Annotated in this window: 57 protein-coding genes and 1 riboswitch (2 of these 58 only partly in view); of the genes, 8 read left to right on the top strand and 49 right to left on the bottom strand. The window is 44.7% G+C overall.

The genetic code is table 11. The annotated features are described in order from the left end of the window. The 5 genes from ABTV53_RS13380 to ABTV53_RS13360 all read right to left on the bottom strand — a co-directional run. Positions 1-596, bottom strand: the 5' end (the start) of a protein-coding gene (locus tag ABTV53_RS13380) for a PQQ-binding-like beta-propeller repeat protein (RefSeq protein WP_433753575.1). Its footprint begins 808 nt before the window's first position; only the first 596 of its 1,404 coding nucleotides appear in the window; it begins with the start codon at positions 594-596; its stop codon lies off the left edge, out of view. Positions 597-788: 192 nt separating this feature from the next. Beyond that, positions 789-2,840, bottom strand: coding sequence for a serine hydrolase domain-containing protein (locus ABTV53_RS13375; protein ID WP_433753573.1), 2,052 nt, complete (start codon positions 2,838-2,840; stop codon positions 789-791). A 110-nt stretch (positions 2,841-2,950) separates the two neighbouring features. Beyond that, positions 2,951-4,252 carry an ATP-binding protein gene (locus tag ABTV53_RS13370; protein WP_433753572.1) on the bottom strand — a complete coding sequence of 434 codons (1,302 nt, stop codon included), beginning with the start codon at positions 4,250-4,252 and terminating at the stop codon, positions 2,951-2,953. A 1-nt stretch (position 4,253) separates the two neighbouring features. Beyond that, the gene (locus ABTV53_RS13365; protein ID WP_433753570.1) at positions 4,254-4,994 is read right to left on the bottom strand and encodes a LytR/AlgR family response regulator transcription factor; all 741 of its coding nucleotides are present in this window, start codon (positions 4,992-4,994) and stop codon (positions 4,254-4,256) included. 199 nt (positions 4,995-5,193) lie between these two features. Continuing rightward, entirely contained in the window at positions 5,194-5,958 is a 765-nt protein-coding gene (locus ABTV53_RS13360) for a YheC/YheD family protein (protein WP_433753568.1), read from the bottom strand. A 202-nt stretch (positions 5,959-6,160) separates the two neighbouring features. Here ABTV53_RS13360 and ABTV53_RS13355 point away from each other — a divergent pair, with 202 nt between their 5' ends. Continuing rightward, complete coding sequence (locus tag ABTV53_RS13355; RefSeq protein WP_433753566.1) at positions 6,161-6,970, top strand: DUF6492 family protein; 810 nt, start codon at positions 6,161-6,163, stop codon at positions 6,968-6,970. Positions 6,971-6,987: 17 nt separating this feature from the next. Further along, positions 6,988-8,361 carry a sugar phosphate nucleotidyltransferase gene (locus ABTV53_RS13350; RefSeq protein WP_433753564.1) on the top strand — a complete coding sequence of 458 codons (1,374 nt, stop codon included), beginning with the start codon at positions 6,988-6,990 and terminating at the stop codon, positions 8,359-8,361. Positions 8,362-8,468: 107 nt separating this feature from the next. On the opposite strand, the gene ABTV53_RS13345 is transcribed toward ABTV53_RS13350, so the two are convergent. From ABTV53_RS13345 to ABTV53_RS13325, 5 genes are all read right to left on the bottom strand, one after another. Beyond that, a complete protein-coding gene (locus tag ABTV53_RS13345; RefSeq protein ID WP_433753562.1) occupies positions 8,469-11,288 on the bottom strand; it encodes a glycoside hydrolase family 2 TIM barrel-domain containing protein in 2,820 nt (939 codons plus the stop codon). A gap of 187 nt (positions 11,289-11,475) precedes the next feature. Then, positions 11,476-12,270, bottom strand: a complete 795-nt coding sequence (locus ABTV53_RS13340) for an SDR family NAD(P)-dependent oxidoreductase (RefSeq protein ID WP_433753560.1) — start codon at positions 12,268-12,270, stop codon at positions 11,476-11,478. 130 nt (positions 12,271-12,400) lie between these two features. Then, positions 12,401-13,399, bottom strand: coding sequence for a helix-turn-helix domain-containing protein (locus ABTV53_RS13335; RefSeq protein WP_433753558.1), 999 nt, complete (start codon positions 13,397-13,399; stop codon positions 12,401-12,403). A gap of 163 nt (positions 13,400-13,562) precedes the next feature. Beyond that, positions 13,563-14,135 carry an esterase/lipase family protein gene (locus ABTV53_RS13330; RefSeq protein ID WP_433754185.1) on the bottom strand — a complete coding sequence of 191 codons (573 nt, stop codon included), beginning with the start codon at positions 14,133-14,135 and terminating at the stop codon, positions 13,563-13,565. Between the two features lie 188 nt (positions 14,136-14,323). Next, positions 14,324-14,632, bottom strand: coding sequence for a hypothetical protein (locus tag ABTV53_RS13325; RefSeq protein ID WP_421889406.1), 309 nt, complete (start codon positions 14,630-14,632; stop codon positions 14,324-14,326). Between the two features lie 163 nt (positions 14,633-14,795). Here ABTV53_RS13325 and ABTV53_RS13320 point away from each other — a divergent pair, with 163 nt between their 5' ends. From ABTV53_RS13320 to ABTV53_RS13310, 3 genes are all read left to right on the top strand, one after another. Further along, the gene (locus ABTV53_RS13320) at positions 14,796-16,028 is read left to right on the top strand and encodes an ATP-binding protein (protein ID WP_433753556.1); all 1,233 of its coding nucleotides are present in this window, start codon (positions 14,796-14,798) and stop codon (positions 16,026-16,028) included. A 46-nt stretch (positions 16,029-16,074) separates the two neighbouring features. Continuing rightward, positions 16,075-16,500: a hypothetical protein gene (locus ABTV53_RS13315; RefSeq protein ID WP_421889402.1), complete on the top strand. Its 426-nt coding sequence runs from the start codon at positions 16,075-16,077 to the stop codon at positions 16,498-16,500. Between the two features lie 439 nt (positions 16,501-16,939). Beyond that, positions 16,940-18,214 carry a stalk domain-containing protein gene (locus tag ABTV53_RS13310; RefSeq protein ID WP_433753553.1) on the top strand — a complete coding sequence of 425 codons (1,275 nt, stop codon included), beginning with the start codon at positions 16,940-16,942 and terminating at the stop codon, positions 18,212-18,214. Positions 18,215-18,303: 89 nt separating this feature from the next. Here ABTV53_RS13310 and ABTV53_RS13305 read toward each other — a convergent pair whose 3' ends face one another. The 9 genes from ABTV53_RS13305 to ABTV53_RS13265 all read right to left on the bottom strand — a co-directional run bounded on the left by ABTV53_RS13305 (position 18,304) and on the right by ABTV53_RS13265 (position 27,019). Next, entirely contained in the window at positions 18,304-18,522 is a 219-nt protein-coding gene (locus tag ABTV53_RS13305; RefSeq protein WP_433753552.1) for a hypothetical protein, read from the bottom strand. A gap of 44 nt (positions 18,523-18,566) precedes the next feature. Continuing rightward, entirely contained in the window at positions 18,567-19,742 is a 1,176-nt protein-coding gene (locus ABTV53_RS13300) for a Ger(x)C family spore germination protein (protein ID WP_433753551.1), read from the bottom strand. An 18-nt stretch (positions 19,743-19,760) separates the two neighbouring features. Beyond that, complete coding sequence (locus tag ABTV53_RS13295; RefSeq protein ID WP_433753549.1) at positions 19,761-20,876, bottom strand: GerAB/ArcD/ProY family transporter; 1,116 nt, start codon at positions 20,874-20,876, stop codon at positions 19,761-19,763. 40 nt (positions 20,877-20,916) lie between these two features. Then, on the bottom strand, positions 20,917-22,326 hold the full coding sequence (locus ABTV53_RS13290) for a spore germination protein (RefSeq protein ID WP_433753547.1): 1,410 nt from the start codon (positions 22,324-22,326) through the stop codon (positions 20,917-20,919). 201 nt (positions 22,327-22,527) lie between these two features. Beyond that, positions 22,528-23,409 carry a carbohydrate ABC transporter permease gene (locus ABTV53_RS13285; RefSeq protein WP_433753545.1) on the bottom strand — a complete coding sequence of 294 codons (882 nt, stop codon included), beginning with the start codon at positions 23,407-23,409 and terminating at the stop codon, positions 22,528-22,530. Between the two features lie 13 nt (positions 23,410-23,422). Beyond that, positions 23,423-24,313 carry a carbohydrate ABC transporter permease gene (locus tag ABTV53_RS13280; RefSeq protein ID WP_433753543.1) on the bottom strand — a complete coding sequence of 297 codons (891 nt, stop codon included), beginning with the start codon at positions 24,311-24,313 and terminating at the stop codon, positions 23,423-23,425. A 54-nt stretch (positions 24,314-24,367) separates the two neighbouring features. Beyond that, entirely contained in the window at positions 24,368-25,633 is a 1,266-nt protein-coding gene (locus ABTV53_RS13275; protein ID WP_433753541.1) for an ABC transporter substrate-binding protein, read from the bottom strand. Between the two features lie 85 nt (positions 25,634-25,718). Continuing rightward, complete coding sequence (locus ABTV53_RS13270; protein WP_433753539.1) at positions 25,719-26,603, bottom strand: AraC family transcriptional regulator; 885 nt, start codon at positions 26,601-26,603, stop codon at positions 25,719-25,721. A gap of 116 nt (positions 26,604-26,719) precedes the next feature. Then, positions 26,720-27,019 (bottom strand): hypothetical protein, encoded by a 300-nt coding sequence (locus tag ABTV53_RS13265; protein ID WP_433753537.1) that lies wholly within the window; start codon positions 27,017-27,019, stop codon positions 26,720-26,722. 57 nt (positions 27,020-27,076) lie between these two features. Here ABTV53_RS13265 and ABTV53_RS13260 point away from each other — a divergent pair, with 57 nt between their 5' ends. Beyond that, positions 27,077-27,502 carry a MaoC family dehydratase gene (locus ABTV53_RS13260; protein WP_433753536.1) on the top strand — a complete coding sequence of 142 codons (426 nt, stop codon included), beginning with the start codon at positions 27,077-27,079 and terminating at the stop codon, positions 27,500-27,502. Positions 27,503-27,569: 67 nt separating this feature from the next. Here ABTV53_RS13260 and ABTV53_RS13255 read toward each other — a convergent pair whose 3' ends face one another. The 23 genes from ABTV53_RS13255 to ABTV53_RS13145 form a co-directional block, all read right to left on the bottom strand. After that, positions 27,570-28,760: a PLP-dependent aminotransferase family protein gene (locus ABTV53_RS13255; protein ID WP_433753534.1), complete on the bottom strand. Its 1,191-nt coding sequence runs from the start codon at positions 28,758-28,760 to the stop codon at positions 27,570-27,572. A 131-nt stretch (positions 28,761-28,891) separates the two neighbouring features. Continuing rightward, the gene (locus tag ABTV53_RS13250) at positions 28,892-30,040 is read right to left on the bottom strand and encodes an NAD(P)/FAD-dependent oxidoreductase (protein ID WP_433753533.1); all 1,149 of its coding nucleotides are present in this window, start codon (positions 30,038-30,040) and stop codon (positions 28,892-28,894) included. A 6-nt stretch (positions 30,041-30,046) separates the two neighbouring features. Beyond that, entirely contained in the window at positions 30,047-30,766 is a 720-nt protein-coding gene (locus ABTV53_RS13245; protein ID WP_433753531.1) for an SAM-dependent methyltransferase, read from the bottom strand. Then, a complete protein-coding gene (locus ABTV53_RS13240; protein WP_433753529.1) occupies positions 30,753-31,910 on the bottom strand; it encodes a type III polyketide synthase in 1,158 nt (385 codons plus the stop codon). The genes ABTV53_RS13245 and ABTV53_RS13240 overlap by 14 nt, the downstream gene beginning before the upstream one ends. A 255-nt stretch (positions 31,911-32,165) precedes the next feature. Next, positions 32,166-33,050: an alpha/beta hydrolase gene (locus ABTV53_RS13235; protein WP_433753528.1), complete on the bottom strand. Its 885-nt coding sequence runs from the start codon at positions 33,048-33,050 to the stop codon at positions 32,166-32,168. A gap of 172 nt (positions 33,051-33,222) precedes the next feature. Continuing rightward, positions 33,223-33,912, bottom strand: coding sequence for a hypothetical protein (locus ABTV53_RS13230; RefSeq protein ID WP_433753527.1), 690 nt, complete (start codon positions 33,910-33,912; stop codon positions 33,223-33,225). 62 nt (positions 33,913-33,974) lie between these two features. Beyond that, the gene (locus ABTV53_RS13225) at positions 33,975-34,334 is read right to left on the bottom strand and encodes an MmcQ/YjbR family DNA-binding protein (protein WP_433753525.1); all 360 of its coding nucleotides are present in this window, start codon (positions 34,332-34,334) and stop codon (positions 33,975-33,977) included. 132 nt (positions 34,335-34,466) lie between these two features. Continuing rightward, positions 34,467-35,867: a DEAD/DEAH box helicase gene (locus ABTV53_RS13220; protein ID WP_433753523.1), complete on the bottom strand. Its 1,401-nt coding sequence runs from the start codon at positions 35,865-35,867 to the stop codon at positions 34,467-34,469. A 116-nt stretch (positions 35,868-35,983) separates the two neighbouring features. Further along, a complete protein-coding gene (locus ABTV53_RS13215) occupies positions 35,984-36,298 on the bottom strand; it encodes a DMT family transporter (RefSeq protein ID WP_433753522.1) in 315 nt (104 codons plus the stop codon). After that, positions 36,298-36,636: a DMT family transporter gene (locus ABTV53_RS13210; protein ID WP_433753520.1), complete on the bottom strand. Its 339-nt coding sequence runs from the start codon at positions 36,634-36,636 to the stop codon at positions 36,298-36,300. Before ABTV53_RS13210 ends, ABTV53_RS13215 begins: the two co-directional genes overlap by 1 nt. A 101-nt stretch (positions 36,637-36,737) precedes the next feature. Beyond that, positions 36,738-36,839, bottom strand: a riboswitch (guanidine-I (ykkC/yxkD leader). Positions 36,840-36,909: 70 nt separating this feature from the next. Continuing rightward, complete coding sequence (locus tag ABTV53_RS13205; RefSeq protein ID WP_433753519.1) at positions 36,910-37,539, bottom strand: pentapeptide repeat-containing protein; 630 nt, start codon at positions 37,537-37,539, stop codon at positions 36,910-36,912. Further along, positions 37,536-38,315, bottom strand: coding sequence for a class I SAM-dependent methyltransferase (locus ABTV53_RS13200; protein WP_433753518.1), 780 nt, complete (start codon positions 38,313-38,315; stop codon positions 37,536-37,538). Before ABTV53_RS13200 ends, ABTV53_RS13205 begins: the two co-directional genes overlap by 4 nt. Positions 38,316-38,550: 235 nt before the next feature. Next, on the bottom strand, positions 38,551-39,630 hold the full coding sequence (locus ABTV53_RS13195) for a threonine aldolase family protein (protein ID WP_433753516.1): 1,080 nt from the start codon (positions 39,628-39,630) through the stop codon (positions 38,551-38,553). Then, positions 39,627-40,049 carry a MarR family winged helix-turn-helix transcriptional regulator gene (locus tag ABTV53_RS13190; RefSeq protein WP_433753515.1) on the bottom strand — a complete coding sequence of 141 codons (423 nt, stop codon included), beginning with the start codon at positions 40,047-40,049 and terminating at the stop codon, positions 39,627-39,629. The genes ABTV53_RS13195 and ABTV53_RS13190 overlap by 4 nt, the downstream gene beginning before the upstream one ends. A gap of 256 nt (positions 40,050-40,305) precedes the next feature. Next, positions 40,306-42,024, bottom strand: coding sequence for an ABC transporter ATP-binding protein (locus ABTV53_RS13185; RefSeq protein ID WP_433753513.1), 1,719 nt, complete (start codon positions 42,022-42,024; stop codon positions 40,306-40,308). After that, entirely contained in the window at positions 42,021-42,401 is a 381-nt protein-coding gene (locus ABTV53_RS13180; RefSeq protein ID WP_433753511.1) for a hypothetical protein, read from the bottom strand. The genes ABTV53_RS13185 and ABTV53_RS13180 overlap by 4 nt, the downstream gene beginning before the upstream one ends. A gap of 122 nt (positions 42,402-42,523) precedes the next feature. Continuing rightward, positions 42,524-42,727, bottom strand: coding sequence for a hypothetical protein (locus ABTV53_RS13175; RefSeq protein WP_433753509.1), 204 nt, complete (start codon positions 42,725-42,727; stop codon positions 42,524-42,526). Between the two features lie 112 nt (positions 42,728-42,839). Beyond that, positions 42,840-44,294 (bottom strand): alpha/beta hydrolase family protein, encoded by a 1,455-nt coding sequence (locus ABTV53_RS13170; protein ID WP_433753507.1) that lies wholly within the window; start codon positions 44,292-44,294, stop codon positions 42,840-42,842. Position 44,295: 1 nt separating this feature from the next. Continuing rightward, positions 44,296-44,478: a hypothetical protein gene (locus tag ABTV53_RS13165; protein ID WP_433753506.1), complete on the bottom strand. Its 183-nt coding sequence runs from the start codon at positions 44,476-44,478 to the stop codon at positions 44,296-44,298. Continuing rightward, positions 44,468-45,463, bottom strand: coding sequence for an alpha/beta fold hydrolase (locus tag ABTV53_RS13160; RefSeq protein ID WP_433753504.1), 996 nt, complete (start codon positions 45,461-45,463; stop codon positions 44,468-44,470). Before ABTV53_RS13160 ends, ABTV53_RS13165 begins: the two co-directional genes overlap by 11 nt. 220 nt (positions 45,464-45,683) lie before the next feature. Then, a complete protein-coding gene (locus tag ABTV53_RS13155; protein WP_433753502.1) occupies positions 45,684-47,054 on the bottom strand; it encodes a sensor histidine kinase in 1,371 nt (456 codons plus the stop codon). Beyond that, the gene (locus ABTV53_RS13150; protein ID WP_433753500.1) at positions 47,051-47,725 is read right to left on the bottom strand and encodes a response regulator transcription factor; all 675 of its coding nucleotides are present in this window, start codon (positions 47,723-47,725) and stop codon (positions 47,051-47,053) included. The genes ABTV53_RS13155 and ABTV53_RS13150 overlap by 4 nt, the downstream gene beginning before the upstream one ends. A gap of 193 nt (positions 47,726-47,918) precedes the next feature. Then, positions 47,919-48,524, bottom strand: a complete 606-nt coding sequence (locus ABTV53_RS13145) for a TetR/AcrR family transcriptional regulator (RefSeq protein WP_124114568.1) — start codon at positions 48,522-48,524, stop codon at positions 47,919-47,921. A gap of 281 nt (positions 48,525-48,805) precedes the next feature. On the opposite strand from ABTV53_RS13145, the gene ABTV53_RS13140 reads away from it, so the two are divergent. Further along, positions 48,806-50,245, top strand: coding sequence for a DHA2 family efflux MFS transporter permease subunit (locus ABTV53_RS13140; protein ID WP_433754183.1), 1,440 nt, complete (start codon positions 48,806-48,808; stop codon positions 50,243-50,245). A 139-nt stretch (positions 50,246-50,384) separates the two neighbouring features. On the opposite strand, the gene ABTV53_RS13135 is transcribed toward ABTV53_RS13140, so the two are convergent. Continuing rightward, positions 50,385-50,672, bottom strand: coding sequence for a hypothetical protein (locus ABTV53_RS13135; RefSeq protein WP_433753498.1), 288 nt, complete (start codon positions 50,670-50,672; stop codon positions 50,385-50,387). Then, positions 50,669-51,811 (bottom strand): NAD(P)/FAD-dependent oxidoreductase, encoded by a 1,143-nt coding sequence (locus tag ABTV53_RS13130; RefSeq protein ID WP_433753496.1) that lies wholly within the window; start codon positions 51,809-51,811, stop codon positions 50,669-50,671. The genes ABTV53_RS13135 and ABTV53_RS13130 overlap by 4 nt, the downstream gene beginning before the upstream one ends. A 293-nt stretch (positions 51,812-52,104) precedes the next feature. Between ABTV53_RS13130 and ABTV53_RS13125 the strand changes: the two genes are divergently transcribed. Further along, a complete protein-coding gene (locus ABTV53_RS13125) occupies positions 52,105-52,920 on the top strand; it encodes an AraC family transcriptional regulator (RefSeq protein WP_433753494.1) in 816 nt (271 codons plus the stop codon). Here ABTV53_RS13125 and ABTV53_RS13120 read toward each other — a convergent pair. The 5 genes from ABTV53_RS13120 to ABTV53_RS13100 form a co-directional block, all read right to left on the bottom strand. Beyond that, the gene (locus ABTV53_RS13120; protein ID WP_433753492.1) at positions 52,917-53,558 is read right to left on the bottom strand and encodes an HAD family hydrolase; all 642 of its coding nucleotides are present in this window, start codon (positions 53,556-53,558) and stop codon (positions 52,917-52,919) included. The genes ABTV53_RS13125 and ABTV53_RS13120 overlap by 4 nt on opposite strands. A 39-nt stretch (positions 53,559-53,597) precedes the next feature. After that, positions 53,598-54,191 (bottom strand): DUF1349 domain-containing protein, encoded by a 594-nt coding sequence (locus tag ABTV53_RS13115; RefSeq protein WP_433753490.1) that lies wholly within the window; start codon positions 54,189-54,191, stop codon positions 53,598-53,600. A gap of 92 nt (positions 54,192-54,283) precedes the next feature. Further along, a complete protein-coding gene (locus tag ABTV53_RS13110) occupies positions 54,284-55,528 on the bottom strand; it encodes an MFS transporter (protein WP_433753488.1) in 1,245 nt (414 codons plus the stop codon). 92 nt (positions 55,529-55,620) lie between these two features. Then, a complete protein-coding gene (locus ABTV53_RS13105) occupies positions 55,621-56,652 on the bottom strand; it encodes a zinc-dependent alcohol dehydrogenase (RefSeq protein WP_433753486.1) in 1,032 nt (343 codons plus the stop codon). Positions 56,653-56,694: 42 nt separating this feature from the next. Next, on the bottom strand, positions 56,695-57,671 hold the 3' portion of the coding sequence (locus ABTV53_RS13100; protein ID WP_433753485.1) for an aminotransferase class III-fold pyridoxal phosphate-dependent enzyme. Its footprint extends 331 nt past the window's final position; only the last 977 of its 1,308 coding nucleotides appear in the window; its start codon lies off the right edge, out of view; the stop codon is at positions 56,695-56,697.

The following is a 57,671-nucleotide window of genomic DNA, read 5'->3' as shown; positions in this document are numbered from 1 at the left end:
TCCCAACGCAGTTTGCCTGACTTGATATCCAGTGCGAACGTTGTACTTCCTTTAATCACATAGAGGGTATCTATCGTTGGAATCAGGACTTCTGTACGTTGATACGTATCAATCCAGGTGGATGTGACAGATTGCCATTTTGCTTTGCCTGTTTTTGCATTCAATGCATAAGGCTTATGATCACTGGTCAGTCCGTAGAGGACGCCGCCCTGATAGGTGATATAAGGTGTCAGATCTTTGCCGTAAGTCCACAGCCGTTTACCTGTTTTGGCATCGAGTGCAATTAACTTTGATCCTGCGAACGTGAATACTTTACCTTCTTCTGCGACGGCATTAAACCCGATATACATGTCATTCATTTTCATATAATTATCCACCTTCGCAGTCCAGGCAGGCTTCAATTCAGGTACAGTGATATGTTGATAGGAATACCAGTTACGGATGGATACATCCGATGATTCTGCGTATGCCTCTGCCGGCAACACGCCGATGACTCCGTGAACCATCAACATTCCGGCAGTAAGGCCTGCAATGATGGGTCTTCCTGTTCTTCTTTTCCAATGCTTATTCATTTGACGTTTACGTATATTGATCATGAATAGCGATTCCTCCTGTTAAAATGAGCCTGATATATAACTACATAAATATAACGTGTGGTGAGTCCAAATAGTTGCCTGATTGTTAAATTATTCAAATAAATTATCAAAAAAGCCGCCACTAGGCGACTTCTTGATAATTGTATTTTTTCGGTGATAAGTTGCATATGACTCTTTAATGAAGTTTCTGCTTTACTTTAATTCAATCTGGAATACATCACCCGCGTCCCCACCAAAAACGACAAAACCACTTTTCGGGAGCTTCGTCGATTCCTGATTGGTTGCTACAGAGAAGTCAACCATTTCCCCTTTATCATTATACACTGCGTAACCTCCGGTCTTCGGAGAATCCACCGTGATGGATTTATTACCCGATCGGGCGTCGATCGCATACCACCGGGCTTGACCGTTTGCCGGAATAGTTGTAATTCCTTTTTTCCCACCAAAGATTGGAGTAATTGCATCCTCTGCAATGTATTCCTGTCCATCCTGAATCAAAATCTCAGCGCCATTCTTCGTGTAAAATTGCAGATCAAATGCGTCTCTTCCATTCATCACAGGAATCTGGGCGACATTCTCTGCGTTGTCCGTATCCTTGATTTGCGTGCCATTGGCATAGCCATTTTTGGCATCAACGGACAGGTTCTTGATCAGCATCGATGGAAGCAGATAGAAGATCGACGTTATTTTTTCATCCAGTGCGTAATATTTCGAGCCGTCACGAGCTGTCCATTTCTCTTTGGTTGTTGCGTCCAGCGCATTATGCTCCAGTTTTTGATAATCATACGTGTTCATCACCGTCTGGCCTATGCCGGGTAACGTTATCATGCCCTGAACTTTAACATACACCTTGTCATTACGTTCCTTCACAAAGCTAGCTTTCACACTGCCATCCTCACTTGTAAAATGTTCGTCGCCTGTGTACACATATTTCTGCTCAGGAATAATGCCTCCCAGCAAAGCAGGCAGTTGCATCTCACCATCCTTGATCTTTATGTCCAATGTCTCTCCTACCGTACCATAGAGACCGGAGTACGCGCTTAATTCTGTTGGCATCTTCACTTTGTCCGGTGACGAGAAGGACTGATCGGGTTTAACCTTGTCAATGATGCCCTGATCCTCCAGGACTTCCAGCAGCACTTTGCTGGCAAACATCTGATTGTAGACGGAAGATCCGCCAGATGACAGAACCGCCATTGAAATATCATGTTCGGGTATAGTGATTAACACGGCGTGGTACAACATGGTATCTCCGCCTTTGGCTAACGCGGTAATCCCATAATCGCTGAACGGTGCAAGGTCAACCGCGTCCCAACCCAAGCCATAATTAATCGTATTTTGTTCATCAGATACCCATATGCCCTTACGATACTCATGAGATTGCATGGCCTTCACAGCAGATTCGGACAGAATATCCGGTCTGTTCCCCATTAAAACCTCTCCGAATTGACTCAATTCCTCTGCGGTGGAGTACACCCCGCCTGTACCGATAATATTTGCATTCTCCGTAGGCATCGTCATCTCAAGTGTAGGCCAATACGTTTCGGATAACTGCGCTCTGTCAAAGGAATCCAAGGGTGTCTTCGTTGATTCCAACTTCAACGGCTCGCTAATGTACTCGGCGATATATTCGCTGTAGCTTAACCCACTCACCCGTTCCACCATAAGCTCCAGTAACTGGAAGCCATCATTGCAGTAGACGGAAAAGGCACCCGGCTTTGATTTCAGTTTTTCAGACTGAAGTTTGAGCAATAACTCATCATGATTGCGGGTGTCATTATCCTCAAACAGCATGCTGTTTCCATAATGTGTACCGTAAAGACCGGATGAATGATTCATCAACATGCGCGGTGTGATTTGAGTATAGCGCGCATCTGCCATTTTAAAGTCCTTGATATACGAAGTAAGCGGCTCATCCAGATCTATTTTGCCGGAATCGACCAGCTTCATGGCGGCTGCCGTAACAACCATTTTGCTAACCGAGCCTATGCCATACATGCTATCCTTGTCTACTGGCTTCTGTGATGCCTTATCGTGCAGTCCTACGCTATCTGATAAAATGTATTGCCCTTCATCCATAATCGCATATTGCACACTGGTGACACCGTAGTTTTGCACCATCTCCTTGGCGATCTGCTCCGCCCGTGCCTCAATCGTACCGCTGTTACTCGCCTCTGCGCTGACATCTGCCATCGGTGTAATTACAAGCACCGCTGTACATAAAAGACAAATTAATTTCTTCATCCCATGTCCTCCCTCAAATGTTCTTATGAATGAATTCATCATAACCGGGAAGAGGCAGATCGAACGCAAACGGACCCTGAATGGAAAAAAACAATCCCCGAACGGCAGGTTCAGGGATTGTCCGTGTGAAACGGAAGCACAACCATATTGTTAAACTTTCGATGCTGATGCTCAATACTCATATGTCCACCATATTTCTCGCACATTCTCGATATATTGGTTAGACCGATCCCATGGTACTCCGGATTGGGTTTCTCACTTTTCAACTCAATTATTGGTTGCTCTACATGATTCATAATCTGGATGACGAGAGCTGATGCCGTGGAATGAATGGCAATAAGGATATATCGATCCTCCGCCTGTCTGACCTTCTTGGAGGCTTCAATTGCATTATCAAGCATGTTACCAAGCACCACACACAGATCATAGCGATCGATCTGGATATGTTGCGAGTGAAGCTGGATTTTGGTGTCGATTTTGATTCCGTTTGCCTGCCCCATAGCCAAGGTATTCGTAACGAGTGCATCAATGACCAGATTGCCGGAGTTCACCCGCTGGTATGCACCTTCAATCGTATTTAACGTAGACTTGATATGGTCACCTGCTGCCGCCAGTTCGTTACGTTGGATACATTCATCAATATACAGAAATTGCTGATTGATATCATGGATGATGGATTTAATATTTTTGAAACTGTGAACCGTCTTCTCATAGTTGGCATCCTGGTAATCCATCTGACGTTGCAAATCGGCATTTTCATGCGCGAGCTGTACCTTTTCCACCATATTATCGAATACATAAACAATGAACACATTGAGAAAAAGAGAACCCAGCACAGAAAAGACGTAGAATATGTTTTTTTCACTATAAATGGAGGCCACATTGATCTGATAGATTGTAATCATCGGTACGATGAGAAACATCAAATAATAACGATAATGCACTGCAAAACCTCTGCGTTTGGCGACTAGGCGGACAACTTGAATAACAATGAACATGATGCTGCAACCAAGCAGCATCACTTTGGAGAGAATCCAGTGGTCTTCACCATTGAATTGTTCCCATGAAATGAAGTCTCCTGTGGATTCCAAAACGCCAAGAATATATACTGCTATAGTATTCGCCATCGTAATCAAAACCCCATACAGGATGGTAAAAACAAGCTTGATTTTAAGCTCCACTTCATAGGATTGTGCCAGACTGAAGATTAATAACAGAGCAACAGCAGTTGAAACAAGATCGGAGAAGGAAAATGCCAAATAAAAATAACCCAGTATAACAAATGCCATGAAATAGATCGTTCTCTGTGGCTTCCGCTTGGACTTGCCCAGCACAGAATCAAAATAAAAATTGGCCTGAAACGCCATGAGCAAGGTCACGAAGATGATGGAAAAAATCATATAGGTATCCATATCATTGAATCCTCATAATCATAAATTTAGTGTAAGCATCCTTAACTTCCTTGACCTTGGATCGGCCTATGGGCAATTCTGTCCCATTTAACATAACGACTTGAGTACCGGAGAACTTCTGCACATGCATCAGATTAATGATAATCGAACGATGAATCTGCAAAAAACCATGATCTTTCAAACCGATAGCGTAACTGGTTAAAATGCCTTTGGTCTCATGGACATGTTCCTGTGTCACAAAATTCAACTTGTTCTTGATCGTTAAACTTTTGACAACCTCAATCCAGAGAATATCATCATATTTCAGCAGCAGTTCATCATAGTCTGACTTGATTAGTACATACTTTTTGTCCAATGCCTGAAAATATTGACACAGCTTGATCATCTTTTCCTCGAAAACGTGCGGTTGGATCGGCTTGATCAGATATTGAAAGGTGATGACATCGAAGCTTTCCACCATGTATTCCGGATAACTGGTCAGGAACATAATCTGTACATCCAGAAATTTCATGTTCCTGATCTCTTTGGCAGTCTGAATCCCGTTCATTCCGCCCATCTCTACATCCATGATGAGAATATGAAATGTATCCCCAACCTCTCTGTAGTGGGAGAGCAGTTGTTCACCAGAGGTGAATAGGCTAATTTGAAAATCAAAATTGGTTTTTAGGGATAAGGAGACCAGTATCGTTTTCACACGTTCTCGCTGCTGCTCCTCGTCATCACAGATTGCAATATTGAACATGGGGGAACATCCGCCTTTCATCGACATCGACTCTGAATTTCACTCTCGAATATACTATTTTAACATAGGTTTCGGAGTCGAATTGGGATGAAATGCAGTATTCCGACCCTAAAACGCAGATCACCAAAAAAAGTCGCCACATTGGCGACTCTTGAGCTTCAAACCTTTTCCAGCCGATTCCTATGAAAAATCCGGTCTCTTATTCTGTTTTTTTGGGCACAGCATGGCGGTAATATCGTATTACCTTGCGATACATCGTCTTGTCCTTTAATTGATTGAATATAAAGGGGTCAGGTTTGACATTCACCTCAATAATCCAGGGTTTTAGACTGTGGTCCAGTCCGATATCCACACCAATTTGCTTAAGATACGAGTACTTTTTCTTCATATGACGAGCTATACGCAGGCTAAGCTCATTCATCTCCTCAATCAGTTCATTCCTGCGTTTTGTGGATGCATGCGATTGTAACAGCTTGTGAATATCCATCGGTGTACCACCACTATGATAATTGGTTACGATTTTTTTGGGATGACCCAGTCGGCCGATGATTCCGGTAGCTTCCCAATGTTTGGTCGGGCTTAGCTGTATCATCACTCGGATGTCAAAACGTCTGTTATTATGCTTAAGCAGATGGATTCCTCTCTGAATCAGATAACTTCTTTTATGCACCAAACGAGTCAGACTGTTATAAAACGATTCAAAACTGTCAAACGTCAGGCGTTTTTGCTCGATCTGATAGACATAATGTTGATGACTGTCCATCTCGGCTTTAATAACACCCATCCCGAAAGTACCTCTCTCGGGTTTGACATAGACCATGCCATATTTGCTGATCATGGATTTCAGATTCGTTTTGTTATATTTCTGTGTGTCCGGGATAAACGGTTTAATAGATTCATTATTAATGATCAATTTTGTTTTTAACCACTTGCTTCTTAACGGCTGCAATTTATCAACTCCCATGTCGTAAACTCTCCCTTCAGCAACCACATCAAAGCCTGCTGTTTGATCAAGATCCTGCATGCATTATATGTACTATCGATAATGGAACCCTCAACAAAAGCCCCTATTCGTAAAAATGTATATTTGCACATGCCCTGACCAAACCACTTTTGCACACATACCATAGAAGAAGTTATCACGATTTGTGTAAGGAGTTGAGAAGATGTCCGTCCAGCGTGGAATTCAGTGGAGTAATGCGCCTAAGATTGATGTTCTTATACCAGCGATCGAGAAAGACTTGGCTACCCTTCCCCTCGTCATCGATAACATTCGCCGTTATGTAAAACATCCCATTGGAAGCATATATATTGTTTCTCCGGTCAGCACCAAAATCAGAAACCTTTGTTCACGTAAAAACTGCATTTTTGTTAATGAGCGATCCGTATTGCCTATAACCAAAAACGAGATACACTACCAGTCCTCCCGATGGAATCGGTCAGGCTGGTTATATCAGCAGCTGCTCAAAATGAACGGAGATTCCATTGTGAAGGCAAAGTACTTTCTAGTTATGGATGCGGACACCGTACTGATTAAACCTCATTCATTTATTGTAGAAGGCAAAACGGTATTTTACTGCCGTGACTGGAGCCAGCCGGAATATTTCAATACCTATCGCAAGTTGTTAGGCATGAAAGCGCCGCGTCCCCGCTCTTTTGTCACCCATTATATGCTGTTCGACAAATCGAAACTCGCTGCCTTAAAACAGAAAATTGAAGCGGTTCATAAGCTCCCATGGTATAAAGCGATCATTTCCAATATCAATAAAAAGAAGCAGTTTGGTTTCTCCGAGTATGAGACGTATGCCAATTATATGTATACGAAGAACCCAGGCAGCATGGTCCTTAGGAGTTCCATGAACAAAAGTCTGAATGTGAACGCTTCTTCGTTAGAAAAGCAACAAATCTGTAATCTGGCTCTTAAATACCGTTCTCTTTCCTTTCATAAACGGAAAATCTACAGTAAAGCTCCCTGAGCTTAAGGAGGAAGCCCATGCATATCGTACTGCTGTGCGGCGGCTCTGGCAAAAGGCTATGGCCGTTATCCAATGAGCTTCGCTCCAAGCTGTTCATAGATATACTTCCATCACCCGCTGGAGGTAGGGAATCCATGATCAGCAGAGTATGCCGCCAGCTTGACAGTTCACGCCTAACGGAATCAACGCTCATTATTTCACATCAGGATCAGGCTAGTATTACGGTTCGACATACTCAAGGCAAAATACCAGTCATCGGGGAACCTTATAAACGAGGCACGTTTACTGCGGCTGCCTTAGCGACGTTATATCTGCAATCCTTCCGAATGGCCAAAGATGACGATGTGATCTGTATCGCGCCAGCTGATGTGTTCGCAGGTGAAGATTTTTTCAGCAACTTCCATTTACTTCCGGACATATTAAGTCATTCTCAAGCCGATATCGCTTTAATTGGGACAAGGCCTACACATGCTTCAGAACAGTATGGATACATCCTGCCGGGTAGGGAAGAACGTAATGCTTATGCGCCTATAACACGATTTATAGAAAAACCCGAAGCCGCCATTGCTGAAGCTCTGCTACAACGTGGGGCACTATGGAACAGCGGTGTGTACGCGTTCACCGTCGCGTTTATGATATCCCATATTAAAAAAATGGGGCTTCCGGTTCATTATGATCAATTGTCATCCCTGTATGAAGCGTTGCCTGAACGCAGTTTTGACAAGCATGTTGCAGAAAAAGCGCAGCGGGCCGTAGTCCTGCCTTATAAGGGAGTATGGCAGGATATCGGAAGCTGGGATACGCTGTGCGCACAGTTAGATTCCCATGTAATGGGACACGGTGGAATCTCGGGCTCTTCCTCCGATTCTTATATTATTAATGAGCTCCCCTATCCCATCCAAGTCATTGGTGTACCAGGTATTATCGCTGCCGCAAGCCCGGATGGCATTCTCATTGCCAACATAAATAATTCAAATGAAATTAAAGCGCAATTGGGTAGCTTGTCAATAAAACCAATGTATGGTGAAGCAGCCTGGGGCAGTTATCGTGTCATTGAAAGTTCGGTAGAAGATGAGAATACAACTGTAACCACATTAAACATAACGGTTCTACCGGGCAAACATATCGGATTGAACTGGCATAGAACTGGGTGTAGAGCATGGACCGTGCTTGCAGGCAGTGGGCAAGTGCTTGTCAATGGAAAGGTCATGCAAGCGAGTATGGGCAATCAGTTCGCGATTACCAAGAAGAGTCTCTTTTCTATTCTGGCTGAAACCAGGCTGGTGATTCTTGAGGTCCGGATCGGAGTAACAGAGGATAAAGGCAACATACTTTTTGAAGAAGAAGATTGGAATGTAATCCTAGAAAGTGCAGGTTCATCAAATGCTTAATGGGAGAATGAACCAAATTCAATCTGCGTGTCTTATAGCCCCTTCCATTCGCGGAAGGGGCTCATTAACATAATTAAGGGAAACCTGACACTTCTTCTCCCTATATCTTAGTTAAACAACTTGCGAAGTTCCTCTACTTCCAGACGTGCAACTGGCTGGTAAGCGGAACTTTGTACATAACGCTGGAAGCTGTATAACAACTGTCTGCCCTCCAATGTAGTCATCAGACGCTCCAGATTCAGTGCTCCCATCAGCACTCTCCCCTTCCGGACCCGGCACTCCATCAACAGGCCGAGCTTGTGGTTTCGCTCAAAATTGTCAATGGTCTGAACGATCGGATTCAACTCTTTATCCAACTCATCCAAGATGATCGATGACGACTCGGACACGATGCTCCACCACGGATAAGTTGAGTGCTCCTCTGTGACAAAATGTTCGAAGGCCGGATGATCCTGTTGAATTAACAAGCCCATTGTGCCCACAGGAACTTCTCTTTTCATATTCTCCGAGATGGATCGGAACATAGGGTAAGACCAGAAATCGGTGCTATAGAAACCTTGGATCGCGTGTTGAAGCTTATTGGGATTTGGGAAAAGTAAAATATCCTCGCCCTGCTCAAGCAGCGCCAACGCCTGTTCCGAGATTTCGGTAAATAGATTCAAACCGCTCAGGTCCACTTCCTCCTGACTCGGGTAGATCCACAGGTCGTAAGACTTACGGATATCCGTACCCGGAATGGACAGTCTAAGCTCCACTTTGGTCATATTGGAGACTTCAGGAATGCGAATGCTGATATCCGTGATATTCACATAATGTTCTCCGTGGAACGCTGGCAGATTAACTTCACCTTCCACAAGAATACTTCCTTCAATCTCCTTGCTTTGAAGTACCCATTTCAATTGGAATCCATCCAACACTAGTCTGCGGAAGTAACTTAGTTCAATGTGTGCTTCGAACAATTCACCCGCTTGATAATTATATTTGGGGAATCTCGCGAGCAGCACAGCGTCGGAACAGAATGTTCTCCACTCCTCCGGTGTAATCATGCCCTTGGAATCCATGAATGCGTCCAGTACACCCACCAGCGCTGTCCCCTGACCACTGAAATCCTGGAGATCCAGCAGTTGGAACCCTGCTAGTTGTTTCGAACGAAAAGCAGCCTCCAGTTCCTCCTTGTAACATGCGACCGCGAGCTTACCAGAGGCTCTGAAGTAGGCTTCCGCAAGATGTCCCAGTCCTTTAGCATTCAGACGCTCTCGAAACACTTCGAAATTCTTGGCTTTGAGAGAACCCGTATACTTGTTGATCTCCTCGAAATTAGGAAACGTGGCGTACTGTCCAATTTCATGCGAGATGATTGGTACGTGTGACACAAGTTGGTCACTTCCAGCTTCGGCCTGCACTGTTTTGGAACCTGTCCCATACTGAATCTGAATCTCTTTCTCCCCAGTCTGACCAGAAGGGTCAGCATCGCTGCCTTGCTCAGGTACAATGTTAGAATCGTAATCTTTCAATGTATTTGGCAGGTCGGTCTGCACGTGACCGAGCGGAGCATCACACATCGCATATGAACCTCTGAACAGGCGCTCTTTGGAGAAACGAACCCCGCAGAAGAATTCACTTTCCTCCAGAATGTCCGGCACAAACTGAAAGTTATTGGAACCTTCGGTGTATAGATGACGAGGATCATATGCTTTGTATGCCTTCAAAATGGAATTTAGTCTGTCCTTGCTTCCCCATAGTTCATTCCCCATGGACATCATGACAAACGAAGGATGATTACCAAAAGCTCGCAGTATCGCAAATCCTTCGCTAATCAAGTAATCCTGCTCGTCTTGATTATGCCCATCCGAAGATTCATCCGTAATGGTTCCCCAGAACGGAAGCTCAGGCTCCATATAGATGCCTAACAGATCCGCTGCTATAAAAGCAGCCTCTGGAGGACAGCAGGTATGGAAACGGTAGTGATTAATACCGTAGGACTTGGAGATGGCGAGAATGCGAACCCATTCATCCACATCTGTTGGCGTGTATCCCGTGAGCGGAAAGATCAGCCCGTCATGTTTGCCTCGAAGAAACGTTTTGCGACCATTAATGGTGAATTTGTCTCCAGCAGCCCGAAATTCCCGTAATCCCGTCCATACTTCGATGGAATCCAGCACTTTGCCGTCCTGATCTTGCAGATGAATATGAAGCTGGTACAGGTTAGGTTCATCATCACTCCATAACATCGCATCTTCGCCAATCTTGTACGTCAGCTGGATTTCCTGCGAATCCGGGGCGAAAATCTGTTCCTCGGTCGTATACACCGGATCTGCACTGACTGCAACAGCCGAGACCACGATTCGTACTTCTTGCAGGTCACCAACAAGTGTTGCCTTGATCTCGAAAGATCGAGTCGCAAGATCGGGATAGACCTGAACATTATCCAGGAAAACACGCTCAAAAAATTGAAATTCCAATTTCCCGGTGATGCCGTTCCAATTCGTCTGCGTGTCTTCGGATGTAAGGTGACCACCTTTGGTTGGATAATTGGTATTGTCCACTCGAATGGTAATTGTATGAGTCCCAGCGGTTAGCCCTGTCTCAATCTCGTAACGATGAGGTGTGTTCAGACTCTTTTGTGTTCCGCATTCCACCCCATCAATCCAAACTGTGGTTACTCGTGTTCGTTCCAGATGCAAGAAGCAACATTTTCCAGCCAAGTGTTCGGGAATTTCAATCTCTCGTGAAAACCAGGCATATCCTTCAAACAAATACTCATCCGTCAGCGCACCGATTAACACATTCTCGTTTTTCTTGCCCTTGGCCGCATGAGATGTAGTATTTGGCAATGTAATAAAATCTGAGAAATTCAAACCACGTTCCACCTTATGTTCATCGAGTTGGAGTTTCCATAAGCCTTCCAGATTTATTGCAGCTATCATGCTAGTGTCCCCTTTTAGATTCATATGATTGATACAAGTAATCGCTTCCAATTAACAGAAATCGTTTTCGAAAATCATACCTGTATTATAAACTCGCTTGACGCCCCTCGGATAGATCATTTACAAATAAAAAAGTCGCCAACGCTGGCGACATCTTATGGATACATATCCTGTATCCTGAACAATTTTAAAATATGGTGGGAACCATGCCCCCGTCCATTCGGATGGGAGAGCCTCTGAAGGCTGAAGCATATGGGCTGCATACAAATGCCGCGAGTCTGCCTATTTCACTTGGCTTGATGAATCGCTGTAATTCGGACTGTGGCAGATTACTCTTCATAAAGTCTTTCTCTTTTTCCTTGAAAGTCAGTGCCTCATCAGGGTATATGCCCTCAATGATTTTTTGAACGTTTTCCGACAGGGTTGGACCTGGCAGGATCGTATTGATTGTAACCTCGGTGCCTGCTGTCAGTTTGGACAAACTTTTGGATAATGAAAGCAGCATTGACTTGGTCATGCAATACTGTGGCATCTGGCCTGAAGGCATAAGAGCTTCTTCACTTGCGATGAAAATAATACGCCCGTCATTGTTCTTCACCATTTTAGGTAAATAAAATTGAGACAAACCATTGGCAGCCAGCACATTAGTACGGAAATATTTTTCCCACACTTCATCATTTACGTCTTCATAACTCATGATCTCATATATACCCATACTATTAATTAATATATCAACTTCGGGAAATTTCTCAAATAAAACTTGGCGTTGCGCTTGATCTACAAGATCAGCCGTGGCCTTTTGCGGAGAGGTCTCCGGAAAATGGGCCTTAATTTCCCGAACTGTTTGTTCCACCTCTTCATCATTGCGTCCATTAATTAGCACATGAACACCTTCTCGGGCGAGTTCCATGGCAATTGCTTTACCAATTCCTTTTGTTGATCCTGTAACTAAGGCTGTTTTCTCTTTTACTCCCATATCCATCCTGCATTTCTCCTTCTTGATTACAACTATCCGGCAGCTATTTCTTGAACATTGCCAACAGATTCATGCTCCGGGTAGATATAATATTACGCAGTCTGAGGGGCCTAGTAACTAGCACTTTACGCCAGAATTATTGCCTTACACGCCAATTTGAAGGTGTATCCCCTTCCCAATTTCGGAACGCACGATAGAACGAATTCTGGTCTTCATATCCAACCAGAAATGCCACTTCTCTGATATCGAGCGAAGGATCCGCAAGGTACTCTCGGGCCTGCTCACGTCTAGCCTCGGTTAATAATTGCTTGAAGTTTGTGTTCTCCTCCGTCAGTCGCCGCTGCAAAGTACGATCACTCATGCGAAGCTCTTTGGCCACCGTCTGGATGTCAGGGCGCTTTCCTGTGAGGCTGCGTTTCATAATCCATTTGACCACTTCAGTAACGGAACGATTGCTCTCTTGTTCGTCCAGCGACCGATCCAGAGCCGGGGTCAGAATCTCCAGTAACTCTTCGTTATACGATAGAAATGGAAGGCTCAGATCTTTCCGTTCCAGCGTCAGCCGATTATAGTTGGAATTCGTATCGACTCGGCAGCCTAAGTAAGACTCAAGGATGGCTACATCACCCATCGGTTGGGAGAACTCAACCCGTTTTGCAATCAAAGGCTGTCCGGTGCCCCTCCGTCCAAGTTCGATCAGAAATGCCAGCGTGATACCAACCAGTAATGGCGGACCTTGTTGCTCCTTTTGTAACCATTGGAGTTCAATGATACATTCCTCAGCTGCTTCGGTAATCTGTAAACTTTCTGGGGGACACATTTGCTTGTAACGGACCATTCGATTCAACGCATCACGATAATCACGAGCATGGTACATCGCCAAAACAGGCGGAGGATACTTCGATATTTCATATCCGGTTGCAAGTTGGATGATACCCTCGGCGGTGTCCCCAATGAGATCAGAGTACGCCTGCCAGATTGCAAAGTATTGAGATTGGGTCACTACAGGTTTATTTATTATCTCAAGAGATAGTTGTGCTGTGCGAGCGATGTCGTCAGCACCAATCCCTAATTGATGTAATCCAGCCCAAAAGCCTGGGTGAACCTTAATTCGATCATTCGGTTGAGGTTGCATGTGTACAGACTCCTTTAACTTGTTCCATTAATATTCTGATTTCTAATTATAGAATGGATGATACGAAAACACGACTACCCATGAAGGGTCAGTCGTGTTCAAGTCAATCATTCAGTATATTATAAAAGAATGCACATTTGTTTGCCATTTTCACAATGTTCAGTTACTCGTTCAACGCAGTTTTGATCAGGGCATTCACCCGTGAGTTAAACAGCAAACCGATATGGGATACGAGGGAAACGGAAACGTTATTCGCCCCGTTCAACCGGGAAAGTGCCGGGGACACAATCATGTCACTGGTGGAATAGATCGAAGTCACCTTTATTCCACTCGGAGCTGTCGTTGTGGTCAATCGATTAGCCCCGCCAAGGGTAATCAACTTATCCACTTTGGAAGCGCCTCCACGGTTAAGTATGTAATAGAGACTATTAGCTCCACCCATGCTATGAGCTATAATATTGACTTTTGTATGACCCGTTTCGCGCAGAACATCATCTACGAATCGACTAATTGCTGCGGAGTTCAAAAGTTGGTTTCCTTGTTTGCTAGGAAGGTCTATCGCGAATAATTCGTCTCTTGTCCACCCTTGGCTACGCAAATAACTCTCAATTGCTGTAAAATTGCTATCTGAACCGGTCAATCCATGTACCAATACAATGGGTGTACGTGCCGTAGCTGCAGAAGCCTTTGAACTCGATCCTATTCCAGTTATTGATAAGGCAAGGATCATACTCATGAATACAACAAGGATTAATTTGGTCTTTTTCACTTCATTCACTCTCCTGTAAAATGATTTATATTCCATATATTACAAGCTAACATATGGAATATAAATGAACCTTTAGTCTCATTTTTACAGGATTATCCAAAGTGTAGCACAACTAAAATCATTACATGTTATCAAACTCTAGTTCTCTGCTTCGTTTATCCTTCTACAATATCTGCATGCAGATCTGTTGCAATTTCAATCATTTTGGGGACAATAGCTTCGTTAGAAATAGCTACATATAGATCCCCCATGTACAAACGAAAAGCAATCTGTGTTCCCTCATGGTCCCACATAAAAAAGTCCCCATCGATGGTCATGGTGCTCTCCGCTCCGACTATGTTAAGAACCGGTGAGTAGGTAAAATCGGGTTGGGATTCGAAGTATAGTTTGCACTCTTCCAGCGAGATGGATTGTTCCGCATTGCTTTCTTGCATGGATCGGGTAATTCGAAAACGCTGATTCATTGATTTGCCTCCAAAACTTGATTAATATATACATGTTCCACAGCATTATATTTTCTCATTTCCGTCTTCCACTGTCAAAACCATACATGCCCTATTCTTCGAATTCATATATACTGAATACAGTGCACAACGAATTTCTACAATCAGGAGGACTCAAATCAATATGTTGAAAACAGAATTCATTGATGTACTATCCATAGTCTCACATAAATTATATGATTCGGCTGCTAATGTCATGGACACGGCAAGCAGATTAATTCCTGCAAATACGTTTTGTATCGCTCAGTTGGATCATCTGTCCACCAAAGTTCTGAACGTATATAATCGCGACAAACTGATCCTTGGTGAGGGGCTAGTCGTTGCTAACGCTGAGTCATACTGTGCACTTGTGACAGAACATACCCAAGGCCCGTTAGTGATTAATAATAATCTGACTCACCCGTTAACCAAACATATGGACGCTACAAAATTCGTGGGCGGTTGTTCATTTGTCGGTGTGCCTATATACAATGAAAACGGAGAAATTTACGGCTCCCTTTGCTCATTTGATCAGGATTTCTACTGCTATCAACAAAAAGACGTGGATCTGCTTCTCTCCTTATCTTTATTTTTCACAAGTCTTCTTGAGATGGAAACCACGCTGCGACAGTTAAAACATGCGGAAGAGACCGCTGCAAAAGTACTTGAAGAAAAGAAAAATTTGCTGGCCGTTCTCAGCCACGAAATCCGGACGCCAATGAATGGTGTTCTTGCCATGGCCAATCTGTTGCAATCAACCAGACTGAGTGAGGATCAATCGTTATATGTTAATGTCATTGAGTCAAGTGGCGCCAGCCTTCTATCGATGATGGATCAAATTCTGGAATATTCCAAAGCAGAAGCTGGTGCGATCTCTCTGGAGATCAAACCCTATAGTATTACTGAAACAGTTGATCATGTAATACAATTATTCTCTTCTGAAGCACTGAAAAAAGGAGTTTGTTTGTACGCAGAATACAATATTAATGGTCATGTGATGTTTATGGGCGATCAACACAAAGTTCGTCAGATTCTCATTAATCTTGTTGGGAATGCGCTTAAATTTACGGAGAATGGTGCAGTATGTATCTCTACTCAGGTAACTGCTGATACCAAAGGTACTCTCCATGCGTCCTACGAAATAACGGATACGGGCATCGGCATCCCGCAGGATCGCCAGAATCTCTTGTTCAAATCTTACTCCCAGATTCATCGTAATTCAGGAAAGTATGGCGGCGCGGGGCTGGGCCTGTCCATCTGTAAACAACTCGCAGAATTAATGGGTGGCGTTGTATGGCTTAGAGATTCCAGTCATTTGGGCAGTCAGTTTGTCTTTAATATTTCCAGCACTGCACCCACCGTCCATACGAATATCTGAATAATGAATATATTATTCTATCTGAGTAAGATAGGAGGTATATTCATTGACGCAATTTCTAGATGCACGGACATCCCAGAATGCCGCCTTGTTTAATTCCATCTCCATACCGATTCCAGTGATTTTAACGCCCCAATTATTCGGCCAGATTGGTCTCATAACCGCTGGAGCCGGAACCAATCTAAGAGTTTCATTAAAAGGAACCATCACGGTACAATTGCCACGTGCACTTTTTATTGTGAGAATTACGGTTGTAAGAGGAACAATGGCAACCAGTCCAATCGTATACTCCAGAGACCACACATATGGTCTAAGTGGTCTGCTTAACCCCGAAGTGATTGTCTTCAGTGCTACTGACTTTAACCCACCGCTCATGCCCCAATTAACGTACACCGCATTTATAAGCACAAATCTGCTCGGGACTACACGGGTGGGACCCGAGAGTTTCGACGGGTATGTCGTTTCAGATTAAAAAATACGTATAACCTCATACCTCTAGTCGGTTTCCCATAGATTAAAGGTATGAGGTTTTTTCTACGATTAACATACAAATCCATCAAAATTCTCGAGACCAACACGGATTGTTCCCAGCACGTCGGAGCTTACAAAAGCAGTGTAAGTTAATTGTGGTGCCAATACACTTAAACCAAATGTGGACTAATGTTGGGAAAGTACAGTATATTTCGTAGCGTACTATTGTGTTTGGACTTCTACCATCATCTCAACAGAGTTTAATTAAATTCACTATGGTCGGAAGAATCTATTGAACAGCGATATGGTATATATCACTATATTCCAGACTCTTATATTGGAACGATATGAAAATTTTGTTATGATACATATGCTAGATTAATAGATATTGTTATAAAACTTGATTCTATTGTTATGTATAAAGTTGGAGGAGACATACGATGCTTATTAAACGTGTAGGAAAAATCGCCGCGGTTACTGTAATTGCTCTCTCTATCCTTGGAAGTACACCCAATATCGGTGGAGCCTATGCTGCCCCGGCCATTTCAGTACACTTGGATGATGTTCCTCTGAAGTTTGATGCAGATCCACGAGTTGATAAAGGTGTCACTTACGTTCCGTTCCGGACGGTCGGGGAAGCCCTGGGTATTGATATTACCTGGAACAGCAGATCACAGACTGTAAAAGCAACGAACACTGTGAAAGGACAAACTACTGAGGTACTATTACAAGTTGGCAGCACCACAGCGACCGTAAATGGAAAAAAAGTTACACTTGCTGCAGCACCCGTTCAGCGCGAAGGACGCGTGCTTATTCCACTCAGTTCTTTTAGTAATCAATTCGGTGTAAGTGCAAGCTGGAATCAGGCAACCAAGACGGTTTCCCTCATCTCCCCACAACGCGAGATGCACCTGAGAGCCTTCTATGCATTGCAATCCTTTCAAGAAAAGGACCTTATTACTTCCATGAATTCCGTGGCCTTTGGTTGGAGCCGCATTGATCGCGAAGGTCAGTTCACGCTTCAGGGGGATGAGTACCGTCTTCCTGCTGCTGCGGGTGATATTACACCGCAGTCCATCGTTGCTGACGCAGCAGATCAGCAGATCCAACCGCAGCTCATGGTGTATGCATTGGACGGAAACGGCGAACTGACTAAAGTATTGAGCGACAGCAGCCTGCGGCAGAAATCAATTGAAGGTATAACTGCCGCTGTAGCAGAGCATGGTTTTGGCGGAGTTGTTCTGGATTTCGAAGGACTGGGTTTTAAACTGGATGAGGTTGAACAACAGAAGCTGCTCAATGAATATGTGAAACAATTAAAGAGTTCCTTGCCCCAGGATACAGCCTTATCCCTAGCGGTACCACCTCTAAATAGTGCTTATAAAGGTTATGATTACAAGACACTAGCCTCCATTGCAGATGATCTTATTATTATGGCCTATCAGTATAATCCGGTTGGCACCAAATCTCAGGTGCCTGAGCCCAATAGTCTTGTAGATCAGGCCATTCAATTAGCCTTAAAGGCCGGTGTCCCAAAGAGCAAGCTTTTGCTCGGAATTAGTCTAAGCAGTGAAACGTCCACCTCTGTAGATGATAAGCTCGGTCTTGCCAAACGTTATGACCTCAAAGGAGCCGCATTCTGGCGTCTGGGTCTGTTCCGTTCCTACAATACAAAGATGGAAGATGCCGTGAACGCTTCTGTCATAAAAGAATAAATTCCTTTGGACAGGTTTGATTCTCACCTAAAGTATAGAAGGACCACACCTCTGGTACGTAGAGCCGTGGTCCTTCTTTTCCCATCATCTTACTTCACCAATTGATCCACACTTCCAAAGACAAGCTTCATGACCTGGGTAGGACCAGGCAAACGGGGCTGAAAGAGAAGAATGATCCCAATGACTGCCGCGACAACAGTAATTCCCGCACTCACTATTCTGGCTCGCTTTTCTTTGCTACTCTTCCACTCCCCATACATTATCGCAGCGGCCACCATCAAAATCCCAAGGATTGAGCCTAGTTTCATGCAATCACCTCATTTCTCGGACTTGTAACAGGAGTAGTCTCTGTTCAATTTCCGTTCTCATCCGGTATCCCCTGTGGTCCTGTTGATTTTCCGGTACGTACTACATGGGCTTCCACGTTGACTTCCACGTCCAATTCAGGATAGATGGTTTCCCAGTTCTTCTCCTGCTTCTTCCATTGATGCGGATAATATCTGCGAAATTCAACGGCAAATTTGAAGAGATCGGTGCGCAGCTCCTTCTGGGCCATGTCTAAAGCATCATGAGCCAGAGCTGTAAGCTTAGCTGACCATTCCTGTTCCAATTTAGTTAACACAGCGGGATCAGTCAGATCGGCGTCGGTGGTATTTAACACCACTTCTCCTCTCGTTTGGATGTCGGCCTTCATACTCCACTTTTGATTTACAATTCGAGGCTTCAAGACCGTTTGAATTTCAATGGGCTGGATCGAAAAAGAACCTTTCAACGGCTTAAATTCAACAGGCATAATAATGTTGTTCAGTTCTTTTGCAAGTAATAATACACCTACGCTTAGTGGTTCTTTGACCGTCTTGACGTAGCGATCCTCCTTATATATGCTCAGACCTTTCACATATGGCGTGGTTGTCAGTTTATCCTGATCGGTCTCCAGGGGTAAGATTAACATGCGAGACAAGATGACCGAGCTACTTGGACCTTCAATCGATTTGCCTAGTTCTAGCGCGGTAATCCGTGTACCCAGCTTCAGATTGGCCATTTCTCGCAGCGACTCTGCAGAACTTCGCTCCAGAGGATCAAGTAAGGCAAGGATATCTTTCGCCGCCTTTTCGCTGGAAAAGACATAGGCATGCTCCCTGAACTGAGGGTAACGCAAGAAGAAATCGATGTACTCGCGAATCCCCCGTTTGCCGGCTTGTTCACTGATGATAATAACTTCGCAATGGCCCCAGAACATATTCCGGGGAACTTTACGTTGTAACCGATTCAATGCCTCGGCAATTGTACGCCCTTCCGCCGTACGAATCATCGTAACCCCACTTGGACTGCCTCCGCTCCCAGTGCTATCTCCTGCACTCGCCTTTCGCGGAATGAAAATCTGTGAAGTCAGTTGTACTTTGCCATCTTCGTAATCTATACCCGTAGCCAGCACAATAGCCAAATCGTTAATCTCGATGCGATCCCAACATCCACTTAAAAGCACACAACACAATATTGGCATCAGTAGTACTCTATATATTCGCAAGTGCTCCTCCCCCATCAATCAGGTGTTCGCTTGATTCTTTCGAAAATGCGCCCACCCTTTCTTCAGCCATGCGACACCGTAGATCATTGCCGGAAGAATTAATAAAATGCTGATCGTATACAAGTTAGCTGAAGGGCCTACCAGACTGGAAGCACCCGATCCGCCGGACACAATCCAGTAGGCATAAACCATACACAGAAACGAAAGGGGTACAACGACCGGTTTGTAATCCTTCAAACCAAACCATTCGGCTGTGGATGTTGCAAAAATATAAAGGAAAACAGAAATTTTGACGAAGATTCCAAAAATCCAAACCGCAATAATCAGGGATTCAATATGTTGCAGAAAATCTGCAATGGTTATGTATCTTGCGGCAATCATAACCGGATATACAAAGCTATCCGTCAGATCTCCAATTAAAAACAGGCAAAACAGATTGATGACCGTCATTGCGGTTGTCGTTATTAAAAGGGAACCCAACATGACTCGTGTTGTGCGTTTTCTACGATTGACATAGGGAAGCAGGAAGGCGATTACGATGTATTCACTAAACCATGCAGCAGGTGCAAGGGCTCCTTTGATACTAGGTAGTGGTCCGTTCTCCATGAAAGGGAATAATTCCGCTGGATTCAGCTCCCCAATCAATAGAATAAAGATCAGGCTAAGTAGCACGACAAGGAGGGTCACAAAAATTTGAGAGGTGCGTCCAACCACTTCAATTCCCAGTCTGACATTAAGCGCACACACCGCAACCATAGTCCCCATTACAACAAATAGCGGGGTTCGCGGAAGTGCATTGTTAACAATAAATTCTCCGTACGTCCGTATAATCAAGCCTGTTAAATGGGGCAAAAAAATGATATATACCAATCCAATTAATTTCCCGGGGAAACGACCCGCAATCGATACACTCGATTGAATGAGCGTTTTTCCAGGGTACAGGCGATCTAGTCCAATGGAAACCGCTATCGCTGCAAAACCAACGATGGAGCCTATAATCGGAGAGAGCCACATGTCATGACCCGCATAATGCATGGTAATACCCGGTACAGACAATATTGCGGTCGCTAGAATGGCGGGAAAGATCATGAATGCCAATTGCGTCTCCGATATTTTTCCTTTGTCAGTTAACATCTGTAATCCCGCTCCCTTGATTGCTTGAGTATGGATTGTTCTAGTCCGGTTTGTTCCTTGGTACTGGTCGCCACCATACATCCTTGAGTTCTTTGCTCATCGTAGGGGCCACAGGTGACAGATAAGGTGTTCCAAATGAACGAAGACTGCTCAGATGAATGACAACCAGGATGACTCCCAACATGACACCTGTAAGTCCCAGCGTTCCGGCTAGAAACATCATAGGGAAACGCAGTAATCGGGTCGCGATGCTGGCAGCGTAGCGAGGGATCATGAAAGAAGCGATACCGGTAATCGCGACAATGATAATCATGGGGGCTGACACAATTCCGGCACTCGTCGCCGCTTGCCCTATAATTAATGCGCCCACGATACTGACCGCTGATCCGACCTGCTTTGGCAATCGGACGCCAGCCTCACGCAGTGCTTCAAAGGCAATTTCCATAATGAGTGCTTCCACCAGTGCAGGAAAAGGGATTTCTTCTCTCGCCCGGGCAATACTGAGAAGTAATACAGTAGGAATCATCTCCTGATGAAATGTCGTAATCGCTACATAAGCCGATGGAAGCAGCATGGATAAAACAAAGAAAACGTATCGCAGCCAGCGTACAAAAACACTCATGAACACATTTTGATAATAATCTTCCGGAGATTGTAACATGGAAAAAATGGTCACTGGCGCGATCAGGGTGAATGGCGTTCCGTCAACTAGAATAGCAAAGCGCCCTTCCAGCAAATTGGAAGCGACAACATCTGGACGCTCCGTCGCAATCATCTGGGGAAATGGTGAGTATCGCTGATCGACAATGCCTTCTTCAATGTACTGACTCTCCAGTACGTCTCGAAGCTTTAAATCGGCAAGTCGTGTCTTCACTTCTTTCACCAGATTGGGGTCAATAATTCCCTCCATGTATACAAGTGAAATACTGGTGTTTGTACGATCTCCCATGTTACGTGTATGAAGCTTCAATGCAGGGGTCTTGAGACGTTTGCGCAGAAGAGACATATTCATGGTCAACGATTCTGTGAATCCATCTCGTGCACCGCGCACGGTCGATTCAGCTAACGGTTCCTCGGTTGAACGATTTTCAGCTTTGTATAAAGGGTAGGTAGTTCCAATTATTGAGCCTTCCAGCAGTAGCAGAGCTTCCCCCTCTAATATCGCCTGCACCGCCTGAGTTGTTGTTTCTACACTCTTCACAGAAGCCAGGGGAACCTGCGTAGCTTCAATCCCAATTTCCTGAAGGGGCGTTAGTACCTGTCTTTCCAACCGTTCTGTATCGCATAAACCAACACAATATACGCATACGGCTGAAGTATGACACGCAGTTTGGAATGTATGAAACACAATATCCGAGCAACCTGCAAAAACGGAGCTTAGCATTTCTTGATTCACAGCAAGAGATCCGGTTAACGGCAGGTTCTGTTGTGTTATCGGTGATGTGTCCATACCGCCCTCCCCTTTCTGCGCATGCTCGTCCAGATATTCTCAGTTAAAGGTATCCTTTACTTATAAGTTGGGATATATACGCAAAATATTGAATAGCAAAAGAACCGCCCTCTTGGGCGGCCCTGATGATATAGAACGCTATTCATTCCCTATGAATCCGGAGATCTTGCTCATTGCAGTTCTCTATTTACTATTTGTAAACTATCCTTTGACCGCACCCAAAGCAACACTTCCAATAATCTGTTTGGAAAATACGGAGAAAACAATAATTATAGGCAGAATTGAGATCGCAACACCCAAATACAAGAGCCCATAATCCATCCCATAGTAACCTTGCACTAGCGCAACCAATACCGGAAGCGGGTATTTATCCAGGGAGAAAAATAGCACAAGCGGTGTCAGGAAATTATTCCATGATCCAATAAAAGTGAATATGCCAAGGGCTGAGATTGCGGGTCCCAGAATAGGCAGTACAATCTGATTGAACGTCCGGAACTCACCAGCACTGTCCACCCGTGCAGATTCAATAATCTCATCCGGAATGCTGCTCTCCATGAACTGTTTGATAAAGAATACATTAAACGCGTTAGCTGCGGCAGGCAATATAATCGCGGCATAACTGTCCAGAAGCCCCAAAGTAGTGAAAAGGCGATACACCCCAATCAGGGCCAGTTGACCCGGCACCATCATGGTCGCTAACAAAAACAGAAACAGCCAGTTTCGCCCTTTGAATTTGAATTTGGCAAAACCGTATGCGGTCAAAGCCCCAATATATAGAGATAATACGGTCGATGATCCAGCAATGAAAATACTGTTGGCAAACCCACGCCAAATGTTGATTTTGGATACCATGTTCATATAATTATCAACTAAAAACGATCCGGGAAGAAAGGTGAATGTTGAAGCAATCGTTGCATTGTTATGTGTTGAATAAATGAGCATCAGATAGAATGGAATGATGCACAACACGGCAAGACCAATCAATAACAGATAGATGATGATCTTGCCTGCCGTCATCCTCCTTGTGGTGGCATATTGCTGAATCGCCGCATTTGGTTGTTCAACTGATTTTGCAGTTTGCATGAGACTCCCCTCCCTATGATCGGCTCTTCCGCTTGGTCATGATGAAGGATGCAACGGACAACAATATGATGATAATAAACAGACAAAATGCGATTGCAGCGCCGTAACCAAAACGTGTGCTCTGAAATGCCACATTATAGAGATACATAATGCTTGTCATAGCTGCCCGGTCAGGACCACCATTGCCATTGGTTAATGTAAATGGCTGATCAAAAATCTGAATGCCTCCAATAATGGATGTAATCATCTGAAACAGAATGATAGGACGGAGCATCGGTACGATAATATGGATGAAAATATGTTTCTTTTTTGCGCCATCCATCTGGGCAGCTTCAAGTAATGACGGATCTATCCCCTGAAGACCTGCAAGGTAGATGACCATGGAATACCCGAAGTATTGGAAAAACAAAATGGATGATACAATCAGCCGCATAAACCATGGATCATTTTTCCAGTTAATTGGATCTTGTATGATTCCCGTTTGCATCAAAAAATGATTCAGTCCCCCGGATTGCCAGTCAAAGATCAGGCTGACAAGCAACCCGAGTGATGCAGCCGTTACGATATTCGGAAAAAAGTAAACGGCTCTGAAAAAATCCCGTCCTTTGAGCAGCTTATCATTCAAAATAAAGGCCAACACAAGGGAGATTGTCAGCTGCGGAACCACGGAGACCCCCCAGATAAATAACGTGTTAAACAAGGTTTTGTAGAACAACGGATCTTGCAGTACGGCCACGTAGTTACCCATCCCTACAAAGTCAGGCGTCGTGATGCCGTCAAAGTTGGTGAAACTGATATAGAGCGAATATAAAATGGGATAAAGTCCAAATATGGTGAAAATAATAAAGAACGGAGCAATGAAGTAGTAGCCGTAATGGTCCTTGCGAATCGTTTTGGCAAACATGTTCTATCCCCCCAGTTATCATCGAATGTGTCTAACCATTCGCTTGCTTCTAAGCTAATCCACTGCCAGCTCCGGGAATCTCAAGGTGACATCACGTTTGATTCGCTTTACGACTTCTTCCTTGGTCTGAATGTCCTTATTGAGATACAATTGAAGTACATTTTTGTAGATATCATTGTTAATCGTGGCATCATATTTGGTGCGTTCGTATACAGGAACCCGCTTTGCGGCCTCTGAGAAAAACTCAAAATGCTTCTGTCCTCCCAAATAGGAGGATGAGAGCGATGGAGCAAGTTCATCATTCACAACCATGTTGCTGGTGAAATAATCCTGCTCTTTCGCGAGCTCTGACAGAAAGTCGTGGTTAAAGTTATAGAACTCGATAAACTTCCAGGCGAGATCTTTTTTGTCACTTTTACTATACATCGCAATATACGTTCCGCCCGAACTAAACGCTGACGGTCCCTGAGCCAGGCCCCACATGCCTTCGGTAGCCGGGGCATTGGCCTTGAACGTATATTGCAAGGCCCAGGTTGCCCCGGGATAGAACAAGACCTCTCCTTTTTGCATCGATGCAGCGTAACCGGCACTTCCATCCTCATACTCGGCAAGGACCTTCCGCTCACGTGCTTCACGTACAAGATCAAGTACGTCCAGGTAGGTTGGATCGATGATGAGTTTGCCGTCCTTCACCCAGGGTATACCATCATATGAATTCGATATGGCATTCCAATTCGCCAATGCATGTACTTTATTTCCGCTACTTTGCTGCACCTTCTCTCCAATCTCGAAGATCTTCTCCCACGTATCGATCTGTGAACCCACCTTCTCCGGATCATCGGTTCCGAGATATGTCTTCGCCAAATCCCGACGATAATAGATGCCCCCTGGTGTTCCCTGATAACCTATCGCTCTGACATTTCCTTCACTGTCCTTTTCATTGGCCTGCACAAAAGCATATTGTTCCTGGATAAGTTCATTCGCGTTATACGGAGAAGCTGATAGATTTTCCAGATAGGGAACGTCGATCAGTTCTCGAATATTCGCATTTTCGATCATAAATACATCCGGAGCCTTTGAGGTTGTCTGTAGCGCAGATTTCAGCTTGGTGATATAGAAATTACCGGGGATGTTGACAAAGTTCACTTTGATGTCAGGATATTCCTGTTCGAATTTCTCGATGGCATACTTTGCTTCATCGGTAAAACTCCATACGGTAATTTCCTGTTGCTTGGTTTGATTTGATGGACTGAACTGGCAACCAGCTAACAACAGCGCTGCACATACCAGTACAATAGTTGGCTTAAACCACTTCTTCATAGGCCCCCTCCTTCAAAAAGGAAACGCTTACAATTTATTAGAGTATATTGATTTTGGAGAGGGCTTTCTCCACAAATATTGTGCATTATCCTCCATATTTTGTGATATTCGTACGATGTTTCTTACGAAATTCGGAGGGTGTACAGTCATTATATTTCTTGAAAAGACGATTATAGGAGTTAACATTGTTGAACCCATGCCCGATCGCAATCTCGAGAATCGTATCCTGACGGAACAATAAGGCCCACTCCGATTTGATAATTCGAAAATGATTCAAGTATTCCATCAGTGTTACGCCCTTAATCTCCTTGAACAGCTTGCAGACATGGAACTTGCTGAATTTAATATGTTCCGCCACCTGTTCCAGCTTAATGGGCTCAGCATAGTGCTCCTCCAGATATTCACAGACCGATTCAAGGAATTCAAATTTTTTGGAAGAAGTACATGCCCATCCAGAAGATGAAGATTCATCGGTGGTAACGGGTACTTTTGTACGCAATAGAAGTATGATGAGATCATACAATCTGGATACCATTAACCATCGATATCCCGGCTTCTGATTTTTCTTCTCGGTAATGATGACATCTATATATTGAACCAGATTGCTCTGACTTCCCGTATTCGAGGGGATAACTGTTGTTTTGTTGAAAAGTTGTCCGAGATCCTGAATTTCGGTTTCGGTCGTGAAACTCCCGGTTAACAATTCGAGTCGGAACAAGATAATGGTCAAATGTTCGGTTCCCGGCAAAAAGCAGTGCACATCCCCTGGTTTGATCAACAGGACATCCCCTTTTTCCAATTCACACACGTGATCGTTCACGCCAATTCTGGCGCACTTACCATTGACGAGAACCAGTTCAACCTCATCATGCCAGTGTGCAGCATAATTGAACTGATTTCCTGTATGAATTACCCGAATGGGAAAACCTTCTTGCATATGGCCTGTCTCCAAAAAAGTGGTTACACCCATCGTATCATCCTCCATTTATTTCAACTCAAAAAAACTCCTCGTCTTTATATTATGCATAAATGGCTACTCTCCTTTCTTTTAAGCATTTAAAATTCTATAAAATGGAAAAAAACTCCTTAACTCAGGTTGAGGAGCCGAACAAAATCACGTTCCACACATTGGATGTCCAGTGTATATAACGTCTCTACGATCTCTCCATTGTCAGAACCAATTACGGATAATTGCTCAGGAATTCCTTTATCGATCAGATAACGGGTAGCCAAGTAACCGCCTTGCGTATCACTAATCAAAACCTTTACAATATGTTGAGCATCCAGATTCCGATCCATGACGACAATCAGAAACCCTGCTTCAGATGCTTCAACAATATATACACGAGATTGTACACTAGCATTTGAATACGTCAGTCCAGTCATGTCTCTTACCAAAATATCAACTACGAATAAACATATTAAAGAAACTGAGGTGCCTTCATGAGATTTAGTGAATATATAATAGGTCAGCGTTACAAAACCACATCTTTGGCATTATCCCAGAGCGATATTATGGAGTTTGCCACAATCTATGATCCACAGTACATGCATTTGGATGAGGAGAAGGCCAAGCAAGGCCGCTTTGGCAGTTTAATTGCTTCTGGCATGCAAACGATGAATATCTCCTTTAAATTATGGATTGAGGTCGGGATCTATGGAGAACATGTCGTGGCGGGAACCGGAATGAATAACATTCAATTCCTAAAGCCTGTCTTTCCGGATGATGAACTTCATGTTATTGCAGAAGTCATTGGATTGACACCCAGACGAAAAGGAAATGGGATTGTTACCGTGCTGCTGAGTACATTCAATCAGAAGAACCAAAAGGTATTTCAGGCAGAATTAAGTGCTTTGATCGATAATTAAGGCTGGGAAAGGTCAAAAGAAGCCGCCAATTGGCGACTTCTCATGGATCTATTGCTCTTTTATAATATTAATCGTTGTAACCTTCTAGTACCTGTCCCAAAATCTCTACACCCTTGACAATCTGTTCATCTGACGGGGTTGAGAAATTAAGTCTGATGGCATTACAAGGGTCTTGCTCGTTCACCAGGAATGCATTTCCCGGTACAACCGCAACCCCTTGAGCTGCAGCTGTCTTGGCATAATCAAGCATTGGCACATGTGCTGGCAGATCACACCAGAGGAACAGTCCACCATCCGGTTGGGTATAGGTAATGGACTCACCCATATGCTCTTGCAGCTTGTCCATCATCAATGTTGCTTTTCTCCGATATACCATACGAATACTGTTAATGTGCCCTGCGTAGTCATACTCTGTCATGAATTTGTATGCCAGAATCTGTGGAAGCATGGCTGTATGTACGTCCTCTCCCTGTTTGGCAACAACCATCTTCTCCACGACTTCATGTGGCGCTTGTACAAAACCAACGCGCAGTCCCGCCGACAAAATTTTGGAGAATGATCCAACATAGATGACCAGACCCTCATCATCCATAGACTTAATGGTTGGCACATCGTCTCCATTGAATCGAAGCTCTCCGTATGGATTATCTTCCAGAATCATAACACCATACTTCTTGGCCAGCTCGTATATGGCTTTACGTTTCGCAAGACTCGTCGTTACACCAGTCGGATTCTGAAAACTCGGGATGACGTAGATCATTTTTACATTAGGCTCCGTTTGCAGCGCCTGTTCCAGCTTCTCGATATCCATACCGTCCATCTCCATCGGAACACCAGCAAGCTTCGCACCGGATGCCCGGAAGGAGTTCAGAGAACCGATAAAGCTCGGGCTCTCACAGATGATCGTGTCCCCTTCATTACAGAATACTTTACAGGCCAGTTCAATCCCCTGCTGCGCTCCAGATACAATGAACAATTGATCGGATGGTTTACCTGTATCAAAACCTGTCTTCAAATGTTGAGTCAATGCTTCCCTGAGGGGAACATATCCTTCCGTAATCCCATATTGCAGAGCTGTGACCGGGTCATGCTCCAGAATGGATTGAGTGAATGTGCGGATCGCCTCAATAGGAAAGGTTTCCGGAGCAGGATTCCCCGCGGAGAATGGAATCACATTTTGTCCCGAAGAAGCCTTCAGAATCTCACGAATAATGGATGGTTGCAGTGCTGCGATACGATTGGAAAATAAATAGTTCATCTTAATTAGTGCCTCCCGACATTTCATCTGAATTAACTCTCTATCATTACATTAGATTCTATTATACACCAAAAAAAGAGGCCGCCGTCAGCAACCTCTTTCGCATAAATATCGAGCAAAATTTTAGCCTATTAGCGCGCTGCGTTCATCTCGGATAATCGTGTGGCCTTCACAACATAAGCGGCTAGACCAGGGATCATCCGAGCGAGACCAGGATAGAATTTATTGGTTTTGGCAAAAGCCAGCTTTTGAATTCTTCTTGCGCGTCTGAGCAATTGGGTGAATTCCCGGCTTGCTTCCAGCGTGTAATTACTCTGCCAATCGGCATGTTCAATATCACCCCGAAGATATTTATCAGTCCAGCGGGCACATAAGAGCGAGGAGCGTAGCGCAATGGACATCCCGTCTCCGCACAGCGGAGGAATCATCAGCATCGCATCCCCAATATGCGGATAATCAGACCAAGGCTCAGGTATATTGGACAGATGCAACGGTGCAATCGACACTTGCGATCCATCTACAGGCTTTCCTTCGGCTAAACGGGCTGCCAAACTCACGTTTGTCAGGGATGCCGCCTGTAGAATATCGTTTACAGACTTGCCACTTCCCTGGACGGTATCCAGTGTCAACAATGCGGCGACATTCACAGTGCCATCCTCAATCGGGGAAATGCCCACATAGCCACCTTCGCAAAAATATAACTCTACCCGTGCGGGAATCTCAATTCCGCTGAAGTGGGACTTAACTCCAACATATACGGTTTGGTCCCGCAGATCAGGTGCGGAAGCCATGCCTCGCGGCTTTTTGGTCCCATGTGCTCCGATAACGGCTTTGGCTCTGTAACTGATCCGCTCATCTCCCTGTTTCACCTGAACCTCATAACTGGCATCCTCAAGATGTTCGATGCTCGTTATGGTCGCTTTGGTCACAATCTGGACTCCGGCCTCCAGAGCCTTCTGATGCAAAATCTGGTCGAGCTCATATCGACTTATGCCATATGCGAATCCCGGCAGCGGTGCTTCGATCACTCCGCCTTGTGGCATAACGATTTTGGCATGATCCATGGTGCTGGGTTTCTTCGACTGATCCAGCAGTTGAATGTCCAGAACTTCTAACATCTCCTTGGTTTCGGGTGACATGAACTCACCGCAGGTTTTGTGCCGCGGGAACTCCTGGCGATCCAGCAAAAGGGTCCGATGACCTTTCCCTGCCAGTTGCATTGCACATGTACTGCCAGCAATTCCGGCTCCGATGACAATCACATCTATCGATTTCGACATGTCAGATCACCTGCCTTTAGTTGGGATAACAACAGAGTAACGGAACAAAGGCTTCCATTCATAAGTCATCGTATCATGATTTAGCCGTTGTTTGAGTTCCTTCCAGTCCCTCCCTGTAAAACCTTTGGCTACAGAAAGAGGCCCATCATGACGAATATACCGATTGCGCGAGATCATTCGTGTTGTAATCCAGACTGCTTTATAGGATACGGGATGACGGTGAATATCATTAATGACGACACCGTGTCTGGATGCTCGCAGCATATGAGAAACCATATCAACCAGCTGATCTCCCTCAAAATGATGTACAAACTGAGAGCCTGTCACGATATCTGCGGAAGCATCCGGCAGATGTGTAAGATCGGCACGTTGTACCCGGACTCGGGGTTCGTCACGGAATAGTTGTCTCGCTTCCTGACATGCCTCTTCCGTCAGATCAACCAATGTAATCTCCAACTGAATGCCCTGACGATCCGCCCATTGCAATAGTTTCTGGTTCACATCCCCTGAACCTGCCCCCACATCCAGAAGAGTCAGTTTATCTGGCCTACCGACAGAGTTCCATAGCTTCTCTACACCAGCCAGAGTTGGGCCAGGTGCTGCAAATATTTTGTTAAGACGTCTCAGATGTCTAAGCGCTTCACGCAGCTCCTCCCCTCCCAGAGAGAAGTCATCCATCAGTTCATCTTCCTTGGCTCGAATGGACAATGTTCTAAAAAAGGACATGATCGTGCTCCTCCATCACTGAAGATAATGAGGGTACATAAGTGAATTTCATCAACTCTGCGGTGAGTCCCGGTCCAAATGCCATGGCTACACCATCTGTGGAGGATTGAACCTGTGCCTTCATGTCCTCACGCATCGCGTTCAGTACAAACAGAATGGTATTGGAAGATAAGTTACCAAACGTTCTGAGGACATCCCTGCTATACTTCGTTTGCTCGTCTCGCAGCTTCATTACTTTCTGCACAGAGTCCACAATCCCGCGTCCTCCCGGATGAATGGCCCACAGTTCAGGAAGCTGTTCACTCTGCAATAAGAGACGCAGTTCCTCTTCCAGATGAACACCTAACAGCTTCGGAATACGAGGTGATAGATACAGATCATACCCCAGATTCCCCACCTCCCACGTCATATCTTCAGTCGAATCCGGAAGAAGTACAGAATAACCCGTTCCCAGACTCAGAACATTCTTGTGGTGAGGTTCTGGTGTGCCCACTACACAAGAAGAAGCAGCGTCTCCGAAGAATGAAGCCGCGAACAGCGCTTCCCGATCTTGCACAGGCTGAAAATGAATGGTACACAACTCTACACAGACAACAAGTACCTGTGATCCCGGAGCACCCTGCACGACATCTCGTGCCATCTGAATGGCTTTCAACCCTGCGGCACACCCCTGAAAGATCAGCGGCAGTCGATTAACACGGGCAGACAAACCCAAATGACGGATGAGCATAACATCCAAACCCGGCAGATATTGACCGGTGCAGCTGACCGTGATGATATGTGTGATGCTCTTTGGAGATACGCCTGAATCCTCCAGAGCTTTCTCTGCCGCCTCAATCCCGAGCGGAAGCGCCTCTCGCTTGTATGTATTCATTCGTTCTTCGGTTGTTGGGATGTCTGATCGCTCACCAGAGGGCAGATAACGGCATTCTTCCAGTGAACCCAGATAGCTTGGTTCCACGGTATATCGCGTTTCAACACCACAGGACTTGAATATTCGCCTGGCAAAACGGGCCAAATCTGGCCGATCCTGAAGAGAAGAAGCGATCAGTTGTGCAATATCTGACTGCGCAACGGGGTGAGCAGGTAGAGCCGTTCCCATGCCAAGAATCGCGATATCGGACGAATTGTTATACTGGTTCATAATAAACCTCCTGTTATTGGTCATTATTTCCGCTAATTAACAACTCTTACCCTTAACGATATCGTTATAATCTTAAGAACAGTCCTAATCTAGTTTATTAACCTACCCGTTAGCTCAGAATCTTGGTTTCATCAAACGATTGATCCAACCAGAGATCAACTAAAAAAGCCGCCGAGAGGCGACTTCAGGGTAATTCTTCAAATACCTTACTATAAGTGCTACGCAAGATAACTTCTTACGTCATACTGATCCAAGTTATTTGAAAAATGCTTCTCTGATCTTGTCACTCATCCGATACCAGGCATCCTCAGCCATCTGGAGATCTCCAGAATGTGTAAATCCATGAGCGGCTCCCTCGTATTCGTTAAGTGTCACCTTCACACCGCTCGCTTCAAGCCTTGCTGCATAAGTTCTTGCTTCTTGAGCAAGCGAATCTTTTTCCGCGGTAATGATCAATGCTTCTGGAAGTCCCTCTAATGATGTTGCAAGCACAGGTGAAGCCAACGGGTCTTGCGCATCTTCTGGCGTTTCAAGGTACATGGCATTGAATGTTCTGGCGATATCGGCTGGAATGGCTTCTTCAAAACTCGGTTTCTCGGCCGGATCTGTAGCCAGATCCAATACGGCATAATCCATAACTTGCAGAACAATCGGCAGCTCGCTACCACGTTGCTGATTCAGTAAACTCACTGCTGCAGCAAGATTACCACCAGCACTATGCCCCCCAATAGCGAAGAGAGACGGGTTAACCGATAAGGATTGCGGATTGGCGTGGACCCACTGTACAACGTCGTAACATTCATGGACCGCCGTTGGGAACTTGTGCTCTGGTGCAAGACTGTAATCAATATTAACGACCACACAATCAGATCGATCAGCGATCAGACGACACCATGGATCATCCATCTCTGCTTGTCCCAAGATGAAACCACCCCCATGAATATTGAAGAAGACTGGCAGAGGAGCGGAATTGTCCCTATCCGGTGTATACACAAGTACACGTGTATCACCTTTAGTCGTAGGAATCATGACTTCTTTTACTGTGACAGCATACGTGGAACTGGGTTGAAGAGCAGCATCTGTGCCGACTACATTTTCACGCATACGTTGTATCATTGCCAATTGTTGTTGTTGATCCATAGATATCACTCCTTATTTGCATTAAGAATGACTCCGACAATCGGAGATTTGAATCATTCATTCTCCAATGAATTCAAGACTGTGATGTGATTTTCCTGCCCCACTGTCGTTGCCAGCACACCTTCCGTTAAGACAGCATGTTCATGCGAAATATCAAGCTCCCCCATTTGTCTCACTGTTCGTTGGATGCGCTCCCCTGCACCATACTTGACTCCTTTTTCTTGTGGGACATCATTCTGACTCCCATCAGACAAAACAAAACGCTGCACCCCATGCCAAACAAGCTACTGGTTTTTAAAGCAAAAGGTGAGGCTTGCATGGTAAGTAGTGCCGCTTGTGTCACGACGATGGATACCATGGCATCGGTGAAGTTAATCATTTTCAATGTAGATATGATCGGGTTATGGAGATGACGGTTAGCCCAGGTACCGTACACGGCAAAAACCAGCTTCGTAAAAGCTACTGTAGATACGATATATACAATAAGTCCGCTATATATGAAAGCATCACCGATCAGATACATTCGCAGACAGACGATCGAATAGGACGCGCCCAGAAAACATAGAAAAAGACCTCCGCGTTTATACACCGCAAGCTCTAAAGAATATCTGTCTTGGGGAGACACCATCCCTTTGGCAACTTTATATTGATGAAGCACCTGTCCTTTGGCTATACACAGAATCAAATAATACACAGCATTCGTGATGAACCATCCGGAAAGGAGATATATCCCCAAGACTAGCTTGCCTATCCCAATCCAGGCATTGATAACAAGGGATGCAACGTTGAACAAGGCCGTTCGATCTTGCTTATTTCCAAGATAACGGTCCCATATGGGCTTCAGGTATGTCTTCATTTTCATAGGATATTCATTCGGTTAGAGAAGCAGACCATTAGCCTTTTACCTACCTCATATATTTCTTCTTATCTCTTACCGGTCAGAGAATCCCGAATCCTTTTCGGAAGGGATTGGACAACCTTATCATATGAGTGATCGATCATGACGTAGACATCCTCATCGGACAAGGAACCATCCAGCGTAATGGTATTCCAGTGTTTTTTGTTCATATGATATCCCGGTTGAACTGCTTCATGCTGCTCTCTCAGGTTCTCTGCAATAATGGGATCACATTTTAAGTTTAAGCGACAGTTCTTTTCTTTGTTTTCAAATATAAGCGCGAACATCTTACCCGCAACCTTAATCGCGACTGGATCAGGTCCAAATGGATAATCCTTGGTCGCCCCTTTCTTCTTCAAACTGTACTTAATCATCGTATCCTTCAAGTCAGTACCTCCCTTTCACCAGTGGACGATATAATGATACCGAATGTAAGTTCGTATGTAAATAAGCTCTCTACACATAATAAAACCTCCTCCATATGAATGGAGAAGGTTTTAGCTGAATTTATCTAGATCTTAATTGGCTCTATCATTTCTCGTTTTGCTACTGCGATTGAATGAGCCATGGTTTGATTTACTGCTACTGCTGTTAGATCTACTGCTACTTGGTCTACCATCGTTTGAACGACTACTGTTTGATTTACCACTCTTGGCAAACCATTCGGATTTGGGCTTGCGTGCCGGGTTGGCTTTGGACTTCGCCGGTTTGCCTGCAACCGATTTGTTAAAGGCAGGTTTACCGCCTGGTGTTTTGCTGGTTTTATCAAACACAGGTACACCTGTCATTGGATACGGATGACCTTTCACTTCAGGAATCGTCTTTTTGATTACTTTCTCGATATCCTTCAGGAATGGAAGTTCATCTTTCTCACAGAACGAGATCGCCATCCCGCTTTTACCTGCTCGGCCTGTACGTCCAATACGGTGAACATACGTTTCTGGAATGTTAGGCAGGTTAAAGTTAATGACATGTGACAGTTCCTCCACGTCAATTCCTCTTGCCGCGATATCCGTCGCAACTAATACACGTGTTGCCCCACTCTTGAAGTTGTTCAGTGCCCGTTGTCGCTCGTTCTGAGACTTGTTGCCATGAATAGCCTGTGCCGTAACGTTCACTTTGGCCAAATCACGTGTAACCCGGTCAGCGCCGCGCTTCGTGCGTGTGAACACCAATGCCGTGACGATGGATTTATCCTCTAGTATCTGATTCAACATATGCTGCTTTTTGCCATTCTCCAGCAAATATATAGACTGCTCAATGCGGTCTACTGTTGAAGATACCGGTGTGATTTCTACTTTAACTGGATCAACCAGTAACGTTTTAACCATTTTGGTGATTTCGGGAGGCATCGTAGCTGAGAAGAACAGCGTTTGTTTCTTATTAGGCATCTTGGCAATGATTCGTTTCACATCATGAATGAAGCCCATGTCCAACATCCGGTCTGCTTCATCCAGAACGAGAATTTCAACCATCTTCAGATCAATACGTTTCTGGTTAATCAGATCGTTCAATCTGCCAGGTGTTGCGATAATAATATCTGCCCCTTGATTCAGCGCCCGCTCTTGCACTTTTTGCGAAACACCGCCAACAATTGCCGTACAACGAATGTCCGTATACCGGCTATATACCTTGATGTTATCCGCGATCTGAATAGCCAGTTCTCGTGTTGGTGTCAAAATTAATGAGCGAATATGTCGTGTGGATTTGGGTCCTTTGGATCTTTCGCTTAATAATTGAATGATCGGCACCGAAAATGCTGCCGTCTTGCCTGTTCCTGTCTGTGCACATCCCAGCAGATCTCTGCCAGCTAATACAGCTGGTATGGCCTGTTCCTGTATAGGGGTAGGATTAGTATAGTTTGCTTTGCTTAACCCTTCCATAATAGAGGGGATAATATTCAAGTCCTTAAATGTCATGTTGTCTCCTTCATTTACGCACATCTATCAATAAGACGCATCTTTTATTTCACACGTAACGTATAAGGATACCATTAAAAACGTAATCTGTACATTATCTTTTTAATTCCACTTATTTAACTAACCAATTTAAGACCGACTGCCGATCCGAGCACCATAGCGATAAACAGAATTCTTAGGGCATTTCGGGGTTCTCCGTAAAACACCATGCCCAGAATGGCACCGCCGGAGGCTCCAATTCCCGTCCATACCGCATATGCTGTCCCCATCGGAAGAGTTTCCATCGCAAGGGACAGGAACAGGAAACTTAAACCAAACCCGGCTACCAATAGAACGAGTGAAATTAAATTACGGTCTTTGTGCAACTTGTTTATCATTAGCACGCCGATCATCTCAAACACCCCTGCCAAGATAAGAAATACCCACTTCATTATAGCTGCACCTCCTTATTTTTCTCTTTACTTAGCATTTTAAGACCAATTACGCCGAGTAAAAGGACACCAATGAGTATCATTTTTCCGGTTTGAACAGGTGCACTAAACAAAACAATCTCTGCAAGCACTGTACCTGCGGTACCAAGGCCAACGAATACTGCGTACACGGTTCCCACGGGCAGGGTACGCGAAGCTGCAATCATTAAGCTGAAACTGATCATAATTGCAACCAGTGTAAGCCCCCATTCCAGCAGACCACTGGCATGTTTTAATCCAATGACCCAACCCACTTCAAACAATGCAGCAATCACAACCGACATCCACGTTTTATTCATTCCTGTAACACTCCTTCTCTTCTACATTTTTTGTACAATCCGTAATGTTCATTAGCGAAAAAACAAAAAAAGCCCGGGAAACAAACTGCATGTAGCAGTTCATCTCCCAGGCTTTTATCCCTCCGTGGCACAACCAACAAGGTTGCGGGTTTTCTCTCGGACCAGACCGACACATACATCGCGGAACCCTAGAAAACCTGTTTTTATTCTAATGTGTCTCCAATTATACACACTTCCACTATCTTGGCAACCCCGTAAATGTGATTATGCCATTTATTTGATAATCAAACCCATTAATCCTACAAATGTGGTAGCTTGATGTGGTGAAATCACACAACCATTGAGATCTTGCATGGTCAGCACCAAGGAGTCAAATTCGCAATCGCTAAGATCCAAATCCTTCATTTTGGTCCCGGTTAAGGAAGCTTGGTCGATGTTACATTGAATGAACTCCATTTTTGGCAGTGCCAGATAGGCAAAGTCTGCACCAATCAATGTACATTCGGAGAAGGAGACCTGTTTCAGGTGGGCAAAACGGAAATTGCTGTAGTCGCCTAGACCATGAAGGAAGCGGACATTTTGCAATCGACTATTGGAAAAATCAGTTCCGACAAACTTGCAGTTATGCCATTCGATCCGATGCATGAAGGCTCCAGAGAGATTGACATTGGAGAAGTCGCAATGTTCGAACAGGACATCGGTGAATTCAAATTGTTCCAAGGCAGACTCCGAGATCGTCACATGTCTAAATACAACATTTTCAAAGGAAACCTTGCTCGCTTCCTGTTGATCCAATGTAATGTTCTCGATCAGTTTGTGTTTGTACTCAACTTTGGATTCCAGGAATGCAATCGTTTCCGGTTCAAGCAACTGCTCCTGAATCTTGGGTTTGTCCATTTTCATACCGTATTCCCCGATTCCTTAATTGCTACGACTCGCAGTCGGCTTCTGTCCAGATACCATTGTCCATCCCGCAACAGTTGTGGCTTTACTCTTTTCTCAACAGCATCCATAATAACATCCTGTTCCGCAGGTGTGATGCCACTGAATAAATACTCCGCGAAGCTGGTCAACCACTTTCTGGCACCTGGCTTGAACGGGGTAAATTGATCCACCTGCTGGGCCAGACTAACTCGAAATCCGTGTTGCTCCAGTAAATTTGCATATTCACCAATGGTTGGATGATACCACGGATTCCGACCTTCCCATTTGTATCCACGGGCATGCAGTTCTTCCTGTACCGCTGTAATTAATATAGCCGTGTTGCCATTTGCAGCAAACTCAGCCACGAATCGCCCGCCCGTCTTGAGCGCAAACTGTATGGATTGTACTACAGCTGGAGCATCCTTTATCCAATGCAGAACGGCATGAGAGAAGACAGCATCAAACGGTACTTCTGTCCGATAATGACAAGCATTTGCTACTTGAATATTCATATCAGGGTATTTCTGTTTAGCTTGCCTAATCGTCTCTTCTGAAAAATCTATACCTGTTGGCAACGCACCTGCGGCTGCGATTTTCGCTGTCAGATCCCCATTGCCACAACCCACATCAAGAATACGTTCACCTTGGGATGGCTGGAGTAACGATAAGATAGGTGTTTCCTGTAACGTAGCAAAAGGAGTGGAATGACCACTCGATGATTCGTTTGCTTGACCGGATGAATGTCCGTTATTCATAGAATATAATCCCCTCTCCAATTACGGATCTAATGTATCTATAATAACTTTAATATAAGAGAGATGTCAATTCACGTATCATAAGCATTCCTAACAATCCGCTTTATCTCACGAAAGATATACTGAAACAGGACAACCCCTCAGGGCTGTCCTGTTTCAGTATCAGCATTGGTATTTATTGCATTTTGTTCAATCAATTCAGATGAGCAGTTCACTTCTATTGTTAAAAGTAATGTTAAACCAATGCTTCGACTCGCACCGGAACCTGAATCTCTTCATGCAATAATTGAGCGATGTCACGAGTCAGTGCATCCACATTTTCCTGCCGAGTTGCCCAGCTGGTACAGAATCGCACCGCACTGTGTGTATCGTCAACCTTTTCCCAGAAGGAGAACGTATAACCGCTGCGTAATTTCTCAAGCACACGATCAGGCAGAATCGGAAACTGCTGGTTGGTTGGAGAATCATAAAGGAAGCGTATCCCCTGCTGTTCGAGTGAATCATGAATTCTCAAGGCCATATCCACTGCATGACGGGAAATCTCAAGATACAGGCCCTCTTCGAACAAAGTTTCGAATTGGATCCCCAACAATCTGCCTTTGGCAAGCAGGCCACCTTTTTGTTTGATCATATAACGAAAATCTGGTTTCAATGCATCATTCAGGATGACAACCGCCTCGCCCATCAATGCGCCAATCTTTGTTCCCCCAATGTAAAACACATCACACAAGCGTGCAAGGTCAGCAAGTGTCATATCGCAATCGCGTGAAGCGAGTGCATATCCAAGACGAGCTCCATCCACGAAAAACGGAAGACCACATGCTCTGCTGACTGCGTGTAATGCTTGCAATTCTGCCATGCTGTACATCGTTCCATTCTCCGTTGGCTGAGATATGTAGACCATGCCTGGCTGCACGCAGTGTTCCGGTGACGACTCATCCATATGCGCATCATAGACTGCTCTAACCTGCTCAGGTGTGATCTTTCCGTCCTCGCTTGGAACCGTGAGTACCTTATGACCTGTTGCTTCAATAGCCCCCGTCTCATGAACCGCAATGTGTCCCGAGATCGCAGCAATCACACCTTGATATGGACGCAAAATGGATGCAATCACCGTTGTATTCGTCTGTGTACCGCCAACCAGGAAATGAACATCAGCTTGCTCATGGTCACATGCCTGACGAATAAGCATTCTCGCCCGTTCGCAATGCTCATCCGTGCCATACCCGCTCGTCTGTTCCATATTGGTTTCCATCAGTCTTTGTAAAATTTGTTCATGCGCACCTTCGTTATAGTCACATTCAAATCGTATCATCGTGTTGTCTCTCCTGCCTTCTTGTTCAACTTCTCTTGTATGTTCATCATGGAGGTATACACCTCTTGAATCTCTCCATCATCGAGGTCTTGCATTAATTTCAGAATCTGTTGATCGGATCGATCATTCAATTGGGCATACAGCTCCTCACCCTTGGCTGTCAGACGAATCAGACTGACCCGGCTGTCGGCTGCGGAGTTCACTTTCACGAGCAGACCTTCCTTGGACAACTTGTTCACGATCCGGCTCATGTAACTGCGATCAATAGTCAAAGTATCTACCAGATTGTTCGCAATGCTCTCTCCCCGAATTCCAATCTCAATAATGACCCGTACTTCTGCAAAGGAATACCCTGTTCCAAGAATATGCTTATCGAGTACACCGAGTATGTTGGTATAAAAACGGTTAAAACGTCGCATGTCAGCGAGTATATCTGGATCTATGTACTGAGAGTTGATGTCAAACCCTCCTTTTTAGTGGACATTGTCAACATTATAATAATCACGTTAGTGGACGTTGTCAACATTATCTTTTCTTTGGCATTTTATAACCTCATTTGTAATCCAAACTAAAAAACCGCGCATATGCGCGGCTTTCTGGGGATAACAAGGATCGGAAGGTTGTTCTGTCATCGGAGTGTTCAGTGTAAACATTCTATAATTCAATTTATATGGATTAAGAGTGACTATATTGCACCTGATGAAGACGGCTGTATATGCCTCCAGCGGCGACCAATTCCTCATGGTTGCCCTGTTCAGCGATGCCATCTTTGTTCACAACAATGATGCGATCTGCGTTCTTGATCGTTGTCAATCGGTGAGCGATCACCAGTGTCGTTCTACCCACTGACAATTCAGCAAGTGATTGCTGGATCAGCGCTTCCGTTTCCGTATCCAGTGCAGAGGTTGCCTCATCCAGAATAAGAATGGGTGGATTTTTCAAGAACATACGCGCAATGGATAACCGTTGCTTCTGTCCTCCGGATAGCTTGACTCCACGCTCGCCAATGACAGTATCCATGCCGTCCGGCAACGTAAGAATCAATTCCTCCAATGAGGCACGGCGAGCGGCATCCCAGATCTGTTCGTCCGTTGCACTCAGGTCACCATAAGCAATATTCTCCTTAATAGTACCCGAGAACAAAAATACATCCTGTTGAACGATCCCGATATGCTTACGCAACGATTGAAGCTTAACATCCCGAATGTCGACACCATCTACAGTGATGCGTCCCTCTTCTACCTCATAGAATCGGGGCAGCAGGCTGCAGATGGTTGTCTTGCCTGCACCCGACGGACCAACAAAAGCAACGGTTTCCCCTGGTCGAACAGACAGACTGATATCACTCAGAATACGCCGACTGGATTCATAACCGAACGAGACGTTCTCAAAGCGAATATCACCCTTCACACTTTCGAATTCAACGGCGTTTTTGCTATCAGCAATTTCAGGCTCCGTATCAATAATCTCCAGATAACGCTTGAAACCAGCGATACCCTTTGGATAACTTTCAATGACAGCGTTAATTTTCTCGATGGGACGGAAGAAGATATTGGATAGGAGCAGGAAAGCCATGAAGTCACCCATATTGATTCTGCCATCGATATAAAACCAAGCCCCGCTGATCATGACAAACACCGTAACCAGTCGCATCATCATATAACTGACCGAGATACTTTTCGCCATCGTTTTGTAGGCAAGTAGTTTGGTTTTACGGAAATTCTGATTGTCCACTGCAAAAAGTTCTTTCTCATGTTCTTCGTTGGCGAACGATTGCACAACACGCATGCCACCGACATTGTCCTCAATGCGCGCATTGAAATTGCCGACGTCTCCGAAGAGTCTTCGATACGTCTTCGTCATACGGCCACCGAATACGATAATGACCCAAGCCATAATTGGGATAATGATAAAGGTAAGCAGCGCAAGCTCAAGATTAATGTTAGCCATCAGCCAGAACGATCCGATTAATGTCATGACTGCGATGAACACATCCTCAGGTCCATGGTGAGCAACCTCACCGATGTCGTTCAAATCATTGGTTAAATGACCGATCAGATGGCCCGTTTTACGATTATCGAAGAACCGGAAAGACAGCTTCTGCAAGTGAGCGAACATCTTCTCACGCATATTGGTCTCAATGTTAATGCCCAGCATATGTCCCCAATATGTAACGACATAGTTTAATACCGTATTAAGTGCATAGATGGATAACAGCACAATACAGGCAAGCAAAATAAGAGGCCAATCCTGACCTGGTAACAATTCATTAATGAATTTACTGACAGCAAGGGGAAAAGCCAACTCCAGAAGACCTGCCAGTACAGCACATCCAAAATCAATCAAAAACAGTTTTTTATAAGGACGATAATACGAAAAAAAACGACGAATCATACTTGTTCACTCTCACTCTCCAGATTCTTATTGGGACTTACATCTTCATTTTGCAGTTCGAAAAGATGGACATACTCGTCGATGACCTGATCAATGGCTTTCAACTCCCCACTGATCATCGGCCGAATATGTTCATACTCCTCCTGACCAAGTTGTCTGGCAAGCGTTGCTCTTCGATTCTGCATATGTTCCAAAAACACAAGTATTCGCCCACGACGAAATGTTTGCGCACCATGGCCCCGTTTTCCCTGATGTTCACCATTTCCTCTGCCACGTCTGGAGCGCTCTCCACGTTGCTCGCTGTCACTCACATCACGTCTCGGACGTTCGCCTTGACGTACACTTCCATCCGATTCTTCGATCTGTCGATCTCTCATCCTGCCACCTCCATTGCGTGTATACATATGTATACAACGCATTCATGTATACGATTGTATACGCGGTAACAAGGGGAGTCAACCTTAATTTTCCAATAGAGGAAAGAAGCAAGTATGTTCAATTATCTTGTTAACAGAAAAAAGCCGCGATTTCGCGACTTCTTTTGTTTTTCACTATTTTTACTCCTCCGAAAATCATCATCTTTCACTGCACCAAATCTATTTTGTGAAAATTTCACCTGATCTTCAGCGGTGGAATAGATGCCTCCAGCTGCCGGATCAACGACATCCTGGGGTGTTTTGCCGTAAAATAGTGGTGCGGCCATGATTGACATTGGACCTAACATGTTAATACCAGAGTTAAGGCAGTTATTGAAATACGTTTCCCCTTGTATCGTCCCATTCAGATCATCTCCTGAGTTTAAATGTTTTGGCTGATTACAGTTCTTCCGGATCTACAAATTTCACCTCTGGATAGTTTTCGTTCGGCCCTTCAATCAGGTTTTCACCCGTTCCTTTCAATTGCTTGTTAAAGAAATCGAGTACATATTGATTTATGATGTTTGCTCCTCTTTTACCATTGATATCTCCTGTGATCCCGGACAGTTTAACCAACTCCGAATAGAATTGAAGGTCCGTGAAATTGAAGTGCTGGGTTCCTTCTACATACATCACATTTCCCCCATGATTGATAACATTTTTCATAATGTGCAGTTCATCTGAAAGAGATTTAGTTACTTCGTCATCCGAATTTCTATCCTTTTCAAAATTGGCTAACCATTCTTCAAAACTTCCCGATCGGATGAACATAAACGGCTTGTTTATATCATCTCTATTTTCCACTTCATATAGTGACCCATCCATATTAACCCCGGCCTTGATTCTATGATCCAAATACGTTGCATTAAACGCGGTTGCACCCCCAAAAGAATGCCCCATCGCGCCTATCTTATTTAAATCGATTTTCCCTTTAAACTGACTTTCGATTGCACCTGAATTCAGCTTTTCGATTTGATCGATTACAAACTCCACGTCTTTCGTCCATATATTCCCTGTTTTTGTACGTTCATCTAGTGTAGTCGTACTTTTTTTATAATCCGTTACACGGCCATCTGGAAAAAGGGTAGCAAAGGTGCTATACGTATGATCGATGGTGACCACGATAAACCCATGACTGGCCAGATTCTCGGCCTGTGATGCATGTAGGACTCTACTGGTTCCCATACCATGAGATAGCAGTACCAAGGGATAAGGACTTGTAGAAGGTAATATTTCTACATTTTCAAAAGAGTTGGTTTGGCTATACTTCCAGTAGTCGAGAACAAATTCGGGCAGTTTTAATGAAGCAGAGAAGCTCTGAATATACTTTTTGAACCTCTCTTTATCTTTTGGAAACAGCATGTCACGCTTGTTGTTATTCCTATTTTCAGTAGGATACCAGACTTGAACCATTAGTTCCCTCTTATCACTTTGATCTTCAGTGAAGACTTCATCTCTGTTCTGATCCGTAAAATGAAAGGTCTGATTACCCACTTTCTCTGGACCATCCGGCTTCGGCAAATTAAAGACAGGTAAGTATACAGATAAGGCAATAGAACCAACCAGCAGAATGACAATCAGGGAAGATAAACTATATTTCAAGAACTTCCCTATTTTTAGATTTACCATCTTTTCGGAATGTCTGAATAAAACGATAAATATGAATAGCGCAGTCATGATATATACCACAAGTAACTGCCATCGGTATCCCTCAACCAATAATTGAACTACGAGTATAACGCCACTTCCTATACCTACACCCAAGCCCGTTTTCTTTGCACTTCTTTTCATAAACAGCAGGTCTGCGAGTAAAGCAAAACAGGATAGAATTAAAAGTATCTCAAATAATCTCATTTTAAATGCCTCTCTCTTTCATCACGGTCTTCGCTTCGTTCATAAAAGTTCTAACGTCTTCAGCAATTTTTTTGATTTGAGTGTGATGTAAATAATGTGAACCATCCATTGTAACTACTTTCCCATGTACTGGATCTAAACCTTGAGCACCTTTAAAATTGGAATATATAAGATCATGTGTCATTCCGATCTTCTCCTGTCTTGAAACTTCTGAATTTTTCAGCGATTTCTTTGGCATGGGAACGGTATAGATAATGATTTGCTTCCAGCAGCACCATTTCACCACGCACAGAGTTCTCTATTAACTTCTCGTGCTCGGAAATCCAATTGTCCACTGCCGGATGATTCTTTTGAACAAAGAAAAGAACCGGGAGATCGACTGGGAACGTTAACTGTTCAGCTGCTTTAAAATTGGAATACATACTCACAATCTCGTTTAATTGAGTTGAATTAAACATGTTCTTTTGTATCAAAATGTTCAATTGTTCTTTGGTTTGTTCATCATACGGTAGCCCCGCATATGGATCATCACCCATTTTCAATTGCAAACGCGGGAAACCCAAGTTACGGTACCATTTAATTGGTACGATTTCTGATGCTTCAACCTTCTGTTCACTAATCGCTGGAACACTGGTGTCCAGCCCAACGTATGCACTTACTTCATCTGCATATTTGTTCACATAATCCAGACTATAGATGCCCGAAATGGAATGGCCCATCAAGATATAACGATCAATATGTAGAATCTGTAACGCTTCATGAATTTCACTGACGATATTTGCTGTACTGCGTTCCTTTTCGGTCTGATCACTCAATCCATAACCAAACGGTTCAACCACGACGACTTTATAATGGGGAGATAATTCTGAAATGAGTGGCTTAAAATCAAGCGCAGGTGATGCTGTTCCAAAACCCGGCAGAAGTACAATTGTTTCCTCGCCTTCGCCTTGAATGAACACATTCATATTTTTCCCGTCTACAGATACATGTTGTCCATACGGCTCCATTCTTTTTTGCTCAGAATAACTACTGATTTTGTTAACGGTATACACGGTAGCTACAAAAAGTAGGATTACTATAACGATTGCGGCAAACACTTTAAAGAAGATGCTTAACACTTTCTTAGTTTTTGTTTTGCTTTTACTCGTTTTGTCTGCTTGTTGATTCACATTCATCTGCTCCTGTCCTCATCTGTATATTGGCCTAACAGGCCGCTAATACAAGCCTAATCACCAAAGATGTACTCACTATGACTGTAATATGAACGGAATATGAACAAGCAAAAAAACCGTGTGCACCATACAAGAAAGCTTGCATGTTACACACGGCATGAGAATTCGTTTTAGATACTCTGATGGGTATTCTATTCAATTCACCTATCCTGTAAGCCTAACTATCCGTTGGTGGATGGATTGGCAACGTGATGATAAAGGTTGTACCTTGACCAGGTTCGCTTTCCACTCGGATGTCACCCTGATGAAGGGATACGATCTGTTTAACGATAGCCAGTCCCATGCCACTCCCATCATATTTACGACTGTGGGAACGATCTGCCTTGAAAAAGCGCTCGAATATGCGCTTCTGGTCTTCAATGGGAATACCAATGCCTGTGTCGGATATTCGCACACTCACATGGTTGATATCCTCTTGGATACTCACTTTAATCATACCGCCATCCTTGGAAAACTTGATGCTATTTCCGATGATGTTGGTCCATACCTGATTTAACTGGTCGTGATCAGCCGTTACCTTCACGTTCTCCAGATCAAGCTCGAAATGAATATTACGCGCAGACCATTGCGGCTGAAGCGCCACGATAACTCGCCGGATCTGTTCATCAAGGCTTAAGGTGGTGAGCCGTAGTTGCTGTGACTGCGATTCAAGTAAACTCAGCTTGAGCAGGCTATCGCTCATTTTGGACATTCGTTTTGCTTCAGAGATGATAATATCCAGGTAACGGTTTCGCTCGTATTCTGAGAGGTTTACTTGCTTCAGTGCGGAAGCGTAACCGGATATCGAGGTGAGCGGAGACTGAACCTCATGCGACACATTCGTAACGAATTCCCTGCGCATCTGCTCCAACTGCTTCAGATCATGCATCATTTCTTCAAAGCTGCGAGCCAACGTACCTATTTCAGTCGTTTGCTTAATGTTCAGCTTGACGTTGAAATCTCCAGCTGCAATCCGTTTGGTCGCTTTGGTCAATTTCTTGATCGGTCTTACCAGATATACAGAAGCAACCAGAATTAACAAACTCCCTGTCATCAACGAACAGGTTGCAAAGATCAAGCCCCACTTGACCACAAAAGTGGCTGAAGGTGGTGAGAGTGTTTCCAAAAACATCGCTTTTGTTCCCATCTCCGTCTTCAACGGCAACCCTAAAATCACCGTAGCGATTCCATCCCTCGTATCTTGAACAACGCCACCAGCTAATACTTTCTCTAGTTGCTCACTCGTCACAGCAGCAGACTTATGTCCGTTAGTCTTTCCATAAGTTGTGAACTGACCTGTAGCTTCGTAAATTCGAATATGATAGGAATTGAGCTGCTTCATTCCACTTACGTACAAGTCCGCTTCACGTACTGGCAGAGTCTTATAGATCTGCACAACGTCTTGGCCAAAATTACGCAAGTTAATTTGAGCGTTTTGGTTCAATTTGTCCTCAAATATCCAGGTTGATACAAAAAATGAAATGACCGTACCAGCGATGACAGACCCCAGAAAGGTCAGGACCACACGAATATATATGGATCGAATCATTCATGGACCTCAAGTCTGTATCCCAGTCCACGCACCGTTTCGATCCGAAAATCAGATGTAGTTGCGAACCGTTCACGCAGGCGCTTAATATGTACGTCTATCGTACGATCATCTCCGGCGTAATCAATACCCCATATCTGATCGATTAACTGCTCACGTGTATAGACTTGGCCTGGTGTTCCAGCAAGCTTATACAGCAATTCGAACTCCTTAAGCGGTAACGTAAGCGATTCTGTACCTCTCATCACCTTATACGTCTGACGATCCAGAATGACGTTGCCAAACTGGATTGTGTGTGTGGAGCCAATTTTATATCGTTTCAACAATGCTCGGACACGAGCGGTAAGCTCCAATGGATCGAACGGTTTCGTTAAATAATCATCCGTTCCCAGTTCGAACCCTTTCACCTTCTCCCAAGTCTCTCCTCTCGCGGTCAACATGAGTAACGGGAGGTCGGGATTGACTCTTCGGAGTTCTTTGCACAGTGCCCAACCGTCCATGACAGGCATCATAATATCAAGCACAACCAGATCCACTGGAGTTTCGCCATACACGGTAAGAGCTTCCTTGCCGTCCGCAGCTTCCACTGTTGTGAATCCATCATTTTTGAGAAAGAGACAGACGAGTTCACGGATGTTTGGGTCGTCGTCTGCTACGAGTATAGTAGCCATAGTTTTTTCCTCTCCGATACGTTTGAATATATAGTTCAACTTATAGTAAGTAGTAATACATCCTGCTCATTGTATATCCACAGCAAACATCGTATGTTCTTTCAACGTTCCCTGGATTGGGGCAGGCTGTGACCCACACGCTGTGAATCCTGCTTTTTGAAGCACTCGGATGGAACCGGTGTTTGTAGTCTAATTATATCAGGTCATTATAGGAGTAAGAGCGAATCAACGAGAATTGTTTAGCCAGGAAATGGGGTGAATAAGGCATATCATTACGCAGCCATGCAACAATGGTTCCAATCAGGGCGGACGAACCATACCAGATGGCAATTTCCTTGTGAATGCCCGAATCCTCCAGGACATCTTCCATCTCGGCACGATCTATCTTAGCTTTGACCAAGGTACTTAACAGTTTCAGGAGTCGTTCTGTGAAAATGGGTGTGCGCTTCGTGGCAAGTACCACCTGATAGAACGAGGCGTTCTCTGCAAAATGTTCCAGTAACTTGACCAGAACTGGCCAAGCCTCCTCCGTTCTTTGCTTCTCAAAATGAGGGGCATATTCATCCACGATCCGTTCAATATGCTCAATCATCTCATCAGCCATCTTCTCCATCATATCCGTAATATCACGATAGTGCAGGTAGAAGGTTACCCGATTGATCGTCGCTCGTTCGGCAATTTTGTTCACTGATAATTTCTCAATATCCATTTCCTGCAGCAATTCAACAAATGCACCTCGAATTAACTGACGTGTTCGCAATATTCTTGGGTCCACGGCTGATTTCTTCTCGTCTTTCACGTCTATCCCTCCTTCAAATTTTGAACATTACAATTATAAACAATCATTCGTTTATTTTTGATTTACACAACAAATTCATAATTTTTGTAAAATAAACGACGAAAACACCTCATAACGTAAATTGTAATCTGTCCGAATATGTATATAATTCAATAAATACAATGTAAACTATACAACATGTTGTAAATTTAGTCACGCGTGGATTGAAAGGATGAAAAGGATTGAGTCAGGTTAGAGTGCAAGATGAATTATCCGTTAAGAAAGGCCCCATCCTGTTTATCATGATTTTGGGAGCCTTCCTTGCAACATTGAATCAAACGATCATGAGTGTCGCTACACCGGAACTGATGGGTGATTTTAACATCACCGCCGCAACAGCACAATGGTTAACAACTGGTTACATGCTGGTGAACGGGGTGCTGATCCCCATTACGGCCTACTTCATGCAGCGCTTTTCAACCAAGCAATTATTCCAAGCTTCCATGTTTATTTTCCTGATTGGTACCATCGTATCCGCTCTTGCAACCAACTTCAGCACATTGCTGACAGGACGTATGATTCAGGCAGCGGGTGCCGGCATTATCATGCCGCTCTTGATGCACGTTATTTTGACCTTGTTTGCCCCTGAAAAACGAGGATCTGCGATGGGTATGGTTGGCTTTGCCATCATTTTTGCCCCTGCAATCGGGCCTACCCTTGCTGGTTATATCCTCGAGAACTACTCTTGGCAAACGATGTTCTACGGCATGATTCCATTAACTCTTATTGTTATTGCCTTTGCATTTGTATACCTGAAGAATGTATCCGAACGGGTCAACACCAAGTTCGACACAATCAGTGTGGTGCTCTCCACGATCGGATTTGGCGCATTGCTCTATGGTTTCAGCAGAGCAGGTAGTCTGGGATGGTCAAGTCCAGAAGTTCTTATCTGCATTGCGGCTGGTATTGTTGCCCTTGCCCTGTTTACATGGCGTCAGCTCGTTTCTGAAACTCCGCTGCTCGATCTGCGGGCTTTCAAATACAACATGTTCTCCCTGACCACGGTCATTAGTATCGCGATTACAATGATCATGTATGCTGACATGATGTTGCTTCCCTTGTATCTCCAGAACGCGCGTGGTTACACTGCACTGGAGTCCGGATTATTGCTTCTGCCAGGTGCGCTTGTCATGGGCTTCCTGATGCCTGTAGCCGGAAAATTGTTTGACCGTTTTGGTGCAAAATGGCTGGCTGTAATCGGAATGGTGATCACGATCGTGACGACCATTGGTTTCATCGACTTAACGGACTCAACCAGTTATGGTTACCTGGTATTCATGTCAACCGGCCGCCGAATTGGTATGGCTCTGCTCATGATGCCGCTTCAGACTGCGGGGCTTAACCAACTGCCACCAAGACTTGGTGCACACGGTACAGCCATCTCTAACACCGTCAGACAAGTTGCTGGCGCTGTAGGTACTTCATTGCTCGTAAGTGTCATGACCTCCCGTACAACGGCACACGTACAGGATATGATGGCAACTGGTGCAGCCAATGGTCTCAGTCAAAAACAGCTTGCCACAGAATCCATGATCCAGGGGATCAATGATGCTTATGTAGTTATCATCGGTATCGCTGTTGTGGGATTGGTTCTTTCCTTCTTCATTAAACGTACCAAACAAGCCAAAGAGGAAGAATTCAAACAGGTTGTCAAACAAAAAGTTTCTATGAATTCTAATTAACGTATCCAAGCCCCATAATTGCTTGGATAACAAAGCGGCAGATCAAGACGTTTACGTCTGATCTGCCGCTTTTTACGTTGCATCCCATATATGAACCTATCCCTCTACCCAACGGTCCAGTTCGAGTAATACGAACCAATCAATCGCCAAGCTTCGCCAATGATTCCTGTAGCTGTTCCAGCTGTTCAGACAGAGTTCTAATCCGATTCTGCGTATCGCTTGCCTTCTCCATTAAGACTTGTTCGTCCGAATTGTCTTTTGATGCTTTGCCGTTTGGTGATGACTTCAATTCCGACAATTCGCGTTCGAATGTTTCTTGTTTCTCCAAAGCTATCCGCAGTTCTTCCTTTGTCGTACCGATCTGATGCTCCAGATATATGATGTCGGACGAGTTCGCTCCATCGGATAAACGTTGTGAATAGGTCATAACTCACCTCTTTCCATTTCATCCATTGCTTTGCCAACCGTGTACGGTTCAATATCGATATCCAGTTCCATGCCGAGAGCTAGTTTCGCCAATTGACTCCCGATAAAAGGACCCATGGTCAGTCCAGAGGCTCCCAGTCCATTCGCGGTAATCAGACCTTGCCAGCCTGGGACAACCCCCATTACAGGCAGAAATCCAGGTGTGAACGGCCGAAATCCGACTCGTACTTCCTTGAATGTACTGTTTGCGAGACCCGGTGCCAGTTCCAGGCCTTTATTTAAAACCTCCTGCATGCCCCCTGCGGTTACTCTTGTATCATAACCTTCCACATCATTCTCATGAGTGGCACCAATCACAATCTTCTGTTGATCGAAGGACAAGAGATATTGATCAGAAGGTGGCATGATCACAGGCCAGCGCCCTGTATCCTCCCCATCCGTGACATGTAGATGCATAATTTGCGCCTTTTGGTAATGCACTTTAAAGTGTATGCCGAGTGGCTTCAGCAGTTCGTTGGCCCATGCACCTGCACAGACAACGACTTCATCTGCCAGGAAACTCCGGTCATTAACACTCACACCAATGACCCGATTTGCTTCGAATTGAAGCGTGGCGTCTCCATGGATCACTTCCGCTCCATTTCGCTGTGCAGACCGGATCAAGGCATCGCGCAGCGCCCTTCCATCTATACGTGCAGCACCGCTGATATGTACCGACTGATAATGTTCTTCCAGCAGTGGAAAACGTTCATGGGTTTCTTTGGCATCAAGAGGTGTAATCTCACCAATCTCCGGTGCATCAGCTTTGCGAAGATGGGCCCGCTCTTGCATCTTGTTGATTTTGTCCACATCCGTATGAATGCTGAGTGCGCCCACTTGAGCATATCCGGTTTCCGTTTCCCCTTCATTCTCAAGCTCCGCTATGATGCCAGGGTAGAACCGCGCACCAGCCTTGGCGAGTTGATACCAATCCTGGTTACGTCGCTGCGACAGCCATGGACAGATGATCCCGGCAGCTGCATCCGTTGCCTGTCCTGTATCTTTTCGATCTATGATGATGACTTCTGCGCCCCGTTTGGCTAATTGATAGGCTGTTGAAGCCCCCAGAATACCCGATCCGACTACGATGACTTTCTTCATGTTTGCATCCCTTTCCTTAATCACTCATCCGTTATAGCGTATACTGTTTCGCATTCTGTTGGCAAGGCAGGCGTACTTTTACGCCATTAATAGAGACTAATGTGACTGCGGTTCATGCGATTCCAACCAATATAGAACTGTTGGATCATTTCTTTGAAAACGTTTTATTATCGTTTGTCCTTCAATTAAAATTATTCCATTTATGTAATATAATTCATTCTAAGTTTCTTTTAACGCTGTAACCACGCCACTTACGCACATGATCCTTTAACGAAAAGAGGAATAACACGACGATGCCGAAACCTAGCATGGGGAATCCACTGGATGCCGATATGCCGCTCATGATTACAGGGCAAAACCAGTTGACCGTTGATGAATTGATGAATTGGAGCGACCATTCACGGGATTACAGCATTGTACAGTGCATCGGAGGAACAGGGCAAATCGCAGCTAAGAATCATGAATTTTCGATCAAAAAAGGAACCGCTCTCATTTTGTTCCCCGAGGTAACCTACCGTTACCACAATCTGAGTGATTCATTACGATTTGATTGTCTGTCTTTTAATGGCTATTTGTTGCCACGTTTCTTGCATACCTTGCAGATCGGGGAGCTGCGCGCCTTCAAGCCGGACGGAATGCTTCATATCCTGTTGCATGAAATTACGCTGGCGCTGCAGTCCCGGCACAAGGATCAGATCTGGCACGTATCCGCATTACTGTACATGCTTTTGGTCAGATTAACCATTGAAGGTGAACGCTATAGTGCTTACGAACGTTCTGATGCCCGATTAAGATTGGATGAACTCATTACTTTTATTAAACAAAATTATCATCAAGATATTTCTCTCCCCATGTTGGCTGAGCAGATGGACGTTACCGAGCAGCACCTCAATCGGATATTCAAAAAAGAATTTCAAATGACTCCATTGGAGTATCTGATGCGATATCGGTTATTAAAAGCCAAGGAAATGCTCATAGAAAATGACGCTACTACTGCCCATGAAATAGCCAAAGCCGTTGGTTTCAACAGTGCCAGTTACTTTGGATCAGTGTTCAAAAAATACGAAGGGATCTCCCCGATCGAGCTACGTAAGCAGTATCTGGTTTAAAGAGCCTCCATATCGATCTCGGCCAACGAGGATAACCGCAGTTCATGCATGGCGAATTCCAGACCACACGTTACCTCGTTAGGCACGATGATACAACGAATACCTGCGGCATTGGCTGCCTTCAAGCCATTAGGTGAGTCTTCGAATACAATCGCTTCGGAAGCCTCGATCCCAAGACTCTGGAGCGCAAGAAGGTACAGTTCAGGGTCCGGTTTCACTCGCTTCACATCCTCCGAAGTATGAACAACGGTGAAGTAATCGAAAATGCCTAATTTCTGCAAGTAACCATGAACCCAGTCCCGTGTGGAGCTGGAAGCAACCGCAAGCTGAATCCCCTTTTCCCTCGCAGACTGAAGCAATTCATGCACCCCTGGCAGAATAGCCGCTTGTCCCAAATAGGCTTCGTACTTCTGTTCTGATAGCAGCTTGATATGATCATGATCTATCTTTTTTTGTAGCGCCTGCTCCAGGTACAGAAATGGATGAAATTCCTCAAAGGATGTCCCCACATTTTTCGACCATAACTCCAGACCAAGTTCAACTCCGTGCTCTTCATAAATATCGCGAAACGCATAGTACCAAGGTGTCTCTGTATCGACAATGAGTCCATCAAAATCAAATATAAATGCTTTTACCATGAACCTATTCTCCCTCCAATGATCGGCCAGGGGAGCGGATTAGAAGCGTGCGGTCAAGTCCGGATGAGTAACGTTCACGGATAAAAAGTGACACGCGCAGCCCGTTCCCGTCGGCGATTGTGCAACTAATCCAGCTCGAAGTTCCCCTTGTGTCGGCATGCCAAAATATCGAATTAATTTCCACTCTTCCCCATCGGGTGAATAAAAGAATGATATGCAGTCCTCTACTTTGCGTATACGCAGATAGGGATCAGGTACGAAGACTTCAACCGAATTGCAATCATCGGATGAACCATCACGTGTCACCACCGACACGATGGTAGGCACTTTTCCATCATACTCAAAACAAATTTTGCACCAGTTAAGATCATCCGACATCACCATCAGGCATCCGGAATCATATTGATTTTTCATATCCACGGTTAATTGGGTTGTGATTTCGAAATCGTCAGGCACAGGCATGGACAAGAACGGTGCAGTTGCACGAATGTGCTTCCCTGCTGGATCTTGGAAAAAGTCCGTATCCGCTTGCGCTTCCACCAGCACACCTCCCTGATCCGTGTAGGACCAGGTCTCAGGCTCGTTCATCCAGCTCCATTGGTTCCGTGCTTCTGTTGTCATTACGTTAGTCATTTCTTACCCTCCCAAGTAAAATATGTTCTAGTGTATATGTTCTAGTTTTTTCTGTACTACATATTCGATCCATATACAGAAAACCCCTTCTTCTACATATTTTTGTAAGGCTCCAGCACTTGGGAGTGCTTCTGGGGATCAGGCAGGAATAACATGATGACCATCAGCACGACGTACAGACCAAGAATGACACTGAATAACAGTGTTGGATTGTGATGGTAGAGCAAGCCGGTCAGGTAACCGGATGGAATGGCTGTAAGCGTCATGACTGTCTGTACGGCCGAGAACATATCAGCCTTCTCATGCGTACCCAATCGGTTCATCAGCAGGGAATCCCGGTACGTCTGCAAAATGAAATTACCCGCAGCGAGCACGATTAGCGTGAGAAACAACATCCCTATATTCCCCACAGGGATCAATAGAAACAGAATGGCCCCGGCCGTGCTAAGCACGATGGAAAAACCAACATACTTTTCTTCCGAACGCCGTTTCAATCTCGGAATGATGACCAGGTAGAGCAGCATGACGGTTACCGCAGTCACTACTGGGATAAACGAAATAACACGGTCATCAAATTTCAACTGTTCCTTGAAGAAAATGACCTGAAAGAAATTCAGCTGCAGAATCAGATTGGATAAAACCGTAATCAGAATAATCGGAAAAAGTCGCCGTTTGTAGAATGATCTGCCGAACAGGCGCAGACTGGAACCCAAACTCTGAAGCACGCGGGTTTTGCTATGCAATCCCATAAGTTCCTTGCCAACCTCGGTCTCATCCGTGTATCGGTTCCGAATGAAAAACATGGCAGTCATGAGGATACCCCCGACAAAGTAAATGCTCGCCAGTGTTGGCACAATACCAAAATCAGCAATGACCACCCCGGCAATAGGCGTTAATACCCCTGCTCCTGTAATGATCATGTTGAGAATGGCAAACACCTTCGATCGTTTGTGTTCCTCCACATCCTCTATGATCAGACAGTTAAAGGCGACCGTTACAAACTTGGATGTTGCGTTTAGTAAATAGGCGATTAGAAACAGCCAGAAGTTCTGGGAGAAAGCCCAGATGAACATGGGAACACTCCAGGCAAGCAGATCAAAGATCAGTGTTGTTCGTTTGCGTCCCAGCTTATTTGTAATGGAACCCGCAAACAATTGAAAGATAAAGGCAAAATAAAGATTCACCGAATTGATTAAACCTATTTCAATGTCCGAAAGTCCGGCTTCCTTCATATATAAAGGAGCGTAGAAGAGAACAATCGTGCCCGGAATGGCCCATACCGGTTCGAGTAAAATGGAGTAGCGTGGATTCTTCGGCAAATCTTGAAGCAATTTCAATCCATATCCCTTCCTTCTGCGGTTTTCACCGCTGCGAATTCCAACTTCTCGCAGCGGCAAACCCGCTAATGTCTACATGCTTATAGTATCTCTTATAGGATAAGAGCTGTTTTGACCGAATTCATCGGCAATTTCTCTCCAGTATGCATGTCATAACCAATTGTTCCATTAAAGGCTTGTTCATAATCACTCAGCAGTTCCTTGGCTGTCACCATCTGTTCCAGTTCCGGGATACTTTGGGCAAATTTCAGTGCCGTACTGATCATCGAGTGATTAGCAACCGCGCCGATGATACTAATGCCATCATTAATCACGGCTGTTGATTTGAACGTCACCTCATAGCTGTCGTCATATCCCATAGGAATAATCTTGCCGCCTTTGGCAATCATCTCAAATCCCACATGTAGCTGGTTCCCCACCGCGTCCACTACAATATCAAACTTTTTGTTATTATTGATCTCATATACTTTATCCAGTGTCAGGTCCTGAGGATAGAACACATGATCCGCGATCCCGGAAGCGAACTCTTTGCGGTATGGATCGACTTCAGTGCCTACAGTAAGCCTCGCCAATCGTTTGCTCACAAGCTGACACAGGGAACCGATTGCACCAGAACCGAGGACCAGTACAGAGTCACTTGGCTTAGTCCCTGCTTTCATGAACGTCTGAAGTACACATCCCAATGGTTCGATCATCATGGCCGTTTCCCAACTCATGGAATCCGGGATAGCATAGATATACTTCTCGTCCCCAACAAAATATTCGGCAAAGGTTCCATGTGTCGTCATCCCTACTTGATAGTCATCAAAATTCTCGCAGTAGATGAACAGACCCTCACGGCAGTATGAGCAGGTACCGCAAGATTGCGTGGGATCAACCAATACCCGATCACCGATCTTGAAACCGCGAACTGCGTCGCCCACCTCAACCACGGTGCCTACGCCTTCATGACCAATGATCGTCCCTTTATTCGCCGGCACTTTGCCTTTGACAATATTCAGATCTGTCCCGCAGATGCCGGAACCATAGATTTTAATTTTTACCTGGTTTGGCTTTTGAATGGTTGGCTCCTCGATCTCCTGGTACGTCACCTGTTTGAGATCCTGATATACGAGTGCTTTCATTGAATAATTCCTCCTAGTCGATTATCGATTATAATCTATGGATTAAGCTTCAAACGTTTTCGATAATTGCATCGAATGAAGATGTTCCTGCTTCTGAATCTCTTTCCAGTCTGACAGGGTCTGTAACAGCGCTTCCTCAACCCACAGCAATTCTTCCCTTGTATGGGCATCCGAGAAAATAAAGTAACCTTTGGTGAAGATGCCGAAGTGAGCCATTCTCTTCACCATGAACTCGCGGAAAGGGTCCGCTTGAAAGTTATCCTCGGCTAGGGATTGAATGCAGAAGCTCGCATACGTCCCCTTCAATTCCAATTGATCTGTTAATCCGAGTAACACAAGTTCAGATTCCAGACGATCCATGATCCGGGTTGCCGGATCACGCCAGGTCGGCCATACTTTCGCATTCTTCATTAATCGTTCACAGGCAATGGCTGCCGCAAGTGCTGTTGTTTCGCTGGAATGGGCATTGCTGAATCGGACCTGTCCCGACAGAGACATTAAGTGCTCTGGCCCCAAAACCGCTGCGAGAGGTAAACCGTTTGCCATACCTTTGGAGATGCAGAGCAGATCAGGCCAGATGTCATATTCTCCTGCTGTAGCCTGTTTGCCCATTCGAATACCGGAAGTGACTTCATCAAATATGATAATGATATCCAGAGACCGGCATAGGTTGACGACTTCCTCCAGCGCATCCCGTTTCCACTCGTTGGGGCATAGAACAATACATGCGATATCCTCGGGAGATGAGGTAATCTGGGCCTCAATTCGCTCCGCAGTAGGTTTGTTGACCCAAATCGTTGAACGCTCGATATCTACAGGAATGCCCCGTTCTTTTGTCTGGCCACCGTAATAACCATAGGCAGACCAATCATGCCACCCGTGATAAGCCGTCGCAATCACCTTGCTTTTGCCACTTGCAGCACGGGCAAGTCGTACGGCCCCACTTACTGCATCCGCACCACTCTTCGTGAAACGCAGCGACGGATAACGGCCCTCAAACCGCTCCAGAATTAATTCGG

Origin of the sequence: Paenibacillus amylolyticus (assembly GCF_050990605.1) — a bacterium.
GTDB classification, from domain to species: domain Bacteria; phylum Bacillota; class Bacilli; order Paenibacillales; family Paenibacillaceae; genus Paenibacillus; species Paenibacillus amylolyticus_H.
This window is presented reverse-complemented; position numbering and strand designations above follow the sequence as displayed.

Bases quoted from the DNA above. Each gene is read 5' to 3' on its own strand.
- ABTV53_RS13130 (WP_433753496.1), bottom strand. From the start codon at position 51,811: ATGAAGAAAGTCATCGTAGTCGGATCGGGTATTCTGGGGGCTTCAACA.
- ABTV53_RS13240 (WP_433753529.1), bottom strand. From the start codon at position 31,910: ATGAACCAGTATAACAATTCGTCCGATATCGCGATTCTTGGCATGGGA.
- ABTV53_RS13180 (WP_433753511.1), bottom strand. From the start codon at position 42,401: ATGAGAGATCGACAGATCGAAGAATCGGATGGAAGTGTACGTCAAGGC.
- ABTV53_RS13185 (WP_433753513.1), bottom strand. From the start codon at position 42,024: ATGATTCGTCGTTTTTTTTCGTATTATCGTCCTTATAAAAAACTGTTT.
- ABTV53_RS13235 (WP_433753528.1), bottom strand. From the start codon at position 33,050: ATGGATCAACAACAACAATTGGCAATGATACAACGTATGCGTGAAAAT.
- ABTV53_RS13305 (WP_433753552.1), bottom strand. From the start codon at position 18,522: ATGAAACTAGGCTCAATCCTTGGGATTTTGATGGTGGCCGCTGCGATA.
- ABTV53_RS13135 (WP_433753498.1), bottom strand. From the start codon at position 50,672: ATGACCTATTCACAACGTTTATCCGATGGAGCGAACTCGTCCGACATC.
- ABTV53_RS13140 (WP_433754183.1), top strand. From the start codon at position 48,806: ATGATTTTGGGAGCCTTCCTTGCAACATTGAATCAAACGATCATGAGT.
- ABTV53_RS13105 (WP_433753486.1), bottom strand. From the start codon at position 56,652: ATGAAAGCACTCGTATATCAGGATCTCAAACAGGTGACGTACCAGGAG.
- ABTV53_RS13115 (WP_433753490.1), bottom strand. From the start codon at position 54,191: ATGACTAACGTAATGACAACAGAAGCACGGAACCAATGGAGCTGGATG.
- ABTV53_RS13250 (WP_433753533.1), bottom strand. From the start codon at position 30,040: ATGTCGAAATCGATAGATGTGATTGTCATCGGAGCCGGAATTGCTGGC.
- ABTV53_RS13290 (WP_433753547.1), bottom strand. From the start codon at position 22,326: ATGGACACATCACCGATAACACAACAGAACCTGCCGTTAACCGGATCT.
- ABTV53_RS13215 (WP_433753522.1), bottom strand. From the start codon at position 36,298: ATGAAGTGGGTATTTCTTATCTTGGCAGGGGTGTTTGAGATGATCGGC.
- ABTV53_RS13335 (WP_433753558.1), bottom strand. From the start codon at position 13,399: ATGCAACCTCAACCGAATGATCGAATTAAGGTTCACCCAGGCTTTTGG.
- ABTV53_RS13245 (WP_433753531.1), bottom strand. From the start codon at position 30,766: ATGTCCTTTTTTAGAACATTGTCCATTCGAGCCAAGGAAGATGAACTG.
- ABTV53_RS13170 (WP_433753507.1), bottom strand. From the start codon at position 44,294: ATGAGATTATTTGAGATACTTTTAATTCTATCCTGTTTTGCTTTACTC.
- ABTV53_RS13195 (WP_433753516.1), bottom strand. From the start codon at position 39,630: ATGATACGATTTGAATGTGACTATAACGAAGGTGCGCATGAACAAATT.
- ABTV53_RS13200 (WP_433753518.1), bottom strand. From the start codon at position 38,315: ATGAATAACGGACATTCATCCGGTCAAGCAAACGAATCATCGAGTGGT.
- ABTV53_RS13155 (WP_433753502.1), bottom strand. From the start codon at position 47,054: ATGATTCGATCCATATATATTCGTGTGGTCCTGACCTTTCTGGGGTCT.
- ABTV53_RS13375 (WP_433753573.1), bottom strand. From the start codon at position 2,840: ATGAAGAAATTAATTTGTCTTTTATGTACAGCGGTGCTTGTAATTACA.
- ABTV53_RS13285 (WP_433753545.1), bottom strand. From the start codon at position 23,409: ATGCAAACTGCAAAATCAGTTGAACAACCAAATGCGGCGATTCAGCAA.
- ABTV53_RS13280 (WP_433753543.1), bottom strand. From the start codon at position 24,313: ATGTTTGCCAAAACGATTCGCAAGGACCATTACGGCTACTACTTCATT.
- ABTV53_RS13330 (WP_433754185.1), bottom strand. From the start codon at position 14,135: ATGAGTATGATCCTTGCCTTATCAATAACTGGAATAGGATCGAGTTCA.
- ABTV53_RS13345 (WP_433753562.1), bottom strand. From the start codon at position 11,288: ATGATAGCTGCAATAAATCTGGAAGGCTTATGGAAACTCCAACTCGAT.
- ABTV53_RS13365 (WP_433753570.1), bottom strand. From the start codon at position 4,994: ATGTTCAATATTGCAATCTGTGATGACGAGGAGCAGCAGCGAGAACGT.
- ABTV53_RS13165 (WP_433753506.1), bottom strand. From the start codon at position 44,478: ATGACACATGATCTTATATATTCCAATTTTAAAGGTGCTCAAGGTTTA.
- ABTV53_RS13360 (WP_433753568.1), bottom strand. From the start codon at position 5,958: ATGGGAGTTGATAAATTGCAGCCGTTAAGAAGCAAGTGGTTAAAAACA.
- ABTV53_RS13355 (WP_433753566.1), top strand. From the start codon at position 6,161: ATGTCCGTCCAGCGTGGAATTCAGTGGAGTAATGCGCCTAAGATTGAT.
- ABTV53_RS13220 (WP_433753523.1), bottom strand. From the start codon at position 35,867: ATGACATTTAAGGACTTGAATATTATCCCCTCTATTATGGAAGGGTTA.
- ABTV53_RS13175 (WP_433753509.1), bottom strand. From the start codon at position 42,727: ATGGCCGCACCACTATTTTACGGCAAAACACCCCAGGATGTCGTTGAT.
- ABTV53_RS13150 (WP_433753500.1), bottom strand. From the start codon at position 47,725: ATGGCTACTATACTCGTAGCAGACGACGACCCAAACATCCGTGAACTC.
- ABTV53_RS13260 (WP_433753536.1), top strand. From the start codon at position 27,077: ATGAGATTTAGTGAATATATAATAGGTCAGCGTTACAAAACCACATCT.
- ABTV53_RS13340 (WP_433753560.1), bottom strand. From the start codon at position 12,270: ATGGATATGGGAGTAAAAGAGAAAACAGCCTTAGTTACAGGATCAACA.
- ABTV53_RS13350 (WP_433753564.1), top strand. From the start codon at position 6,988: ATGCATATCGTACTGCTGTGCGGCGGCTCTGGCAAAAGGCTATGGCCG.
- ABTV53_RS13210 (WP_433753520.1), bottom strand. From the start codon at position 36,636: ATGAATAAAACGTGGATGTCGGTTGTGATTGCTGCATTGTTTGAAGTG.
- ABTV53_RS13120 (WP_433753492.1), bottom strand. From the start codon at position 53,558: ATGGTAAAAGCATTTATATTTGATTTTGATGGACTCATTGTCGATACA.
- ABTV53_RS13270 (WP_433753539.1), bottom strand. From the start codon at position 26,603: ATGGGTGTAACCACTTTTTTGGAGACAGGCCATATGCAAGAAGGTTTT.
- ABTV53_RS13125 (WP_433753494.1), top strand. From the start codon at position 52,105: ATGCCGAAACCTAGCATGGGGAATCCACTGGATGCCGATATGCCGCTC.
- ABTV53_RS13320 (WP_433753556.1), top strand. From the start codon at position 14,796: ATGTTGAAAACAGAATTCATTGATGTACTATCCATAGTCTCACATAAA.
- ABTV53_RS13255 (WP_433753534.1), bottom strand. From the start codon at position 28,760: ATGAACTATTTATTTTCCAATCGTATCGCAGCACTGCAACCATCCATT.
- ABTV53_RS13325 (WP_421889406.1), bottom strand. From the start codon at position 14,632: ATGAATCAGCGTTTTCGAATTACCCGATCCATGCAAGAAAGCAATGCG.
- ABTV53_RS13310 (WP_433753553.1), top strand. From the start codon at position 16,940: ATGCTTATTAAACGTGTAGGAAAAATCGCCGCGGTTACTGTAATTGCT.
- ABTV53_RS13295 (WP_433753549.1), bottom strand. From the start codon at position 20,876: ATGTTAACTGACAAAGGAAAAATATCGGAGACGCAATTGGCATTCATG.
- ABTV53_RS13275 (WP_433753541.1), bottom strand. From the start codon at position 25,633: ATGAAGAAGTGGTTTAAGCCAACTATTGTACTGGTATGTGCAGCGCTG.
- ABTV53_RS13190 (WP_433753515.1), bottom strand. From the start codon at position 40,049: ATGCGACGTTTTAACCGTTTTTATACCAACATACTCGGTGTACTCGAT.
- ABTV53_RS13265 (WP_433753537.1), bottom strand. From the start codon at position 27,019: ATGACTGGACTGACGTATTCAAATGCTAGTGTACAATCTCGTGTATAT.
- ABTV53_RS13370 (WP_433753572.1), bottom strand. From the start codon at position 4,252: ATGGATACCTATATGATTTTTTCCATCATCTTCGTGACCTTGCTCATG.
- ABTV53_RS13230 (WP_433753527.1), bottom strand. From the start codon at position 33,912: ATGAAAATGAAGACATACCTGAAGCCCATATGGGACCGTTATCTTGGA.
- ABTV53_RS13205 (WP_433753519.1), bottom strand. From the start codon at position 37,539: ATGAAAATGGACAAACCCAAGATTCAGGAGCAGTTGCTTGAACCGGAA.